54 protein-coding genes, 1 pseudogene and 3 riboswitches (2 of these 58 running past the window's edge) are annotated in these 57,671 nt (G+C 37.1%); of the genes and pseudogenes, 20 read left to right on the top strand and 35 right to left on the bottom strand.

Features of this window, described 5'->3' with window-relative positions; translation table 11 throughout:
• A protein-coding gene (locus tag FI644_RS05865; protein WP_053479171.1) for a DinB family protein crosses the window boundary here: on the bottom strand, positions 1-381 show its 5' portion. The gene continues 111 nt to the left of window position 1, outside the view; 381 of the gene's 492 nt are visible here — the first part of the coding sequence; it begins with the start codon at positions 379-381; the stop codon falls past the left edge of the window.
• Between the two features lie 74 nt (positions 382-455).
• Complete coding sequence (locus tag FI644_RS05870; RefSeq protein WP_053479172.1) at positions 456-1,559, bottom strand: citrate synthase/methylcitrate synthase; 1,104 nt, start codon at positions 1,557-1,559, stop codon at positions 456-458.
• Between the two features lie 114 nt (positions 1,560-1,673).
• Between FI644_RS05870 and FI644_RS05875 the strand changes: the two genes are divergently transcribed.
• Entirely contained in the window at positions 1,674-2,552 is an 879-nt protein-coding gene (locus FI644_RS05875) for a LysR family transcriptional regulator (RefSeq protein ID WP_053479320.1), read from the top strand.
• 199 nt (positions 2,553-2,751) lie between these two features.
• On the opposite strand, the gene FI644_RS05880 is transcribed toward FI644_RS05875, so the two are convergent.
• From FI644_RS05880 to FI644_RS05895, 4 genes are all read right to left on the bottom strand, one after another.
• The gene (locus FI644_RS05880) at positions 2,752-4,569 is read right to left on the bottom strand and encodes an ABC transporter ATP-binding protein (protein WP_056687045.1); all 1,818 of its coding nucleotides are present in this window, start codon (positions 4,567-4,569) and stop codon (positions 2,752-2,754) included.
• Positions 4,556-6,301: an ABC transporter ATP-binding protein gene (locus FI644_RS05885; protein ID WP_142108149.1), complete on the bottom strand. Its 1,746-nt coding sequence runs from the start codon at positions 6,299-6,301 to the stop codon at positions 4,556-4,558. Before FI644_RS05885 ends, FI644_RS05880 begins: the two co-directional genes overlap by 14 nt.
• Before the next feature lie 127 nt (positions 6,302-6,428).
• Positions 6,429-7,202: a TerC family protein gene (locus tag FI644_RS05890; protein ID WP_142108150.1), complete on the bottom strand. Its 774-nt coding sequence runs from the start codon at positions 7,200-7,202 to the stop codon at positions 6,429-6,431.
• A 380-nt stretch (positions 7,203-7,582) separates the two neighbouring features.
• Positions 7,583-7,726, bottom strand: a complete 144-nt coding sequence (locus tag FI644_RS05895; protein ID WP_075209078.1) for an FbpB family small basic protein — start codon at positions 7,724-7,726, stop codon at positions 7,583-7,585.
• Positions 7,727-7,916: 190 nt separating this feature from the next.
• Positions 7,917-8,018, bottom strand: a riboswitch (glycine riboswitch).
• A gap of 153 nt (positions 8,019-8,171) precedes the next feature.
• Positions 8,172-8,216: riboswitch (PreQ1 riboswitch) on the top strand.
• Positions 8,217-8,224: 8 nt separating this feature from the next.
• Here FI644_RS05895 and FI644_RS05900 point away from each other — a divergent pair.
• From FI644_RS05900 to FI644_RS05925, 6 genes are all read left to right on the top strand, one after another.
• Complete coding sequence (locus FI644_RS05900; RefSeq protein WP_053479176.1) at positions 8,225-8,710, top strand: QueT transporter family protein; 486 nt, start codon at positions 8,225-8,227, stop codon at positions 8,708-8,710.
• Positions 8,711-9,226: 516 nt separating this feature from the next.
• Entirely contained in the window at positions 9,227-9,901 is a 675-nt protein-coding gene (locus FI644_RS05905; protein ID WP_053479177.1) for a response regulator transcription factor, read from the top strand.
• Complete coding sequence (locus FI644_RS05910) at positions 9,889-11,088, top strand: HAMP domain-containing sensor histidine kinase (protein WP_053479178.1); 1,200 nt, start codon at positions 9,889-9,891, stop codon at positions 11,086-11,088. The genes FI644_RS05905 and FI644_RS05910 overlap by 13 nt, the downstream gene beginning before the upstream one ends.
• A 138-nt stretch (positions 11,089-11,226) precedes the next feature.
• Positions 11,227-12,126, top strand: coding sequence for an ABC transporter ATP-binding protein (locus FI644_RS05915; RefSeq protein WP_142108151.1), 900 nt, complete (start codon positions 11,227-11,229; stop codon positions 12,124-12,126).
• Complete coding sequence (locus FI644_RS05920; RefSeq protein ID WP_142108152.1) at positions 12,126-13,454, top strand: hypothetical protein; 1,329 nt, start codon at positions 12,126-12,128, stop codon at positions 13,452-13,454. The genes FI644_RS05915 and FI644_RS05920 overlap by 1 nt, the downstream gene beginning before the upstream one ends.
• Entirely contained in the window at positions 13,381-14,058 is a 678-nt protein-coding gene (locus FI644_RS05925; protein WP_142108153.1) for a hypothetical protein, read from the top strand. The genes FI644_RS05920 and FI644_RS05925 overlap by 74 nt, the downstream gene beginning before the upstream one ends.
• A gap of 156 nt (positions 14,059-14,214) precedes the next feature.
• Here FI644_RS05925 and FI644_RS05930 read toward each other — a convergent pair whose 3' ends face one another.
• Positions 14,215-15,576: an aspartate kinase gene (locus FI644_RS05930; RefSeq protein ID WP_142108154.1), complete on the bottom strand. Its 1,362-nt coding sequence runs from the start codon at positions 15,574-15,576 to the stop codon at positions 14,215-14,217.
• Positions 15,577-15,878: 302 nt separating this feature from the next.
• Between FI644_RS05930 and FI644_RS05935 the strand changes: the two genes are divergently transcribed.
• Positions 15,879-17,015 (top strand): PP2C family protein-serine/threonine phosphatase, encoded by a 1,137-nt coding sequence (locus FI644_RS05935; protein WP_142108155.1) that lies wholly within the window; start codon positions 15,879-15,881, stop codon positions 17,013-17,015.
• Positions 17,016-17,076: 61 nt separating this feature from the next.
• Here the strand turns inward: FI644_RS05935 and mnhG are convergent, their stop codons facing one another.
• Genes mnhG through FI644_RS05970 form a run of 7 tightly spaced genes read right to left on the bottom strand, consistent with a single transcriptional unit; the run spans position 17,077 to position 22,868 of the window.
• Positions 17,077-17,424, bottom strand: a complete 348-nt coding sequence (mnhG, locus tag FI644_RS05940; protein WP_172797686.1) for a monovalent cation/H(+) antiporter subunit G — start codon at positions 17,422-17,424, stop codon at positions 17,077-17,079.
• Positions 17,414-17,698 (bottom strand): Na(+)/H(+) antiporter subunit F1, encoded by a 285-nt coding sequence (locus FI644_RS05945; RefSeq protein ID WP_053479185.1) that lies wholly within the window; start codon positions 17,696-17,698, stop codon positions 17,414-17,416. The genes mnhG and FI644_RS05945 overlap by 11 nt, the downstream gene beginning before the upstream one ends.
• Positions 17,698-18,174 carry a Na+/H+ antiporter subunit E gene (locus FI644_RS05950; RefSeq protein WP_053479186.1) on the bottom strand — a complete coding sequence of 159 codons (477 nt, stop codon included), beginning with the start codon at positions 18,172-18,174 and terminating at the stop codon, positions 17,698-17,700. Before FI644_RS05950 ends, FI644_RS05945 begins: the two co-directional genes overlap by 1 nt.
• 43 nt (positions 18,175-18,217) lie before the next feature.
• Positions 18,218-19,711 (bottom strand): Na+/H+ antiporter subunit D, encoded by a 1,494-nt coding sequence (locus tag FI644_RS05955; protein ID WP_142108156.1) that lies wholly within the window; start codon positions 19,709-19,711, stop codon positions 18,218-18,220.
• Positions 19,704-20,042 carry a Na(+)/H(+) antiporter subunit C gene (locus FI644_RS05960; RefSeq protein WP_053479188.1) on the bottom strand — a complete coding sequence of 113 codons (339 nt, stop codon included), beginning with the start codon at positions 20,040-20,042 and terminating at the stop codon, positions 19,704-19,706. Before FI644_RS05960 ends, FI644_RS05955 begins: the two co-directional genes overlap by 8 nt.
• 1 nt (position 20,043) lies before the next feature.
• Entirely contained in the window at positions 20,044-20,466 is a 423-nt protein-coding gene (locus tag FI644_RS05965; protein WP_053479189.1) for a Na(+)/H(+) antiporter subunit B, read from the bottom strand.
• Entirely contained in the window at positions 20,463-22,868 is a 2,406-nt protein-coding gene (locus FI644_RS05970) for a Na+/H+ antiporter subunit A (RefSeq protein ID WP_053479190.1), read from the bottom strand. The genes FI644_RS05965 and FI644_RS05970 overlap by 4 nt, the downstream gene beginning before the upstream one ends.
• Before the next feature lie 151 nt (positions 22,869-23,019).
• Between FI644_RS05970 and FI644_RS05975 the strand changes: the two genes are divergently transcribed.
• Positions 23,020-23,709: a universal stress protein gene (locus FI644_RS05975; protein ID WP_053479191.1), complete on the top strand. Its 690-nt coding sequence runs from the start codon at positions 23,020-23,022 to the stop codon at positions 23,707-23,709.
• Positions 23,710-23,764: 55 nt separating this feature from the next.
• Here the strand turns inward: FI644_RS05975 and FI644_RS05980 are convergent, their stop codons facing one another.
• The 4 genes from FI644_RS05980 to FI644_RS05995 all read right to left on the bottom strand — a co-directional run bounded on the left by FI644_RS05980 (position 23,765) and on the right by FI644_RS05995 (position 31,000).
• Positions 23,765-24,328, bottom strand: coding sequence for a tyrosine-type recombinase/integrase (locus tag FI644_RS05980; protein ID WP_053479192.1), 564 nt, complete (start codon positions 24,326-24,328; stop codon positions 23,765-23,767).
• 119 nt (positions 24,329-24,447) lie between these two features.
• Positions 24,448-25,287, bottom strand: a complete 840-nt coding sequence (locus tag FI644_RS05985) for a CheR family methyltransferase (RefSeq protein ID WP_053479193.1) — start codon at positions 25,285-25,287, stop codon at positions 24,448-24,450.
• 46 nt (positions 25,288-25,333) lie between these two features.
• Positions 25,334-28,120, bottom strand: a complete 2,787-nt coding sequence (locus FI644_RS05990) for a response regulator (RefSeq protein WP_142108157.1) — start codon at positions 28,118-28,120, stop codon at positions 25,334-25,336.
• Between the two features lie 174 nt (positions 28,121-28,294).
• Complete coding sequence (locus tag FI644_RS05995; RefSeq protein ID WP_246067031.1) at positions 28,295-31,000, bottom strand: GTP-binding protein; 2,706 nt, start codon at positions 30,998-31,000, stop codon at positions 28,295-28,297.
• A 363-nt stretch (positions 31,001-31,363) separates the two neighbouring features.
• On the opposite strand from FI644_RS05995, the gene FI644_RS06000 reads away from it, so the two are divergent.
• From FI644_RS06000 to FI644_RS06020, 5 genes are all read left to right on the top strand, one after another.
• On the top strand, positions 31,364-33,022 hold the full coding sequence (locus tag FI644_RS06000) for a glutamine--tRNA ligase/YqeY domain fusion protein (protein WP_142108159.1): 1,659 nt from the start codon (positions 31,364-31,366) through the stop codon (positions 33,020-33,022).
• 39 nt (positions 33,023-33,061) lie between these two features.
• Positions 33,062-33,412 carry an ASCH domain-containing protein gene (locus FI644_RS06005; RefSeq protein ID WP_053479197.1) on the top strand — a complete coding sequence of 117 codons (351 nt, stop codon included), beginning with the start codon at positions 33,062-33,064 and terminating at the stop codon, positions 33,410-33,412.
• Entirely contained in the window at positions 33,412-33,852 is a 441-nt protein-coding gene (locus FI644_RS06010) for a hypothetical protein (protein WP_053479198.1), read from the top strand. Before FI644_RS06005 ends, FI644_RS06010 begins: the two co-directional genes overlap by 1 nt.
• Positions 33,853-34,028: 176 nt before the next feature.
• Entirely contained in the window at positions 34,029-35,564 is a 1,536-nt protein-coding gene (locus FI644_RS06015) for a TerD family protein (protein ID WP_142108160.1), read from the top strand.
• Between the two features lie 134 nt (positions 35,565-35,698).
• Positions 35,699-36,661: a D-2-hydroxyacid dehydrogenase gene (locus tag FI644_RS06020; protein WP_142108161.1), complete on the top strand. Its 963-nt coding sequence runs from the start codon at positions 35,699-35,701 to the stop codon at positions 36,659-36,661.
• 21 nt (positions 36,662-36,682) lie between these two features.
• On the opposite strand, the gene FI644_RS06025 is transcribed toward FI644_RS06020, so the two are convergent.
• The 6 genes from FI644_RS06025 to FI644_RS06050 all read right to left on the bottom strand — a co-directional run bounded on the left by FI644_RS06025 (position 36,683) and on the right by FI644_RS06050 (position 42,311).
• A complete protein-coding gene (locus tag FI644_RS06025; protein WP_142108162.1) occupies positions 36,683-37,681 on the bottom strand; it encodes a Gfo/Idh/MocA family protein in 999 nt (332 codons plus the stop codon).
• A gap of 174 nt (positions 37,682-37,855) precedes the next feature.
• Positions 37,856-39,256: a M20/M25/M40 family metallo-hydrolase gene (locus FI644_RS06030; protein ID WP_142108163.1), complete on the bottom strand. Its 1,401-nt coding sequence runs from the start codon at positions 39,254-39,256 to the stop codon at positions 37,856-37,858.
• A 210-nt stretch (positions 39,257-39,466) separates the two neighbouring features.
• The gene (locus FI644_RS06035) at positions 39,467-40,027 is read right to left on the bottom strand and encodes an FAD-dependent oxidoreductase (protein WP_053479203.1); all 561 of its coding nucleotides are present in this window, start codon (positions 40,025-40,027) and stop codon (positions 39,467-39,469) included.
• Between the two features lie 91 nt (positions 40,028-40,118).
• Positions 40,119-40,349, bottom strand: coding sequence for an excisionase family DNA-binding protein (locus FI644_RS06040; RefSeq protein ID WP_053479204.1), 231 nt, complete (start codon positions 40,347-40,349; stop codon positions 40,119-40,121).
• Between the two features lie 136 nt (positions 40,350-40,485).
• Entirely contained in the window at positions 40,486-41,658 is a 1,173-nt protein-coding gene (locus tag FI644_RS06045) for a toxic anion resistance protein (protein WP_053479205.1), read from the bottom strand.
• A complete protein-coding gene (locus tag FI644_RS06050) occupies positions 41,655-42,311 on the bottom strand; it encodes a 5-bromo-4-chloroindolyl phosphate hydrolysis family protein (RefSeq protein WP_053479322.1) in 657 nt (218 codons plus the stop codon). Before FI644_RS06050 ends, FI644_RS06045 begins: the two co-directional genes overlap by 4 nt.
• A gap of 267 nt (positions 42,312-42,578) precedes the next feature.
• Between FI644_RS06050 and FI644_RS06055 the strand changes: the two genes are divergently transcribed.
• On the top strand, positions 42,579-42,794 hold the full coding sequence (locus FI644_RS06055) for a hypothetical protein (protein WP_053479206.1): 216 nt from the start codon (positions 42,579-42,581) through the stop codon (positions 42,792-42,794).
• 67 nt (positions 42,795-42,861) lie between these two features.
• Here FI644_RS06055 and FI644_RS06060 read toward each other — a convergent pair whose 3' ends face one another.
• Positions 42,862-44,007, bottom strand: coding sequence for a trans-sulfuration enzyme family protein (locus FI644_RS06060; protein ID WP_142108164.1), 1,146 nt, complete (start codon positions 44,005-44,007; stop codon positions 42,862-42,864).
• A gap of 208 nt (positions 44,008-44,215) precedes the next feature.
• On the opposite strand from FI644_RS06060, the gene FI644_RS06065 reads away from it, so the two are divergent.
• The gene (locus FI644_RS06065; protein WP_056682392.1) at positions 44,216-44,596 is read left to right on the top strand and encodes an SET domain-containing protein; all 381 of its coding nucleotides are present in this window, start codon (positions 44,216-44,218) and stop codon (positions 44,594-44,596) included.
• Between the two features lie 47 nt (positions 44,597-44,643).
• Here the strand turns inward: FI644_RS06065 and FI644_RS06070 are convergent, their stop codons facing one another.
• Positions 44,644-46,170, bottom strand: coding sequence for a DHA2 family efflux MFS transporter permease subunit (locus tag FI644_RS06070; protein WP_053479209.1), 1,527 nt, complete (start codon positions 46,168-46,170; stop codon positions 44,644-44,646).
• Positions 46,171-46,360: 190 nt separating this feature from the next.
• Here FI644_RS06070 and FI644_RS06075 point away from each other — a divergent pair, with 190 nt between their 5' ends.
• Positions 46,361-47,254: a TetR/AcrR family transcriptional regulator gene (locus FI644_RS06075; RefSeq protein WP_053479210.1), complete on the top strand. Its 894-nt coding sequence runs from the start codon at positions 46,361-46,363 to the stop codon at positions 47,252-47,254.
• A 69-nt stretch (positions 47,255-47,323) separates the two neighbouring features.
• Here FI644_RS06075 and FI644_RS06080 read toward each other — a convergent pair whose 3' ends face one another.
• A complete protein-coding gene (locus FI644_RS06080) occupies positions 47,324-49,498 on the bottom strand; it encodes a YhgE/Pip domain-containing protein (RefSeq protein WP_142108165.1) in 2,175 nt (724 codons plus the stop codon).
• A 151-nt stretch (positions 49,499-49,649) separates the two neighbouring features.
• Positions 49,650-50,279: a nitroreductase family protein gene (locus FI644_RS06085; protein ID WP_056682379.1), complete on the bottom strand. Its 630-nt coding sequence runs from the start codon at positions 50,277-50,279 to the stop codon at positions 49,650-49,652.
• Between the two features lie 135 nt (positions 50,280-50,414).
• Here FI644_RS06085 and FI644_RS06090 point away from each other — a divergent pair, with 135 nt between their 5' ends.
• Positions 50,415-50,762 (top strand): winged helix-turn-helix transcriptional regulator, encoded by a 348-nt coding sequence (locus tag FI644_RS06090; RefSeq protein ID WP_056682377.1) that lies wholly within the window; start codon positions 50,415-50,417, stop codon positions 50,760-50,762.
• Between the two features lie 55 nt (positions 50,763-50,817).
• Here the strand turns inward: FI644_RS06090 and FI644_RS06095 are convergent, their stop codons facing one another.
• On the bottom strand, positions 50,818-51,795 hold the full coding sequence (locus FI644_RS06095) for a proline dehydrogenase family protein (protein WP_142108166.1): 978 nt from the start codon (positions 51,793-51,795) through the stop codon (positions 50,818-50,820).
• Between the two features lie 201 nt (positions 51,796-51,996).
• Between FI644_RS06095 and FI644_RS06100 the strand changes: the two genes are divergently transcribed.
• Together FI644_RS06100 and FI644_RS06105 are read left to right on the top strand one after the other, a co-directional pair.
• Positions 51,997-53,373 carry a VWA domain-containing protein gene (locus FI644_RS06100; RefSeq protein ID WP_056682373.1) on the top strand — a complete coding sequence of 459 codons (1,377 nt, stop codon included), beginning with the start codon at positions 51,997-51,999 and terminating at the stop codon, positions 53,371-53,373.
• A gap of 221 nt (positions 53,374-53,594) precedes the next feature.
• Positions 53,595-53,684, bottom strand: a riboswitch (cyclic di-GMP riboswitch).
• A 212-nt stretch (positions 53,685-53,896) separates the two neighbouring features.
• Positions 53,897-54,391 carry a L,D-transpeptidase family protein gene (locus FI644_RS06105; protein WP_056682369.1) on the top strand — a complete coding sequence of 165 codons (495 nt, stop codon included), beginning with the start codon at positions 53,897-53,899 and terminating at the stop codon, positions 54,389-54,391.
• On the opposite strand, the pseudogene FI644_RS06110 reads toward FI644_RS06105, so the two are convergent.
• From FI644_RS06110 to FI644_RS06145, 6 genes and pseudogenes are all read right to left on the bottom strand, one after another.
• Positions 54,305-54,648, bottom strand: a pseudogene (locus FI644_RS06110) (tyrosine-type recombinase/integrase); the annotation flags it as partial. The gene FI644_RS06105 and the pseudogene FI644_RS06110 overlap by 87 nt on opposite strands.
• Positions 54,649-54,944: 296 nt before the next feature.
• Complete coding sequence (locus FI644_RS26760) at positions 54,945-55,229, bottom strand: hypothetical protein (RefSeq protein ID WP_369692293.1); 285 nt, start codon at positions 55,227-55,229, stop codon at positions 54,945-54,947.
• 180 nt (positions 55,230-55,409) lie between these two features.
• Positions 55,410-55,601, bottom strand: a complete 192-nt coding sequence (locus tag FI644_RS06125) for a hypothetical protein (RefSeq protein ID WP_053479217.1) — start codon at positions 55,599-55,601, stop codon at positions 55,410-55,412.
• A 598-nt stretch (positions 55,602-56,199) separates the two neighbouring features.
• A complete protein-coding gene (locus FI644_RS06135; protein ID WP_053479219.1) occupies positions 56,200-56,724 on the bottom strand; it encodes a Rieske 2Fe-2S domain-containing protein in 525 nt (174 codons plus the stop codon).
• A 12-nt stretch (positions 56,725-56,736) separates the two neighbouring features.
• Positions 56,737-57,297 (bottom strand): 4Fe-4S dicluster domain-containing protein, encoded by a 561-nt coding sequence (locus FI644_RS06140; protein ID WP_053479220.1) that lies wholly within the window; start codon positions 57,295-57,297, stop codon positions 56,737-56,739.
• On the bottom strand, positions 57,298-57,671 hold the final stretch of the coding sequence (locus FI644_RS06145; RefSeq protein WP_172797612.1) for a molybdopterin oxidoreductase family protein. It continues 1,816 nt past the right edge of the window; the window shows 374 of its 2,190 coding nt (coding positions 1,817-2,190); its start codon lies beyond the right edge, outside the window — the gene reads right to left on this strand; the stop codon is at positions 57,298-57,300.

Genomic DNA, 57,671 nt, shown 5'->3' on the forward strand with positions numbered 1-57,671 from the left:
TTCATGAGCAATTACATGACGCATCACTTCACCCCAGGTAAAGATATCCGTTCGCCCATCTGGCAAAGAATCATGAAGGAGATTGCTTTCCATGCTCAAATCCCAATTTCTCACAAATTCTTCTACTTCCACGCGGAATTTTGCATCAAGCTCTCTTACCTTTTGCAGACTTTTATACTCTTCAAAGCTTTCCTGAAAGTCAGGTTTGCCTTGAAGAAGACGAATCCAGCTCCATTCAACATCAATGATGTGAAAAAGTGTATGCAAAATTCCTCCTACCCCACCCGTTCGGACTAAAAGAAGCTCCTCCTCTTCAACGTCTTCACACCATTGATACCAATCTTCCCTTATCAACCAATTATACTGAAACAATGCTTTCATGAAATCCCTCCATTATGTCTAAAAATTCTAAATATACGAGATACATTTTATCATAAGAGGGATTTCTCCGGCACTTATATTAATTCTTCTTTCTTTTTAACTGGTCCAATATATTTCGATTGCGGCCGAAAGATGACATTGTTTTCTGCTTGCTCTAAAATATGTGCGCTCCAGCCGACTATTCGGCTTGCCGTGAAGGTTGGTGTGAATAATTCCTTTTCCATCTGGACTGCTTTCATAATCGCTGCTGCATAAAACTCTACATTCGTATATAGTGATCTGCCAGGCTTTACCTCCCCAAGAATTTGCACGCCCAGCTTTTCTACTTTCATTGAGAGATCAAGCCACTCATCTTCACCTGAAAATGTTAGGAGCTTCGATTTCAAAGCAGCTGATCTAGGATCCACTGTTTTATAAATCCGATGTCCAAAGCCCATCAGTTTTTCTCCACGATTTAATTTATTTCTAATAACCATTTCTGCATCGCCCTGTTCATGTACTTCATTTAACAGAGTGATTACTTCAGAAGGTGCACCTCCATGAAGAGGTCCCTTCATCGTTCCAATTGCAGAGGTAATCGCTGAAACTAAATCAGACTCAGTAGATGCCGTTACTCTTGCAGAGAATGTAGAGGCATTCATCCCATGTTCCATCGTTAGGATCATATATGTTTCCAGTGCATTAACATGGGCTTTCAGAGGAACTTCTCCATTTAGCATGTAAAGATAGTTCTCTACATGATTTAGTTCAGGCTTCGGCGGGATAAATGTTTTTCCTTCTAGATGTCTTTTTCGATAGGCAATAATCGCTGGAGCCATAGAGGTTATTCTGATTGCCTGATCAATGGTCGGCTTCCAGCCATAATTCCTTCTTCCTTCAGAAGAAATGACCGTTCTCAAAACACTCATCATATCCATTTCATCGGGTAAACTGCAAATTAGGTCAATCATATAGCTAGGAAGTTCTCGATTATTTATTAATGAAGCTTTTAATTCAATTAGCTGCCTATCTGTTGGAAACTCCCCATTCCACAGAAGATAGGCTGTTTCCTCAAATGAATTTGTTTTCGTGATTTCCCCAATTTCATATCCCCTATAGATAAGCTGCCCCTTTTCACCGTCCACATGGCTAATCTTTGTTTCAGCTGCAATCACACCTTTTAAACCGTAATGGATCATTTTTCATTTCCCCTTTCCTTATTTAGGTAAATTATATAAAATATATATAATTAAAAAAATTAAATGTTTTTAAATATTTTGATTTATTTTTTTAATCATATGGAGGGATAAATGTTGGAGTTTAGCTGGATCAATACCTTTTTAGTCGCTGCTAAAAATGGGAATTTTAGAAGAACAGCAGATTTATTATATATTTCACAGCCTTCCGTAACCGTTCATATTCAAAATCTCGAGAAGGAATTAGGTGTTCAATTATTTGAAAGAGAGGGCAGAAAAATGAAATTAACAGAGGAGGGCAGGAGATACATTCCGCATGCGGAAAATTTAATGGAGATTTACCAAAAGGGAATAGAGGATTTGAAATCCTTTAGTCAAGGGTATACTTCAAAGCTATCACTCGCTATATCTCCATTGATCGCTGATACCATCCTTCCGTTTGTTCTGAAAAAATATATGACTATCCACCCTCATGTAGAGATTTCGGTTAAGGTTCTTGAATCCCTGGATATTGAAAAAGCTGTACTAAATGATGAAATTGATATTGGGCTTTCCTGTCTCCATAGCAGGAATCCAGAATTATACTGCGAGGTTTTGTATAAGGATGAAGTGAAATTAATTGCACAGCATGATGGATTGGATGCGGAATCAGCTCCGCCATTGGATGAAGAAGAAGTGCTGATGAAAAATTATCTTCTAACAGATAATCATCCCGTCTATTGGGAAACGCTAAGCCGTGAAGTAAAATACAAGTTTCCATCTGTGAAAATGATGAAGGTCTCTCAAATTCATATTACTAAAAGATTTATCGTAGAAGGATTGGGTGTTTCTTTCTTGCCTGTTTCAACAGTCAGACGAGAATTAATCGAAGGGTGGCTGTTAGAAGTTCCTTGCAGTTCTATCACACTACCCGAAGCTTATACCTACGCCATCATGAAGTACAATCATTCCAAGCAAAAGGAATTTATGAGGTTTTTAATGAATTATCGGATATAAGTCAGTCAAAATATGAACCTATATTTTTCTTTTTCTATTTATTCAATTGCTTTTACAACTATTCCGGTCAAATTTTGATTTATTCGGTCACTTTCTTTAATATTCCGGTCAGATTTTCATTTTTCCGGTCAAACTCACGAATTTTCCGGTCAATCCCAAAAATGGACTGCTCCTCATTGAAGAACAGTCCCTCTTTCCTTTAGTTTTCGAACTGAAGCTTGTACATATCATAATAAAATCCGTACAGGTCTAATAATTCCTCATGATTGCCTTTCTCTACAATCTCCCCATCACGGATAACAAGAATCATATCTGCATTCTCTATCGTTTTCAACCGGTGGGCGATGATAAAGCTGGTTTTTCCTTTTGTAAGAGTGCTAATGCCTTTTTGAATTTCAATTTCTGTCCTTGTATCAATACTCGATGTCGCTTCATCCAATATTAGAATATCTGAATCTGCTAAAATCGCTCTCGTAATGGCGATAAGCTGCTTTTGACCCTGACTTAAATTTGTTCCGCCAGATTCAATTTTTGTTTCATACCGAGCAGGCAGATGCTTAATAAACCCATGAGCGGATGCCAATTTTGCCGCGTGAATAACTTCTTCGTCCACAGCTTCAAGCCTACCATACCGAATATTTTCCATAATCGTCCCTGAGAATAAATACGTATCCTGCAGGACAATTCCTATTTTCGAACGCAAGGACTGAATCTTGTAATCTTTAATATTTCTGCCATCAATGCGGATTTCACCAGATTCCACATCATAAAAACGAGACAAAAGATTAATGATCGTTGTTTTCCCTGAGCCCGTCGGACCGACTAGGGCAACCGTTTGGCCAGCCTTGACCTCAAGACTAATATTCTTTAGTATACTTTTTTGACCTCCATAACCAAAGGAAACACCTGCAAATGATACATCTCCTTTAAATGAGCTAACTTCAATCGTCTGTTCACTATCCTTAAGGTCAGGAATTTCATCCATGATTTCAAATACTCGTTCTGCACCTGCAATGGCGGATTGAAATGTATTTATTAGGTTAGACATTTGATTGATCGGTCTGTAAAATTGCCGAGAATACGTAACAAATGATGCAAGAATTCCAATCGTTGTCATCCCGCTTATAGCCATTAGGGCACCTGCGGCAATCACGATTCCCAGCCCAAGATTGTTTATAAAGTTATTGACAGGTCCTAGAAATCCCGAAGAAATATCAGCCATCATAGCTGAATTTCGCAATCTCTCATTTGCGTCTGAAAATTTATTGTAGACTTCCTTTTCTTTCCCGAATAAAGTAATTACTTCAATACCGGAGATGGATTCCTCTACCGTTCCATTCATATCTCCTAGATCTCTCTGCCTTTTTATAAAATTACTGCTGCTGTATGTAATAATTTTATTCGTTGCAAAAAACATCAGCGGAATGACAAGCAGCGTCACAAGTGCAAGCATCCAATTAAGCGTCAGCATCGCAATCATCACACCGGCAACGGTCAGTACGGAGGAAAAAATCTGTATGACACTTTGGCTCAAAGCACTATTCAAATTCTCGATATCATTGGTCACCCGGCTCATTAATTCCCCGTAAGTCCGCTTATCAAAAAACTTCAATGAAAGTGCCTGAAAGTGATTAAATAAATCCTGCCTTAGCATTTGAATCGTTTTTAAAGAAACATTGACCATTATATACGTTTGGAGCCATGTAAACAGAGATGCAGCTAAATAAACAACTGCAAGCAGTCCCGCCATACGGATCGTTCCGCTAATATCTTTCGGGATTATATATTGATCAATAATAAACCCGATTAGCAGCGGTCCCAGCAGCCCGAGCACAGTTGAAATGAGAACCATCATTATCGCGAGAATCATTGCTGCTTTTTGCTTCTTCATATATTGCCAAATTCTTTTAATTGTTCCTATTCTGTCCTTTGGCTTTACGATTGGTCCGCTCATTCTGCCAGGACCATTGCCAAACCGTATCGATTTCTCTGTCTGAGCAGTGCTACCTTTTTGCATACTCACCAAGCACCCCTCCTTGCGTAACAAAAATTTCCCGATAAACCTTATTTGATGCAAGAAGCTCCTGATGAGTACCCATTCCTGCAATCTCACCATCATCTAAAACGATGATTTGATCTGCTTCTTTTATTGAAGAGATTTTCGATGAGATAATGATCTTCGTTGACTCCGCATATTCTTGTTTTAACGCCCTTTGAATAGCAGACTCTGAGACTGCATCAACTGCCGAAGTGGAGTCATCCAGAATCAAAATAGATGGCTTCCTAATAAATGCCCTTGCAAGGGAGAGTCTTTGTTTTTGCCCGCCAGAAAGATTCATTGCGCCTTGTGTTAATGGATGATTATACCCATCATCAAATTTTTTTATAAACTCACTCGCACAGGCATTCTCCGATGCTTGATTTAATTCTTCTGGTGTTGCATGCTCCTTTCCATAAAGTAAATTCTCTTCAATACTTCCGGAAAATAAAATCGCTTTTTGCGAAACAACACCGATTGCCTCACGAAGAGTCTTCAGCTTATATGTTTTAATATCCTTTCCATCAATCAGAACATCGCCTTTGTCCACATCATAAAGCCTTGGAATAAGCTTTGTCAGTGTGGATTTTCCGCTTCCAGTTGATCCGATAATGCCCAATGTTTGTCCATTCCTCACCTGGAAGGAAATGTTCTTTAATACGTATTCTCCATTTTTGCTATAGCTGTAACTCACATGACGGAACTCGACATCTCCGGCAATTTTTTCAGGAGCATACGGATCACTTGGCTCTTCAATGTCTAATTCCATGCCAAGCACATCTTGTACCCTTTCTGCAGAAGGAAAGGCTCTCGTAATTTGCATGAGCACATTACTGCTTGACATTAAGCCATTCAAAATAATATTTAAATAGTTTATAAATGCGAGAATGACACCCACCTGGATAGAACCATTATCCACTTTAATTACACCCATCCAAAGGGCTGCAATAATTCCTATATTGACTAAAAAGAGCAAAATCGGCATTAACAAAGCAATTAACTGCTCCGCAGAAATATTCACCCTTGTCAGCTCATTATTCGCATTGGCAAACTTCTGCTTCTCGAAAGCCTGCCTGCCAAATGCTTTTACCACTCTCATGCCGGCTAGGTTCTCTTGTAATCTCGTATTCACTTTATCAATGGCTTCCTGAACCTTTTTAAATAAAGCACCTGACTTCTTCGTAAAAAGAATAATAACGAGGATGAGTATCGGGACAATAGCTGCTAGAATCGGAAATAGCTCCCGGGCTGTGAAAAAAACAATAATAATACTTCCGATAAAAAGAAGTGGACCCCTAACAAAAATTTTCAGCGTCATCATAACCGCTCTTTGCAGAGAGGAAATATCATTTGTGACAATGGTGATTAGCTTTCCTGTTCCAAAGGCATCAATATTTCTGCTTGAAAATCGCTCAATCCTTTGAAATACATCCTTTCTCATATCAGTTGCAAAATGAACGGCAGTCCGCGTGCTATATACTGAGCACCCCAATCCGCCTGCAAGCCCAATGATTGCTGCACCTACCATAAAAAGGCCCATTTTCACTGTATAACCAGTGTTATTATTGGCAATTCCATCATCAATAATATGCTGCATCAATGTCGGCTGAATTAAATCCATTGCCACTTCCACAAACATAAAAAATGGCCCTAATATAGCAAACAGCCAATAGGGCTTCATATAAGACAATAATGCTTTTAGTGCCTGCATGTATTTCCCCTGCCTATCTATCTCCTTAACGAAAAAAACCGAAAAAGGTATTTTTATATAAGTTGATTATACCATTTTCCGGTTTTTCCTAGGCTGTGAATATCAGAGGCAACATTGTAAAACTGGTTCATTCTTCAACTGATGTTTCTTTTTTCTTCTTTGATAAGAACCAGCCGCCAATCGCGATCAAGATTAATACTGCATAGAAGGTAATTTTCCATTCTGGCGACTTAGCGAAGCCTTCCGGCAGCACAGATAATGCAGGATGTGAAAGTGTATAAACCGATAATTTCACCCCTACCCATCCGACGATAAGGAAAGCAGCAATTTCCAAGCCTGGTCTTGCATGAAGTAATTTAACAAAAAAGTTAGCAGCGTAGCGCATAATAATTAACCCGATGAAACCTCCGGCGAAGATGACTAGAAACTTTCCGCCATCTAGTCCGCCTATATTCGGCAGCCCTGAATCTGGAAGAGCAATAGCTAATGCGACCGCAGCTAGTATGGAGTCAACTGCAAAGGCAATATCCGCTAATTCCACCTTAAAAACAGTCATCCAAAAACCTGCTTTTTTCTTCCCCTTCACAATCTCCGCCTGTTCTTCTCCTTTTTTCATTATCAATTTTCTATAAATATGATTAATGGCAATAAACAACAAGTAAAGTGCCCCGATCGCTTGAACCTGCCAAACATCAACGAGGAATGAAATAGCAAATAGAGAACCAAATCGAAAAACAAAGGCTCCAGCAAGTCCATAGAATAATGCTTTCCTTCTTTCCGCTTCCGGCAGGTGTTTAACCATAATCGCTAAAACCAATGCATTATCTGCTGCCAAAAGCCCCTCCAGCGCAATTAATAATAACAAAACTCCACCGTATTCTAGTAAAATTGCTAGTTCCATGTAATCATCATCCTTCCAAATATTTATTGAATCAAATGAGTAAGTGGAAGAGGCTTCTTCAAAAAATAGAAAAAGCCTTTACCACAGTGGTAAAGGCTTCAAAAACAATAAAGACCTTTACCGAAATTGGTAAAGGTCTTGCTAACAACGAATATGTTGCCACCAAAGCCGAGAGCTTAACACTCTGAAATGACGACTTTGCTGTAAAAGCTACTCCCCTTTAGGAGTTACTATTTGATTTATTACCTTAATTGTAATCAAACCACCGTTCTATTGTCAATAAAATTATTTTTCATTAGAGCAAATTTGAAGCAGATAAACAAGCAGTAGGACCACACTGATGAAAGTTTCACTTTATATTGAATGGATTTAGGAAATTCCTATATCGCTTTAGCTTCCTTTTTTCTTTCCAGATATTTGTCATCAATCCGTTTTTCAATTTTCTCAAGCTGTTCACGGTCTCTTAAAAGCTCTTCTTTATTATTTCTAATCAGATTGGATAACGTCATTCTTTTTCTAGTCATTTCTACATCTCCTCCCTCATGCTGCATTCGTTAGGAAAATTCATTTAATTACTAAACGCTTTTCCTATAAAAAAGGACAGAAAAGGTGTAGTAATTTCTACCCTTCTCTGTCCTTTATACCTGAGAGTTTCATCCCAATAATGGGTCCCCTTTGGTGCCGTACGAATGTATACGAGCTCTCCAGAGATGCGTCCTAATTGTGGTTCTTCTACCTGAGAGATTTGTTCCAAGGGTCTTTTCGGAACTTGCCCCTTCGGTGGCCTATCATAATGCACTCTCCCACAATAGTCATCCGCTCATATTGAATTTTCATTATATTTAAAATAATACTTATTTACTGGAATGTCAAGCGAAAGGGCCATTTGTAGGACTATGGTAAAAATCCTACTAATTTAGTAAATTGACAAATAAGTTCCTCTGCTATAAAATTTAATCTTTGAGCAATGCTCACGTGGTTCGAGAACCTCCCACGGAAAAAAACTAAGGAGAGAATAGAATATGAATGTAAAAACACTTGTTGGTAATGGAATATTAGCAGCTTTATATATTGCTGTTTCTATGCTCATCCAGCCCTTTGGGTTTACTGCTATCCAATTTCGGGTATCCGAAATGTTCAATCATCTAGTTGTCTTCAATAAAAAATATATTTATGGAATGATTCTAGGTGTATTTTTAACCAATCTGTTATTTTCACCAATGAAAGCATATGATCTTATTTTCGGTGTCGGACATTCGTTGATTTCATTGCTAATCACAATTGTTTGCTGTCGTTATATTAAGAACATCTGGGTTCGAATGGCTGTAAACACAGTCGTCTTTACGTGTATGATGTGGATCATCGCTCTTGAACTTAACCTCGCATTCGGGTTGCCATTCGGATTTACATGGGTCACAACTGCCATTGGTGAGTTTGTTGTCATGGCCGTAGGAATTCCATTAATGTATGCATTAAACAAACGAGTGAAATTTGAGAAACTAATATAAGAACACATATATAGCATGTGAATTCACAAAGAATTTCACATGCTATTTTTTATTATGTATTAAGCATGATAGCTGTACACGCCTATCATTTAGAATTAGAAATCGAATAAACATTTTACAATATAATAATGATATTCTTAATTAAAATAGATGCGAAAGTGGTAATTTATACTAATCTATAAAAATTATTCTTTATTTACTGTGATGATCGACTGAGAACAGGCTTTCATTCAATTGATGAAGGACTTTTTACAAACTATCCCACCGAGAGCGGGCTTTCATATCCTTGATGAAAGACTTTTTACAAGTTAACCAGCCAATATCTTTCCTTCAATTGAACGAATCCTTAATTTTTTTATTACCAATCCATTATTCAGTACGCTATAGGGCAACTGGGTATGGAACAATCGGTTCAAATGAATATATCGGGTTTAAATCAACCAAAATTCTACACTTAATATATGTTGATAAAAAATTGAAAAACAGATGATATGTTACAAATATGAGGTGTATATCATGAAATACAAAATTCTAATCGTTGATGATGAAATTGATATTGTACTTATGCTGAGTGATTACTTCGAATTAAATGGTTATGATGTACTTACTGCAACGGGAGGAAAAGAAGCGATAAAGAAGGCAGAGAAGCAGCCTGATATTATATTGCTTGATATAAATATGCCTGGCATAGACGGGATAAAGGTTTGCATTCAAATTCGGAATTACGTGACCTGCCCAATTTTATTTCTTACCGCCAGAATTGAGGAGAGCGACAAAATAAAAGGCTTCGGCATTGGTGGTGACGATTATATCGTAAAACCGTTCTCCATTGATGAGCTTGGGGCTAGAGTAGCTGCACATCTTCGGCGTGAGCGTCGGCAAAAAAGGTCGCCAAAAATTAAATTTGACAGTGACCTTGCGATTGATTATTCTGCCAGATGTTTATTTTTCAAAAATGAGCCGCAGTGCTTTGCGAAAAAAGAATTCGACATAATCGAATTACTCTCGCAACATTCAGGACAGGTTTTTGACAAGGAACGTATTTATGAGAGAGTGTGGGGCACGGACGGCAAGGGGGACAGTGCTGTCATAGCGGAACATATACGCCGTATACGAACAAAATTCAATTCTGCTGGAATGAAACCATATATTGAAACGGTTTGGGGAGTAGGATATAAATGGGTAAAATAAAGAATATGTTTAACAATATGTCTCTTAAAACTTCTTTTATAATTTATACATTCGTTTTCCTCATGATAGCATTTTTGTTCTCACTTACCTCATCAGGATTGTGTCAGTACTGGCAAAGCTCAATTATTAATAAATATAAAGAGCAATTTGAAGATGAAATTAGGGTTGAAGGGCAAATTGTTGTTCAAGGAAATCCGAAATTCAACGATAAGGTTTATTTTTATACTGACAATTTACACTCCTTTTTTTCTTCTCAAGATGAATTTATCTACAACCTTCTTAGTTTTTTTAATTTTTTTCTTGTTCCAATATGGTTTTTAATCTGTATCATTACAGCAGGAATATTGTTTTATAAACGCAAACTGAAAAAACCGCTTGGAATTCTTGATCTTGCTGCCGCTAAGATTGCAAATAATAATTTAGATTTCACAGTAGAATATAGTAAGAATGACGAAATGGGAAAGCTTTGCTCGACATTTGAAAAAATGCGTCTTGCTTTAAAAGAAAATAATTTGGAAATGTGGAGGCAGATGGACGAGCGCAAACGGCTTAATGCGGCATTTTCCCACGATTTACGGACTCCACTAACCGTATTAAAGGGGCAAAGTGATATGTTGCTCAAATATGTACCAGACGGAGAAATGACTACAAAGAAAATAGTCTCTATCCTTCATACCATGAAAACACATATTACACGACTCGAGACTTTTGTGGATACAATGAGCAATCTGCAAAAGTTAGAAGATATCGATATACAAAAAACAGCAATTACTGCTAACGATCTGATAAGTCGTCTGAAAGAAAGCGGTGAAATTTTGCGTGCGGATAAATGTTTGAAATTCAATGATCAATCTTTAACTACAGCTGCTTTGAAAGTAGATATATCTGTCGTTATGCAAGTTTATGAAAATATACTTTCTAACGCCGTTCGATACGCTAAAAACAAAATCAGCATTGAACTTTCCAGTAATGAGGCATTTTCAATAACTGTGTCCGATGATGGAAACGGATTTAGCAAGAAGGATTTGAATAACGCAACTAAACCTTTTTACCAATCTGAAACTAATGCAAATACCTCGCATTTTGGTATGGGGCTTAATATTTGCAAAATTTTATGTGAAAAGCACGGTGGTTATATGAAGCTATCAAATAACTCAAATGGAGCAACAGTGAAGGCCGTCTTTTAACTGAATAAAATGAATTCAAGAAACTTCTGTCGCATTTTGAAGACAGGAGTTTTTTTCTTTAATAGATAAAAAGTTGAAATTTATACTTTACGATAGCTTTTGTAAGAATGGAATTTAACGTTGAAAGGAGTTTTTCATATGAGTAAAAACACAATTATCATCCAAAATTTAAACAAGTTTTATGGTAATAAACAAGCGCTATTCGATATAAATTTAAAGATTGAAAAAGGAATGTTTGGCTTACTTGGAAGAAATGGTGCAGGAAAAACAACTTTGATGAAGACGCTTGCCACCTTAATTCATAAGAAAGACGGTGAAATTACAGTCTGCGGTGTAGCAATTGAAAATGCAAAGGAAATACGTAAGATTATTGGCTATTTACCGCAGGAGTTTTCGATTTATCCGAGCATGAGCGTTAGGGAGGCAATGGATTATTTAGGTGTACTCTCAGGAATGAATAGAAAGGAACGAAAAAAGCGTACGGAAATTTTACTTAATCAGGTAAATCTAACCGAACATGTAAACAAAAAGGTAAAAGCTCTTTCTGGTGGAATGAAACGCAGACTCGGTATTGCACAGGCACTGTTGCATGATCCAAAAGTATTGATTGTTGATGAGCCTACCGCAGGGCTCGATCCTGAAGAACGGATACACTTCCGGAATCTACTCAGTGAGGTTGCAGAAAATAGAATCGTCATTCTTTCCACACACATCGTAGGTGATATTGAAGCAACCTGTGAGAATATTGCAATTTTAAATAATGGCAGACTGCTTTATCACGGAACGGTTGACGCACTTTTAACAACAGCAACAGGTAAAGTATTTACAAAAATAGCTAATAAATCGGAACTGCCAAAGTTGAAAAAGGAATACAGCATAACAAGTATGCTTACGCTGGGAAATCAGACACATATACGCTTTTTATCGGACTCCCCTGTTTCAGGTGCAGTGGAGTGCGAGCCGAATATGGAGGATGCATATATGCTTTACCTCTATCATAATGGAGCAACCTTTGAAAGTGTTGGGGGTGAGAGGTAATGTTCACTCTATTTCTTCGGGAGTCTAAGAAAGTTATTTTTTCCATTACCTTTCTTATATTAATTGCAGCAATGCTTTTAATGGCCCTTTCACAAGATGTACTTGATTTCAGTGACAGAGAAATTGAAATGCCTTTTTCTGGACAGAGCTACGGAATGCAGACAAAGGAAATCCCCGAAATCATTATGCCCGCAGCGATTACATCATTATACAGAGAATACAAGGCCAACAGCTATACAGCCTATCCGATTGGCTTTTATAAAAATGTGAAGCTAAGCACTAAAGAGCAGCAGCAGGTGGCGGAAATTCTGTCTATGATTACAGAAATTTCTTTGGAGGAGCTTGTAAATTCAGTTAATGCCACTACACATAATGGTGACAGACTAATTTTTGAAAACGGCAAAGGGCTTGCAAGTGATGACGGAGAAGTCATGATTACAATGCCTATTCCGAACAACGACAGTGATACGGTACTTTTAGTGAAGGATGAACTGACTTATGAAAAATTCAAATCATATATGAAGCAGGTGGACAAGCTTATTGGTGGTGGCTCGAACTATTCCAAAACTATGCTACTTAATTTTGGCAAAGTCCCGATTACTTATAAAGAAGCGATTGATAGTTATTTTATGATAAAAGACAAGGACCATTTTTCAGGAGCATATGCCCGTTTATTCAGTGATTATCTTGTTACCGTGCTTTCGATTCTTCCTGTTTTTCTCGCTATAACTATCAGCTTAAAGGATAAACGCAACGGTATCCATGAGCTAATTTATACACGAAAAACATCATCTGTAAAAATAATCCTAACACGATATATCTCCATTATTACGGCAATTATGATTTCAGTCATCATCATCTCGTATATTTCTAATATGTCCGCATGGTCATTTTATGACGGGATGAAGCTCGATTATCTTGCTCCTCTTAAATATGATTTGGGCTGGATTTTACCGTCAGTAATGATTTCTGCAGCAGTAGGAATGTTCTTTACAGAACTGACAAATACAGCAATTGGAGTTGCCGTTCAAGGCTTATGGTGGTTTATTGACATCAACACAGGAAAGGCTGAAATCATTAGCGGTTATTCCCTTTTCCGTCTATCTCCTCGCCACAATTCATTGCAATATACACAGGCTTTTAATGATCATTTTAACAGTCTTATCGTAAACCGAATATTTTTTATAGTGTTAGCTTTGATTTTAGTTGCAGCAACAATACTTATTTACGAGCAGAAAAGGAGAGGAAGATTAAATGGAAAATTTAAATCACTTATCAAAAAAACGTTTGCAATTATGGCAAATAGCAAAAGTAAATCTGCGGCATAATTTTCTTCCGCATTTTCTGTTATGTATCTTATTGCTGCTCCTAACTCCAGTGTTATTTGGAATATCGAGTTTAGATAATAGAGCAGCAGCCGTTCCTCTTGAGATTTTTATTTCATTGACTGGTATCCTGTTGCTTACGCCGATATTTCAGCCTGAACAAGATTCTACTATTGACGAGATTACATCCTCAAAGTATATAAGTAATACTGTTGTTTATCTGATACGCATTGCCTATTCTATCTTAACGTTAATTATGCTAATTAGTATTTTTTCATTATTTATGAAGGTTAGTGCTTCTGATATGACTTTGCCTCTTTATTTGGGAGCAGTAGTAACTGCGATGTTTTTAGGTTCAATTGGATTATTTACTGCTTCAATTTTTAGAAACATAGCAGTCTCATATATGGTGCCTATCGTTTATTATGCACTTAATTTTGGAGGGGATTTAGGTAATTTCTACTTATTCTCGATGATGGGTGGGGAATTTAAGCCAAAGATATGGCTTTTTGCTGGTAGTTTAATGTTCATAATTCTTTCAATCTATGCAAAATGGATATCGTCTGGACATTTTAAAGCTATTATTATGAAGAAATTTCATCGATAATTGATTTATTGAAAAAAATACAATACAAATAATCCTGAGCTTTTTGCTTAGGGATTATTTGTATTTTCAATTCCGGCGCTTAATGATTCCAGCATTTAGTCAGGGTTCTCTTTCTTGTTTGTTCAAATGAATCACATCAACAAACATGCACCAAACTTATACCGTCACAGCCGCAAAAAACTCCTCATAAAGTGCCCGGACCGCTCGTTTTTCATCAATTTCCTTTACTCCAAACATCATGCTGACCTCAGATGAACCCTGATTAATCATTTCGATATTAACGTTTGCATTTGCTAATGCTTTTGAAGCTCTTGCCGTTGTCCCGATATTGTGGCGCATCCCTTCACCAACAACCATGATTAAAGCAAGCCCACGCTCGATTACAACTTCGTCAGTACGAAGCTCTGTTTCAATCCGTTCTTTTATTTCCTTTTCCATCAATGGTTTGAATTGATTTTCCCTTAAAATAATGGAAATATCATCAATGCCTGAAGGGATATGCTCATACGATAATCCAAAGCTTTCTAATATAGCTAATAGCTTTCTTCCAAATCCAACTTCCCTATTCATTAAATATTTACTGACATAAATGCTGCAAAATCCCTGGTCACTTGCAATGCCAACGACAGGTCCATTGGTATTATCCCGTTCAGAAACAATCCTTGTCCCTGGCGCAGACGGATTATTTGTATTTTTAATTTGAACTGGAATGCCGGCCTTAAATGCTGGAACAAGCGCCTCATCATGAAGTACCGAAAATCCAGCATAGGAAAGCTCACGCATTTCTCGGTAGGTTAACTCCTTAACCTCTCTTGGTCGGCTAACGATGGATGGATTAACCGAATAAACAGCATCTACATCAGTAAAATTTTCATATAGGTCTGCTTTAAGTCCATTAGCAAGAATAGAACCTGTCACATCCGAACCGCTGCGAGAGAAAGTATACACATCCCCTTCTTTGCTATATCCGAAAAAACCAGGAAAAATTAAGATGCCTGAACGTTCGCGAAGAGAATAAAGCAATTCATAAGATTCTGGAAGGACTTGGGCATTCCCTGGATCTGCACTGACAAATAGACCAGCATCCTTTGGATTTACATAATGAGCTTCCACCCCCTGCTTCAGAAAATAAGCCGCAACCAATTTGGCATGATTATCTTCCCCACTTGCTTTTACTAAATCTATGAACTGGTTTGGCTTGCTTCTGTCCTCTGCTAGCCTCCCCGCTAAATCATTTTCAATTTCTTTAACAATCTCATTTGAAAGCTGTAATTCCAATGCAATAGAAGAATATCTTTCTAGTACCCTTTCAACCCATTGCAACGGGTCATTATTTAATAAACATTGTTCTGCACATTCAATTAATAAATCTGTCACTTTATGATCAGCGGCAAACCTCTTCCCTGGTGCAGAAACAACAATAACCTTTCTTTCAAAATCAGATTGAACAATCTGGAATACCTTCTCAATTTGTTTTCCGGATGCTAAAGAGGAGCCACCAAACTTCACGACCTTCATCCATACATCTCCTAATCTCTAAAAATTTAATCTTAATTTTACTCCTATTCAGAAAATAATCAAGGTTTTTCCTTTGTATAAATACATTTGTTTATTAGGAAAGGACAATAACTTAGAGATAAACAGGGGTAATTACCTATATCCATGAATAAAACGATATAAATATGACTTCCTCCATGCCAAACGGATTGTTTTTAAGCGTATCCCTAACGGGTCTATGTCATTTTAAAATATAATAATAGTATCTAAATCAACCGTATTTTTACATTTCATACAGGAAATTGAGAAAGGAAGCAGAACTCATGGGGATTTTAATAGTAGATGACAATCAATCAAACTTGTTTGTTATTGAAAATATTCTAAAACGTGCTGGATATGAGAATTATCTTTCACTCACATCCGCAAAAGAATTGTTTGCTTACTTCCAACAAGAGTCGCCATTGCCGATAAAGGCAGACATTATATTAATGGATATTATGATGCCTGAAATGGACGGCATTGAAGCCTGTAGACGCCTTCAACAAATGCCGTATTTAAAAGATATACCTGTCATTTTTGTATCTGCACTTGAAGATTCTAACAAAGTAGTAGAAGCACTTGATGCCGGCGGAATTGATTATGTAATGAAACCAATTAATAAAACTGAGCTTCTAGCCAGAATTCGAGTGGCATTAAGATTGAAATATGAAAAGGATTGGCATATCGAACGGGATGAGAAAATTAGAAATGAGCTTGATCTTTCCATGCAAGTACAGACCAGCCTTTTAAGTGAGACTGTACATAAAGAGAATCTGTTATTAACAGCTTCCTATTTACCTGCATATAAGCTTGCAGGTGATATGTATTATTGGCAAAAGCTTGATGAGAACCGTTACGCTGCCATCCAGCTTGATATGATGGGGCATGGGATATCTGCCTCCCTCGTGTGCATGTTTATTTCATCCGTTCTAAGGGATGCGATCACATCAGGTTCAGATCCAGAATATGTCATGAAGGAGCTTAATCGGTGGATGAATTCGCTGAATCGCCGCAATCAGCAAATCCCTTACTATTTCACAGCCATCTATCTTGTTCTAGATACAAAGAAAAAGTGCATTGAATATGTGAATGCCGGCCATCCAACTGGATTTGCCTTAATAGACAACAAGGAGATAACAGAACTTGCAAGCAATACATGTGCTGTAGGATTTTTCGAGGATATCCAAATAAGTAAATCCGTTATTACCTATACTGACTCTGTTCAGCTTCTGCTTTGCACTGATGGTGTAGAAGAATCCATTGAAAAATACGAAGAGAATGGATATGAGTTTCTTAAGGAAAAAGCGGCAGCTTATTGGACCGAAGCCGAAAACAAGCAGCCTATAGATTATCTATTATCCAGAAAACAGCAAGCAAATGCAGAAGATGATATGTGTGTTGTATTAATTCAAGCAAAATAAAAAAGAAGCAAATAATCTGTTGGATTATTTGCTTCTTTTTTCAGGAATATTGCTTCCTTATTTAAGAGTCAGTTCTTCTTATATATTCCTTCAAATCATCTTGAATACTTTCTTTTGCAAGTTCAACATGTGAACGGTAGGCTGCTCGATTTAACAAATGAGCGACAACCGGTGAAGTTAAGAACACAAAAAAAATACCAAGTATTAATCTGATACTCACATATCCCTCTGTTAGCAAAAAGTAAAGAAAAGTCCCAAATAATATACAAAGCACCCCTATACTCGTGCTCTTTGACGCCGCATGGGCACGAGTATATACATCAGGAAGACGGATTAAACCAATTGCACTTAGAAAACTAAATGCTGTTCCAATAAAAATTAAAATGGAGACAATGATTTCACTCAACATGTTTGCGCTCAATGACAACACCCCTTTCGATATATCTCGCAAAGGCGATAGTGCCAACAAAGGAAAGAATGCCTAATAAAAGAATGATATCTAAAAATGCATGTGTATGAAGAAGGATTGAAAGAATAGCCACCCCAGCTAGAAGGTTAATCCCAATATTATCTAATGCCATCACCCGATCAGGCTTAGAAGGGCCTTTTACGACACGATAGAGAGCAGCGATAATGGAAAGCGTGACAAAAAATAAACATCCCATTAAAAATAGTTTGAACATTATCGGGTTACCTCCTTTATGGCTTTCTCATATTTTATTTTCGATTGTATTACAGCATGTTCAGATTCTGGTAAGTTCAACCCATGAATATAAAAAATCCTATTGTTTTGAGAAACCTCCATCACAACCGAACCGGGAGTCAAAGTGAGAAGAAGAGCTAGAAGGGTTATTTCCATATCTCCTTCTAATTCCGTTTCTAACTTAAATATCCCTGGTGTTACATTAATTTTAGGTCCAATCACTTGACGAATCACATAGATACTTGACGAAACCGACTCACTAATAAACAAGAAAAACAAACTTAATATGGAAACAAAACGTTTCAAGTAAAAGGAAGCGGGGAAAAAACGTCTCATACTAAACAAAACAAGAATACCTACTAAATAACCGCCAATGAAGGACAAGATGCTCCATTCATCTTGAAAAAACATCCACAAAAATGCGATAAATAGGTTAATTAAAACTTGAATGGGCAATGGTACCCCCTCCTTTCCTTGATCATCAGAAAACTATCAACTATTAACGAATGGGATCCTCGCCAATAACTGCCTCTATATACATAATCGGATTCAGCATGCTTTCCGTCGCTATTTGTACATATTCATGGATTCCCTCTGCTCCTAATCCAAGTGCAATTGTCAAGGCCGTGAGACAGCCGATCGGCAGCATGGTACTCACGTTCGTCGTTCCCTTCTCCATGTCCTTACTTATATACGTTTCTCCCCAAAAGCTATTCATAAAGATTTTCATAATCGAATAAAGAACCATTAAACTCGTAATTAGTCCAATTGCCCCAAGCCAGTAGGATCCTGTTTCAAATGTCCCTCGTGTAATGAACACCTTCCCTAAGAAACCGCTAAGCGGCGGAATGCCAGCAAGTGAAAGCGCAGCAACAAAGAACATCCAGCCCAAATAGGGATGATTGCGTATAAGCCCGCTAATTTCCTTTAGCTTACTTGTTCCAGTGAGATGAATAATCATCCCTCCTAATAGGAAAATAAGTGCTTTAATAAGCATGTCATGGATAAGATAATAAATGGCCCCCATCATTCCCATGGATGTGAAAGAAGCAAGACCAGCAATAATGAAACCAACCCCAACGATGACATTATAGGTTAATATTTTCTTTATATCCCAATAAGCAACAGCACCAATTGCTCCGAGCACCATCGTTATTGCCCCCAGAATGCCAATCACTAAATGTGTGATTTCCGGTTCATGATAAAACACGAGTGTAAACAGGCGGAAAATCGCATAAATCCCTACCTTTGTCAGTAAGGCAGCAAAAATAGCAGCGACTGCTGTTGGCGGTGCACTATAGGAACCAGGAAGCCAAAAGAATAAGAAAAGAGCCGCTTTCATGCTAAACACGATTAAAAACAAAAAGGCAACCGTTGTCATGAGACCGTCTTGTCCTGCCTCAGCTACACGCAAGGAAAGATGTGCTAAATTCAAGGTACCTGTTATTGCATATAAATAGGCAATAGCAAGTAGGAATAAAGAGGATGAAATGACATTGATTAAAATGTACTTGATTGACTCCCTAAGCTGGAGCTTCGTACCTCCTAAAGAAATAAGGACATACGATGAAATGAGCATGACTTCAAAACAGACAAATAAATTGAACAAGTCGCCTGTCAAAAATGACCCGCACACACCCGAAATCAGAAATAAAAACATGGGATAGAAATAATGTTCTTCCCTTTCCCTGCCAATCGATGAAAAGGCAAAGATCAAGCAGAAAAGCGCCACAATACTTGTCGTAAGGAGAAGGATAGCAGAAAACATATCAGCAACAATCGTTATGCCATATGGTGCTTCCCAGCCTCCTGCCTGAAGCGTTTGTATTCCTTCATTTCTTATTTGGTTCATTAATGATATAGACACACCACCAACTGCAAGAATGGCAAAAATACTTAACAGCCGCTGTAAACGAATATTTTTTCTAAAGATGACCATAATTAGCCCTGCTATGACAGGAATAATCATTGGCAGGATGACAGTATTATTCATCTTCCATTCCCCTTAATTTATCCATATTATCAGTCCCTAATGTTTTATACGTGCGGTAGCTAAGCACTAGGAAGAGTGCTGTAACTGCGAAATTTATCACGATTGCCGTTAAAATAAGTGCCTGTGGCAATGAATCTGTAAATGTAGTGTCATGCTGGCCTAACAATGGCGGACCGCCTGTCTTTAAACCGCCCATTGTAAGAATAAGCAAATTAACACCATGACTAATAATGGATGTTCCTAAAATGATTCGGAGCAAACTCTTCGTCAAAATTAAATAGGTCCCTATTGTAAAAAGGACTCCAATAAGAATAGACATCGATGTTTCCATTTTATCCATCCTCACTTATGCTTAAGATAATTGTTACTGCTGTTCCAATAACCGCTAGGGCAACGCCAACGTCAAATAGAACGGCAGTTGCAAGTTCTGTTTTCCCAAAGATAGGAAGATTAAAATAACCGAAAGCTTGATTCAAAAAGGGTTTATCAAACAATAAAGAACTCGCTCCGGTAAAGATTGCAATTAATACACCAAAGGCTGCTACTTTTTTAAAATCAACGGGGATATTCCTTCTTACCGTTTCAATATCAAAGGTTAAATAGAGAAGAACTAACCCTGAGGCTACACTAAGCCCACCGATAAATCCCCCGCCAGGATTATGATGGCCTCCGAAAAAAAGGTAAATGGAAAACGTCAATATAATAAAGACCGCTACCTTTGTTACTGAATGTAAAATGACATCGTTCGGTTTCATTTCTTCTCCTTCCCAGCTAATTGAAGCTTTATTAGTGTGTAAACGCCTAATCCTGCTATACAAAGCACCAGAATTTCTAGCATGGTATCTAAGCCACGGAAGTCAACAAGTATGGCATTAACGATATTTTTCGCACCGGCAAGTGTATAGGAATCTTCAAAGTAACTTGAAATCGATTCAAAAAGCCGATGATTATTCGCTGATAATGCAATTAAAGTAACGACTGTTCCTACTCCCAGCGATACAAGCAAATTGGTTAATTTAAACGGAATACTGCTTCTTTCCTTGCGCAGCTCTGGTAAATGATAGAAGCATAATAGGAATAACGCTGCTGTCACTGTTTCAACAACTAACTGTGTTAATGCTAAATCTGGTGCACGGAAAATGACAAAGAATAGGGAGACAAGATATCCTAGTGCACCGACAGCGATAATCGCCGTAAATCTAGATTTAGAAAAAAGCACAGTGAGAGCAGCAATAAGCATCGCGAGAATTACCCCGCCTTCATATAAGTGAATGGGTGCATTATTTGATAGATCAAACGAGAGATCGTTTGATAACCAAAGTGACCATCCAAGTAAAAAGATCATAAACGTAAAAATATAAACCAAATAATCTCGGACAAAGCCGGTCATATATTGTTTTGTCAATATCAGCGAGATTCTTTCCATACCTGCAAGTGAATGATTATATATTCCATTTAACGTTAGTGCTTGAGGGAAATAACCATAAAGCGGGGACCACTTTTTTAAAGAACGATACATAAGTACACCAAAACCAATAACACCCAATGTCATAAATAACTCGGTACTCCATCCATGCCAAGGGGTAATCTTCACCTCAATCCCGCCTGTTCCAGCAAATTGCGGGAGAACGGCAGTCAAAGCAGGCTGCAGTAAATGATCTGAAACGATATTAGGGAAAAAGAATATAACAATGACTAAACAGCTAAGAATGATTGGTGGGATCAGCATGCCAATTGGAGCTTCATGTGCTTCCTTATCCAGTCGTTCCGGACGGTGTTTTCCCATAAATGTTTTAAATACGAGAATCATGCAATAAATAAATGTAAAAACACTCGCTACCCATGCAATGATCGGAAATAACAAACTGAGGCTCTTCATCCCGAACACCGGTGATTCGAAAACAGTCAGGACACCTGTAAAAAACATTTCTTTGCTTAAAAAACCATTAAAAGGCGGAAGTCCTGCCATCGCAAAGCTTCCTATGATTGTTAATGTAAATGATATTGGCATCAAGCTCATCAACCCGCCTAATTTCCGAATATCACGCGTACCTGTTTCATGGTCGATAATGCCAACAATCATAAACAAGCTCCCTTTAAAGGTGGAGTGGTTAATTAAGTGAAATAGTGCAGCTAATACAGCAAAGGCATATACTGTTGACTCATCTCCATATCCAAAATATAAAGATGCCGAACCGATCCCAAGAAGGCTCATGATTAACCCTAATTGACTTATTGTCGAGTAAGCTAATAACCCTTTTAAATCCTTTTGATTAACAGCATTAACCGAGCCATACATTAATGTAATTAATCCAATGCATGATACAATCCAAAACCACTCAGATGTTCCCCCAAATACAGGAGTAAATCGGGCTACTAAGTAAATGCCTGCCTTGACCATCGTTGCAGAATGTAAATAGGCACTTATAGGGGTAGGTGCTTCCATCGCATCTGGCAGCCATATACTGAATGGGAATTGAGCAGATTTCGTAAATGCCCCTAAAAGAATAAGAATCATTGCAGGAAGAAATAAAGGATGCTCTGTTATTCGATTCACATGTCCGAACATTTCACGTATGCTATATGTGTCCGCCATCATTGAAAGCATAATCATTCCTGCTAGCATAGCAAGACCGCCAAAGATGGTAATTAACATCGACTTTTGGGCACCATTTCGAGAATTCTTCCGCTGGTACCAGTAGGCGATTAATAAGAATGATGAAATGCTGGTTAATTCCCAAAACACATATAAAACTAAAATATTATCTGAAATGACAAGTCCAAGCATTGCCCCCATGAATAACAGCATATAGACATAGAAGTTATGAAGCGCTTCTCTTTCCTTTGACATATAGTAAATCGAATACAAAACAACTAGCGCCCCTACACCAGTAATTAATAAACCAAAAATAAGGCTTAGACCATCGATATATGCGGTATAATTTATTCCTAATGATGGCATCCACTGAAGGTCTAAGCGGAGCGTTTCCCCCTTTGAAATAGAAGGAATATACTTTAATAAATATAGAAATACTGCAAGTGGAGCAGCGAGCACAAACCATCCAGTATGTACTTTTCCTGAAAACCATTTATAAACAAATGGGACAAAGATAGCAAAAATAAATGGGATGAATATCATAAGATGTAACCAGGACATCAAATTCCCCCTCCTGACGTTGAGTCTAAAAAGAAATGTATTTTGTTAAATTACCTGTGGTTGATATTGACTGAAACGAGCGCATAAGCTATAGTCATACATAGTCTAACCGTGCCACCTAAATTTCATCTAACTTTGAGGTGAGTATTAAATGAAGAAATTCAAAGGGCGTATGGACGAAAGCATCCTCGTCTGCGTCTATTATGGGCCAAATGGTGAACGTCTCATTCAGCGTGGTTGTAATATAGCACATATGCTAGATTGTCCACTATATATCCTAACCGTTGATCGTTTGCCTTTTGATGAGCTGGATGCAGAAAAATCAGATTATATCACGAGATGGAAACAGCTAGCTGAGCAACATAATGCAGAGGAATTTATCCTAAAAGATAATGAAAAACGGCCGATTTCAAAAGTGATTGCAGAAATCGCAAGAGAAAAGAAAATAACTCAAATTATTTTAGGCCAGACAGCTCAGAGCCGATGGGAGCAAATTGCTAAGGGGTCCATTATTAACTCATTATTACGTGAAATTCCTTTCGTAGATTTACATCTCATTTCCGTTTCTCGTGCACTAAGAGACCATGAGGGGCAATTCGAAAAAGGGGTCCGTGCGTATCTGACGAGAGAAGGAGAAGTCTATCGTTTAAGTTTCAACTATACGAAAGATGTTGAATTTGAAGGAATATTCTTTAAGGACCATGGCACAGATTTTAATAATGGTGTATTTAAATTTATGAGAGATAAAGAAACACTGCAAGTAAATGTAACAGAAGACATCGTGAAGGAACTAAAGCATGTTCGAATGATTGAACCGCTGGACATAGATGATGAAGATTAATCATATGTGCTCTTCCACTTACACATTCGTAAGAGGAAGAGCCTTTTTATTGTATTTATAAGTTCACATCTACTTTTATTAACTGCTTTTCGTTCTTCTCAATTCCTATATAACGTAATGTTTCTGCTGGAGTATGATGATTATAGATCGCCATTAATATTGAAATAGCAATGCCCTTACGGTAAGCGTGATAGCCAAAGGTTTTTCTCAGCGTGTGTGTACCTATTTTCCCGCTAATCCCCACTTCTTTTGCAGCTTGATTAATAATTCGATAAGCCTGCTGACGTGTGATAGGCAGGTTATTTTTTTTAGATTTAAAAAGGTAATCACAATCTTGTAACTTTGAGTTTGCTAAATACTTATCTAAAGCCATTTTTACTTGATTATTAATGTAAAAGCCCTTCTTTTCTTCGCTTTTTTCATCACTTATATAAAGGAATTCTTTCGCGCAGGTCCCATCCCAAACATCACAAACTTTTAGGGACAGTAAGTCATGTACTCTAATCCCAGTATTAATTCCTAATACAAATAACAATAGATCCCTTGATGACTGGTTTCGTAAATTCTTTTTTATGGCAAGAATTTTATTTATGTCTCTTATAGGATCGACATATTCCACCGTTATTCCTCCTACAGGTTAATGTTACATAATATTATTTTATCAAAAGCTAAGTAACATTACAATTACCATGAATGGAACAAAAAAAAATAGAGCATAATGAAACGCTCTATTTTTCCTTATCTAATTGCAACATATTTTAGTTCTTTTTTTTGGAAGATCTTTTCTTTCATATTAAAGTCTTCAAAAAAATTCGCTTCTGTGCGAATCGATTCCTTACTTCCTAATCCGAGAAATCCATTCGCACTTAAACTTTCATTAAATAAATCAAGGACATGTGACTGCAGTTTAACATTAAAATAGATTAAGACATTCCGGCAGATGATAACATGAAATTCATTAAATGAGCGATCAGTCACTAAATTATGTTGGGCGAAAACAACCTTTTCCAGCAAATTAGGGTTTAAATAGGCATACTCACAATCAGCTGTATAGTATTCTGAAAAGGATTGCTTTCCCCCAGCTAGCATGTAGTTTTTGGTATATGTCTGCATTTTTTGAAGTGGAATGATTCCTTGTTCTGCTTTTGAAAGGACTTTTTCATTCATGTCCGTTGCATAAATTTTTGCTCGGTCTCTAAGCCCTTCCTCCTCCAATAAAATAGCCATGGAAAAGACTTCCTCCCCAGTAGAACAGCCCGCATGCCATATACGGATTTCTGGCAGCTCCTTTAAATAAGGAACGACCTCCTTGCGCAAGGCATTAAAGAAGGACGGATCCCTAAACATCTCAGTCACATTGATCGAGAAATCACCCAATATTTTATTCAAATATGCTTCATCATGAATGACCCTTTCTGTCAGACTAGCAATATTTGACAGTCTCTCTTGATTTAAACGGTTTTGAACTCTTCTCATAATAGAAGATTTCATATATTGTCTGAAATCATAGCCTGAAAGCCGAAATATGGCTAATAAAAGCAATTCAAGCTCTAATTCTTCCTTATTTATTCTTGGCATTCTTAAGCATCACTTCTCCATAAAAATCGTTTCCTTTAATACAGTGCTATGACAGCCACACCCTCATCACAGATAATAGCTGTTCGAGGTTCAACGGCTTACTGATGTAATCAGAAGCACCTGATTCAATGCACTTGCGGCGATCACTTTTCATTGCTTTTGCGGTTAAAGCGATGATTGGTACCTCCTGATGTATCTCCATTCCACGAATGCGTTTCATAGTTTCATACCCATCCATGATTGGCATCATAATATCCATTAACACGATGTCAATTTTGTTTGCTTCTTCTATTATTTTTAAACATTCCATTCCATTTTCAGCCGTTTTGACATTCATCCCCTCCTTTTCGAGAGCATTTTTAGCCGCAAAAATATTACGATGGTCATCATCAACAACAAGGACTGTTTTTCCTTTTAAAACAGTTGAATTCTCATCAAAAGATTCCACTGATTCCACTGGCTGGTAATCCATCATTTGTTCAGTAAGCAGTTCATCTGCTATGGCAGAGGCAGCCTCCTCTTTCACTTTATTTTCCTCTATTGCTGACAGCCCTTCCGGCAAGCTAGGGATAAGTAAAGTGAAGCTGCTTCCTGCCCCTTCTTTGCTTTGTACTTTACATACCCCGCCTAGAAGCTGAGCAAACTCTTTTGTGATAGATAATCCAAGCCCTGTACCCCCATATTTTCTCATGGTGGCTCCATCCACTTGCTGGAAAGCTTCGAAAATTTCCTCATGTTTCTCTTCTGGAATACCAATTCCAGTATCAGAAACAACTACTTTTAGCCATGTATCTGCCTCTTTTCCAAGAGATAATTCAAGATATTCTTGCCTTTTTGCTTCTTCTACTGAAACAGAAACAGAGCCTTTCTCAGTAAATTTAAAGGCATTTGAAAGCAGATTTTTAATAATTTGCTGTAAGCGCTGTTCATCTGTAAAAACAGAATGTGGTGCATTATCGATTACATTGACAGTAAAATCAAGATTTTTTTGCTTAGCGAATGGCATGAAGTGACGATTTATTCGTTCGGCAAATTCGTTAATGTTCACCTCTTCAAAATGAATATCAAGTTTCCCTACCTCAACCTTTGACAGATCCAATATATCATTAATTAAATTTAGCAGGTCCTGACCCGATGAATGGATGACCTTGGCAAATTCAATCTGCTCTTCGTTCAAGCCATGCTCTGGATCTTCTGTCATCATTTCAGAAAGTAATAAAATGCTATTTAATGGTGTCCGAAGCTCATGGGACATATTTGCTAGAAACTCAGATTTATATTTCGAACTTTGCAGAAGTTCACGTGCCTTTTCTTCTAAACTCTCCTTTGCTGCTTGAAGTTCTTCTGATTTAAGCTCAGCATCCTTCGTTCGCTCTTCTAATTGCTCATTGATCATGCGCAGTTCCTCTGCTTGTGTCTGCATTTCCTCTGATTGTGATTGTAATTCCTCTGATTGAGTTTGCAGCTCCTCCGATTGCATTTGCAATTCTTCTGTCTTTGCCTGTGACTCTTGAAGCAGACAGGCAATCTCCATTCTTCCAAGAATATTTGTTATTGCTATCCCAAGGGTTCCAAGCACTTCTTCCAATAGCTTTACCTGTGTAGATGTAAAGGCTTGTAAGCTAGCTAGTTCAATAACAGCTAACACCTCATCCTTTAGCAATATAGGTGCCATTAATATACTTTTTGGTTTGATTGTCCCCAGCCCTGTTGAAATCACCTGATAATCGTCAGGGACCTCATTTAAGAAAAATACTTTTCCATCAATTGCACACTGCCCAACAAGTCCTTCTCCTTCGAAAAAATAGTCTCTTCCTGCCTGGTTATTCACATCTGCTGCATAGGAAGCAATTTTACGGAAAATAGGCTTTTTCCCTTCTTCCTTCAAATAAAAACCACCAAGTTTCGCTTCAAGCACATCCGCTAATTTGTTTATTAATTCTTCTGCAAGCCCTTCAATTGTTACATGATGACTATAAAGATGAACAATGCTAGACGAATGAGTCGTTACCCAGTTTTGTTCAGTAATCTCCAATGTATACTGCATTTCCTTTGCACTATAAGTTTCCAACGAAGCTGCCATTGAATTAAATGCGGACGCAATTTCACCTATTTCATCTTTTGTATTTACATCTAACCTCGGGATCCTTGTTAAATTTGTAAAATCGATTTTCTTTATTCCTTTTGTTATCGAATGAATATTTCTGCTTGTGCTTCTAATTAACCAAAGAGTCACTATAATGATTAATATAAGTGCAACTGCAACAGCAGAGATGAGTACAATCACGAGCGTACTATATGTATTTGTGGCATTTTTCAATGATTCTTCCATTAACGATTCTTGATAATCTTTAAACTGGTCTAAATGAGACAATAGCTCATCCCGATTTTCTCGTTCATTATCATACAAAGACTTAAGATTATTAGTTTCCCCATTCTTTAACTCTATAAGGAATTGCTTCTCCATCTCATAATACGAACGATAGGCTGATTCAATTGTGTCTACATTCCTTTTTCCTTTTTTAGTATTTACTGATTCCTGAATATCCATGAGTCTCGATTGAATACTAGCGTGGTTAGTTTTCAAAGACTCGGAAAAAATAGGAGTATCAATTTCTTCATTATCTACAACAATTCTTAGAAGCTGACGATCGGCTTGATCAAATAATTGCCTAATTTCCGTTACCTGCTTCACTTTAAAATATCGGTCTTGGACAATTTCTATCATATTCGATCTCATCAAATTGGCCATGAATAGGATCACAAACATTAATAGAACCATACAAAAGACCGTTAAGCCCAATGCAAGAAATTGCTTCTTTTTAAAGCTCACTTATTTTCTCCTCCTCCCTGCTAAAAATAACATTCTTATTCAAGTCCATCAGAATGTATTTTAGAAGGTTGTCATAAATCTCGGTGATATTTTTCAGATTTAAGGCGGAAGATAGATTACTTCCGCCGGCTCATATGGATTCAATAAAGTTTATGTCTGTTTCATAGAAATAACTTACTGATACTGATGAAGTGATTCGCCAGCTTTTGTCATCCATTCAAATTGTCGAAGTTTCAGCTGGAATAATGTTAGCGGATCTCGATAGGTTTCCGGATTCATTCTCATTTCCCTTAATGACTCTTTATTCCATTCTATTTCTTTACTTGCTTCATCTAAAGCATCATTTAATACGGAAAATGGATGATCAAAAAACATGTGTATATCTCGATCTAACGCCTTTTCGAATAGTTCAAACGGCTGAGTCAGCTGATTTGAAATCGTAACAGATACACTGCTATAATCCTCATTTTCGATATATTGCTTATACTTATTAAGAATTAAAGCCTTATTTTGAGGTATGGCGTTAAATAGTTTGCCTGCACTTTTTAATAAAAATTGGGATGGAGTAAAACGCAGAAGTATATTCATTTTTTCTAGCTGAACCGATCCTCTGGTCATCCTATCAGCATCCCGCCGCCAATCATCCAATAATTTAAAGTCACAGTCCAGCTTGATTTTCTCATCGCCATAAAGGTCATTGAAGCCTGCACACATTTCATTTAGAAAACTTTGACTCTGGTCAAACTCGGTCTTTGCTTCAGCAATCCAACTTTGAAATGCATAATGAATGTTTGGGAGTATATTTTCATCCATATAATTCTGAACTCTTTCATTCATTTCCTCATTTAGTTTGATATGAATTTTTCCAAAGTCACAGTCCTCTGTAATAAGCTCCGAGCATTCTCGCAGTAATTTGGGAATTTCCTCTGTTACTTCTAATTTCATATCATCTACCATTTTTCGAAAAGCTCTTTTTATTGTTCGGATCTTCTCTTCTTCCAGATCACTTAATTGATTCGTTGCCCCTTTAAGCTTCGTTACCATCTCTTCATTCCATTTAATCGCATCAATAAAGCTATTTTCCATTTCAACGCGTCTTTCTAACAGATACTTAATTGTTTTACGGATATAATGATGTACTTTAGATGTACGTTCCTCTTCTAGATTTCGATTATTTTTTATTTCAGCTATAAAATTCGAGAGACCATTCAACTCAAAATCAGCAGTGGAGTTAGCAAGAATCCTTACTTTCGGGAAATACGTATGCACTTGTGCAGAAACTTGGTCAATTACCTCTTGATCGTTGTTATTGACTAAAAAATGGATAGGCAGATTTGGTGCCTTCTCTCGAATTTTCAACGCTGCCTCGAGCTCTTTCTCTGAAAAAAGTTCATCTGAATCAAGAATAAATAATAAGCTATCTGCAAGCTGCAAGTATTGAAATACTCCATTCCTGAACTTGTACTCTCCAGTCATCCTAGGTGTATTAATAATTGTAATTTCATTGTCACACAAAAAAGACATCGGCTGCTTATATTGGATAATTGCTTGCGGGTGAACGGAATGCTCTGAGAGATTAGCAAATTCTCTAAATTCTTCATCAGATATTTCCATTATTTCAGGTGTATCACTATTCTTGTAAATAGCTGGGATGGAAGATATCTCATGCATTGGATTACTGCCAATAGTTGATTGAATAAAATTCGATTTATTTCGATCATCTGTGCTAGCTAAAAGAATATGATGTGTATTCAAATCCAGCAGCTCTTTCACCATCCAGCCAAAACGTTTTCCTAATTCGATCCCATTCTTCTTTGCCCAATGTACAATAGATTCAAATAGAAGATACCCTTCTTCAAGACTATCTCCACTCCCTGCAGTTCTCTTTAATAAACTTTCTGCTTTATTGATGATTTCCGGTTCTATCCCTGAAGTGAAAATTTCACTCCATGCCAGTGTGGAAGCAGCTGCAAACAAAGTATGAGGTGAGTCAGCCAGTTTCAGCCAATTCGTTAGGTGATTCGGGATAAGGTGTGATAATTCTTTGATTAAATACTTGCCATCGATTAATTCAATATACGTATTTTGATAGAGTTCAGATAACTCACGCCATATATGTGCCTTGCTCCCGTCTTTATGCAGAAGAATATGATTAATCTCTTTAAGCCAAGAAAAATAAAACTCACCTTTCTTATAACACTTCCAAAATGACACGGTTAGTGCCTCAAACTTCATTAAATCAACTTTATATAGTGTATGAAGAACCTCATTGAAATCATTTGGCGGCATTTTCATCATTTTGCCTTGTTCAACATATGTGTGGAGAATATCGTACCACTGTAGATTCCCCGTGCGAACAGATTCATTTACCGCAAGCTCCACTGCATTATTCCAATCTTGGTACTCCTCGAAAAAGGATCGAGCAATCTCTGTTACTTCCGAGTAGTCAGGATTTAAGGTTACTGCATCTTTAATCACTTCAACAGCCCGTTCAAGCTTTCCCTGCTCTATGTATAAAGAAAACAGCTGTAGAAGTACTTCTGTTTTTAATACGTCTGAATCGGTATGAATGGATTGATAAATATCCTCCGCAGTTGAAAGCAGTTCAAGCTCAAAATAGGCATCAGCCATATTTTTCTTTGCCCATGGCTCTAGTTCATTACTTATATTCTCCCATTTAAAAATAGCCGCTTCATAATCCCGGTGATGGAAATAAACTTCTCCTTGCGAGAAGCGAATATAGGATAAATCAGATAACTCCTTCTTCTGCTCCTCCATATAAAGATCTCCGAGATGTTTCATTGAATGCAAATCCTCATTTTCGGCGATCAACGTATGGTAATACACTTTATTATTTAGCTTCTCATCTATTGTCATCATGTTTCCCCCACGAACATTATTTTGAAATATAAACAATTTCAACAGAAAAAGCTGAAGGGTCAAGACCACGATTCAACAAATTTCTTCAACTCTTTCTTGTATTCTAACAAATTATCTATAATATTTTGATTACATTATTGTATTCCATTGTAACAATTTTAATAATAGGAAAAAATTCATGTGCTTTTCTATCTAATTATCCGCTTTTAAATAATTTGAAACAGGCTTTTAGAAAGAATTTCGTCAGCATGCAGAGTTTTTTGTCACATTCTTCCGGTGCCCGTCATTGTCCCTGATTGATTTACCTATAAGAAATCAGTAAAATAAAGAAAAAGTATATATTATAGAAAGGCTGATACAGGTTTGGAAAATAATTCATCCAATTTTATTAAAAATATTATGATTGAAGATTTGGAGACTGGAAAGCATAAAGAAATTATTACCCGCTTTCCTCCTGAGCCGAATGGATACCTTCATATCGGTCATGCCAAATCGATTATTATTAACTTCGGTCTTGCAGATGATTTTGAAGGAAAAACAAATTTACGCTTCGATGATACGAATCCATTAAAGGAAGACCAAGAATATGTAGATTCTATTAAAGAAGACGTTAAATGGCTTGGTTATGAATGGGATGAGCTGCGCTTTGCATCTGATTATTTTGAAGAAATGTATAACCGCGCGGTCCTTTTAATCAAAAAAGGAAAAGCATATGTTGATGAATTATCTCAAGAAGAGATCCGAGAATATCGCGGCACACTCACAGAACCTGGAAAAGACAGCCCTTATCGCAATCGTACAATTGAAGAAAATCTTGATTTATTTGAGCGTATGCGCAACGGTGAATTTGAAAACGGCAGTAAAGTTTTGCGGGCAAAGATTGATATGGCCTCACCAAATTTAAACATGCGTGATCCAGTTATTTACCGCGTAGCACATGCTATCCATCACAATACAGGTGATAAGTGGTGCATTTATCCAATGTATGCTTTTGCCCATCCGCTTGAAGATGCAATTGAAAATGTAACACATTCGATTTGTACCACTGAATTTGAAGATCAGCGCCCGTTATACAACTGGGTCGTTGAGGAATGTGAAATGGAAAGCAAGCCACAGCAAATTGAATTTGGACGCCTGAACATTACAAATACTGTAATGAGCAAACGTAAACTGAAAAAGCTTGTAGACGAAGGCTTTGTCGATGGCTGGGATGATCCACGCATGCCAACGATTTCTGGTTTAAGAAGAAAAGGCTTCACACCAGGAGCCATTCGGGAGTTTGTTAAAGCAACAGGCGTTTCAAAAGGCTATGGAGCAGTCGATGAGGCAATGCTTGAGCATTTTGTCAGAGAAGACTTAAAGCTTGAAGTACCGCGTACAATGGGTGTGCTTAATCCATTAAAAGTAGTCATTACAAATTATCCGGAAGATAAAGTTGAAATGCTTGATGCTGAAATCAACCCTGAAAATCTTGAAATGGGTTCTCGCCAAATCCCATTCTCAAGAGAGATTTATATTGAACAGGATGACTTCATGGAAGATCCGCCTAAAAAATACTTCCGACTCTTCCCAGGGAACGAAGTGCGGCTAAAGCATGCGTACTTCATTAAATGCAATGACGTCATTAAAGATGAAAACGGAAAAGTCGTTGAGATTCACTGCACATATGACCCTGAAACAAAGAGCGGGACAGGCTTTACAGGCCGAAAAGTAAAAGGAACGATCCATTGGGTAGATGCAAAAAATGCCGTTCCCGCAGAGTTTCGCCTGTATGAACCGTTAATCCTTGATGCAGAAATGAACGAAGAAATTCCTGAGGAAAAAACATTCCTTGACTACGTCAATGCTAACTCACTTGAAATTGTTCAAGGGTTTGTAGAGCCTAATATGAAGGATGTTAAGCCGCAGGACAAATTCCAATTTTTCCGTCATGGTTATTTTAACGTTGATCCGAAGCATTCTACTTCTGAGAAAACGGTATTCAACCGGATTGTTTCATTAAAAAGCTCATTTAAATTATAATAACATCTATGCAATGGGAAGAAAAAAGGAGGAATTCAGGTGACAAATCAACATAATAATCAAGAGCTGCCGCCAAAAACATGTACAATCGATAAATTAGTAACGGTTCCTGAAGATATTGAAAAAGTGCTTACAGGCAAAAAAACGGCTACACGCCGAAATGGACGCTATGCGGACATCGGTGAAATTATGACTCTTAAAGGAAAAGGCTTTATCGTTGAAAATGTTTATTCTCAAGCACTTGGTGAGTTAACGGATGAACATGCTAAGCAAGAAGGCTACGAAAATGTAGAGGAGTATAAAGAATCAATTCTTTCTTTCCACCCTGGTATGCCATGGCTGCCGCAAATGAGGGTATGGGTGCATGAATTCCGTCCAGTTTCGGAGTAATGGATACTCTTTACCGATTTATTGTTTTCCTTCATGTTGGTAGTGCGGTTTTCTCAATTGGACCTTTCATTATATTAATTCCAATTGTAAAAAAACTGCGTGCTGCCGATGTAAATGTTCAACAAGCCTATATCGATATCATTCGATTTTCTGTCAGACTCGTTAAACATGCTGGACATGTCTTAGTTGGTAGCGGTGTGTTACTGATTGCAATGGGCCCATGGACATGGAAAACACCATGGATTATTGCAACCTTAATCGTGATGTTCGGTTCTATATTTTTCTTGGCTCGTGCGTATACACCTACACTTCGTGTTTTTTTTGAGCCTAAACAAAACCAGCACGCATTAGTCAAAAAACTTTCATGGTCAAGCTGGCTCTATCTCATCCTTCTCATGATCATGCTTTGGTTCATGGTTGCAAAGCCAGCTCTTTGGTAAAAAATGATTATAATGGTCAGTCTCATGATGAGACTGACCATTTTTTGTAAGGGATATTATTTTCTTTTTAGTAGACTAGTGAACTATAATAAACATATGAAATGACGAATTAGTTGAAACTTTTTACACATATAAACGTTAAATAACTAACTGCATTATTTTAAGGAGTGAATGTTGTGGGGGTTACTTTACGCAAAGGGCAAAAGGTAGATTTAACGAAGACCAATCCAGGTTTGGAAATGGTTGTTGTCGGATTAGGATGGGATGTTAGCGGAAGCCATTCAAATTATGACTTAGATGCTTCTGCATTTTTAGTAGGTCCTTCCGGAAAGGTTCAAAGTGATCTGGATTTCGTCTTCTATAATAATCCATCTGGCGGAAACGGATCAATTATTTACAGCGGCGATAACAGAACAGGTGCTGGTGCAAGCGATGATGAGCAAATCAAAATTGAGCTGAATAAAGTTCCACCTTCCATTCACCGCATCGCCTTCACGATTACGATCCACGATGCCCAGGCAAAAGGGCAAAGCTTCGGACATGTTTCGAATGCCTATGTAAGAATATTTAACGCTTTTACTAATGAAGAATTAATTCGCTTTGATCTTGGTCGTGAATTTACGGTAGAGACGGCCATAGTTGCAGCTGAGCTTTACCGCCATAATGGCGAATGGAAATTTAACGCCATTGCAAGTGGATTCCAAGGGGGTTTAGCAGCACTATGCCGTAATTTCGGTGTAACGGTTGACGATGAGCCATCCGTACAGCCTGCCATTCAATCAGAATACCAGCAGCAAAACAGTCCATCCTTTGGCAGCACACAAGCTTTTAATACTCAGCAAAACTCAACATACAATCAACCAATCTATGGGCAGTCGACTCAGCAGCAAAGTACATTCAATCAACCTGTTTTTGGACAAAATGGACAATACAATTCTCCTTATAATCAGCCTGGGTTTGGTCAAGCTGGACAATCTAATTCGTCCTATAATCAGCCTTCTTATGGACAATCCGGCTACGCATCAACGACTAACCAGTCTACATATGGACAAACTAACTCCTCCTCTCATGCTTATGGAGGTGACAATATCAATTGTATACGCTGTGGGTCTTCCAATGTTAGAACTGGAGAAAAGGGCTTCGGACTTGGAAAAGCAGCGATTGGCGGACTTATTTTAGGTCCAGTGGGACTATTAGGCGGATTTATTGGGAAAAACCAATTAAAGTTCACTTGTAACAACTGTAACCATACCTGGTCACCCAACCAAACCGATTATGCTCAATGGGCGAATCAGCAAAAAAGAAGGGCTCAAGAGCTATTTACCCGCTATAAGAGTCAAGACGTTATGGATGCAGTAGTAGCTGCCTGTGCACTTGTAGCACTTGCTGATGGCAGACTTGATCAAACTGAGCGTCAAAAAATGATTGAATTTGTCAACCAGAGCGAGGAATTAAGAGTATTTGATACAAACAAAGTTATACAACAATTTAATTTATTTGTGCAAAAAATTGAAAGAGATTCTATTATTGGACGAGCCGAAGCATTCAAAGCATTAGGACGTATTCGATCAAAGCCGGAAATTGCTAGATTGGTTGCACGCTATTGTATTGCTATCGGTTATGCAGACGGCCATTTTGACCCAAGCGAGAAACAAATCGTTACTGAAATTTGTATGGAACTTGGCTTAAATCCGCATGAATTTTTGTCATAACTCGGAAAACGTAAGCGGCTTGCGCTAGACAGTTCTCAAATTCGAAAAACCTTATATTAATTCTGTGAAAAGAGGTCGATCCTTACTGGATCCTCCTCTTTTTGCAATAATATATTATATATGGAGGGATTGGGATGCAAAATAGAAAGCTAGTGATTACTCAAAACCTTGATCAAAGTCTCATAGAAAAAATAAAAGTCATCATCCCTGACTGGGATCTTGTTATTGGAAAAGAAAAAAGCATCTGGTCCGAGCACTTGAATGAGGCGGAAGTTATTGTTAGCTGGAAGAAGGAAATGGAAGGAATGATATCCGGGCACCAGTCTAAACTATGCTGGCTGCAAGCTTGGTCAGCTGGAGTGAATAGCTTGCCATTGCAAGAATTAGAAGCTAAAAATATTCTTACAACCTCAGCAAATGGTGTACATGCTTATCCAATCTCAGAAACCATCTTCGCCCTTATGCTTGCTTTAACTCGTAAAATCCATACATATGTAAAAAATCAACAAACAAAAAAATGGGATCATGCTGGCTTAAATCTTGAATTACACGGGAAAACCATTGCGATTTTAGGAATTGGCGCCATCGGCAAAGAAACAGCGAAGATAGCCAAGGCATTTGGGATGAAAGTCATTGGCTTTCGGCATTCGGGAAAACCTGAAGAATATGTAGATATCATGTATACACTCCAGCATTTAAATGAAGTGCTGTCACATTGTGACTATGTCGTGGTCACACTTCCTTATACAAAGGAAACCCATCATCTATTTGGAACAGAGCAATTTAACATGATGAAGCCTTCTTCTTTCTTCATTAATATAGGCAGAGGAAGCATCGTGGTAGAACCTGATCTTATTAAGGCCTTACAAGATGGGGAAATTTCAGGGGCAGGTCTTGATGTATTCGAAAAGGAGCCTTTGGACGAAGAAAGCCCATTATGGGAGCATGAAAATGTCATTATTACTCCACACACATCCGGGTCAACAGAACATTATACGAAACGTGTGATAGAAGATATATTCATTCCGAATTTGAAAAGCTATATACAAAGGGAAACTCCTGCGATTAATTTAGTTGATTATAAAAAAGGATATTAATGTACCTAAGCCTTGCCGAATTTAGCAAGGCTTTCTATTATTATCTGCCGGAAAAATAAGACCCATTTCTTCCCTGGCTGCGTCTAAAATAGCTGCTGTCACATAAGAGTTCCGATGGGAATTAATAGAGGACTCTTTTTTTCCTTGCTTAATTAGATCCACAAAAGCCCTTGCTTCATCATACATCCCATCCCCTTCCTGCATAGTAGAAATAACTTCTTTTCTTCCATCCCGATAACGAATTTCTACATGTCCAGGTGCAGCAATATGATCAATGATCATCGTTCCCTCCTCCCCTTGTATTTCTGAAGGCAAGTTGGAATCTGTAATTTTTGAGTGCATAATAACTGCATCCATTTCATCATACTTTACAAGAAGGCTTCCCTCTCCATCAACTCCAGAGTCAAGCATGAAACAAGTTGCCTTGACTTCCTTTGGCTCACCAAACAAGACAACCATTGGGTAGATGCAATAAACCCCTAAATCCATTAATGACCCGTTAGAGAAAACAGGGTTAAATGCATTCAAAACGGTACCAGCCTTATAAGTGTCATATCTAGAGGAATACTGACAATAGCTTGCTGCATACCTGCGGATTTTGCCAAGCTTATACAGATTCTCCTTAATAAGAGTAAAATTAGGAAGGAAGGTTGTTCTCATTGCTTCCATCAGCAGTACATCATTCCTTTTGGCTGCTTCAATCATTTTCTCTACTTCTGCTGCATTTGAAGCGAATGGCTTCTCACACAATACATGCTTGCCATGATTTAACAAGGTAATCGCCTGACCTGCATGGAATGAATTCGGACTGGCAATATAGACAGCATCCAGCACCTCACTTATAGCCATTTCTTCAATAGATGTAAATGTATGATGAACCTGATACTTTTCAGCAAATTCACGTGCTCGATCTGAAGTCCTTGAATAAACAGCAGTTAATGAAAAGTCATTCATTTCCTTTACCGCCTGTAAAAATCGATCAGTAATCCAATTCGTTCCTATTACTCCAAAGCGTATCATTTTCTTTGCCTCCATTCAGCTATCGGATGAGCAATCTGTATGCATTCCTTATATTCATTAGTTTAGGTACTTTTTCTGTTTTTAAGGCATTAATCTAATAAATTTTGTAATTTCATTCATTTTTATCTATGACAACAAAAACAGCACCCCGCTAAGGAGGCACTGCTAAATAAATCATCTAATATTTTGCTCATGGTAAGCTTGTTTATCTGCCTTAATCTTTTTTGCCTTTTTCGTCTTTGGTCCCATATTATCAAATCGTGCTTGTTCATAAACAGCCGTTCCTACGATTTCAGCCACATCCTCTAGCTTTTCTTTGCTAATTTTATCTATGGTATCTTCTGGTGTATGATACCAAGGCTCCGATGGACTATGAATGAATAATGCGGCAGGGATTCCAGCTTCTGCAAATGGAACATGGTCGCTTCTTCCACCCTGTGAATATGGAGTTGGTTCTCCGTTTAATCTCGTACTAGATGCCTGTGCAAGCTCAGTGACAAGGTTCGGCTGACCATCTAGAGTGGCCATAATTAAATCACCAGCATCCTTGCTTCCTACCATATCAAGATTAAAGTTTGAAATGATACGATTTTTTTCATCATCTGAAAGGTTTGCAACATAGTGTGTTGAGCCAATCAAACCTAATTCTTCAGCACCAAATGTAATGAAGCGAATTTCGGAATCAGTCGGTAAATCTTTAAATACACGAGCCAGTTCAAGTGTCATAGCAGTTCCGGAAGCATCATCATTCGCTCCAGGTGCACCGGCTACTGAATCGTGATGAGATCCTACTACGATCACATTATTTGTATCCTTCTTTTTATTAGTTGGTTTTTTCGTTGCGATTACATTATGAGAAACACTTTCCCCCGTTCTTGCACCCTCAATCTTTAAAGTTGCTGTGTGTGTTTCCCCATTACTTAAGGAAGCGGCAAGGGCATCCCCCTCTGCTTTCGATAAAGACGCAGCAGGAACATATTGATCATTTGCCTCTCCAAGCGTACCGTTCATGGCGCCTGAAGTATTATTGAAAATCAAAACGCCTGATGCACCTTTATTAGCGGCATTTAACACTTTTTCAGCAAATGAAATATCCCCGCGTTTAATCAAAGCTATTTTCCCAGTAAGATCCAAACCTTCTAAGTCACTTGCTGTACCTAATCCAGCGTATACAAGTTCACCTGATACCTCTCCACTCACTGTATAAGTAAAGGAACCTGGATTTAGCTGTCCATCATAACCGTTTACATCCAACTCAATTGTATGAGGAGGAGTATAACCATAGAAAGTAAATGGCTGCAAATCTACTTCATACCCATAGGATTCGAACTGCCCTTTGATAAACTTAACAGCCTTATCTTCTGCTTCCGTACCTGCAACCCTAGGAGTCTTCGATAAATATTCAATATTCTTATAAATATTTTCTACATTAAGCTTGTTAATCACCTTATGATCAAATACTTTAACAGGCTGATTTTGAGCAATTTCTGCCGGCTTTGCGAAAACTGCCTGTGAACCGACTGCACCAAATGCTAGTGTACTGGCTAGAACAATTGTTAATACTGGCTTTTTCATATAGTTCCTCCTAATAGATTAATAGATTCTACTTAAGATATTATAATATTTAAACAATTCAAATAAGAGTACTAAATACTAAGTTTAGCTAGTCATAAACTTCTAGTTACAAATAAATATGAACCTTACAGTCCATTAATCATAGGCAAGAACACATAAAAAAAACCAGTCTCTACCAAATTGGTATGATACCGGTTTTGAGCAAATTATTTATTTCATTATGTCATGGTCAACATATCGCTCACCATTTAATTCACTGATTACGTTAATCGCTACTCTTGCGCCATCGCCAGCTGTAATGATTGTATGCATACTTACACCAGCAACTGTGCCTGCTCCCCAGATACCTTCGATATTTGTCTTCCCATTGGCATCTAAGTCTAAGATCGTCTTAATACGCGGCTCTGTACCAGGCTTTGTATGTAAACCAATTTTTTCTGCTAGATCTGTCAGCATCCCAGTTGCAAAGATAACATGCTTCGATTCAAATGATTGATCACCCGTATGAATCGTGAAGCCAGATTCAGTTTTCTCGATATTTTCCACGGTTGCTTTTTTAAGCTCTGCGCCAAATTTAGCTGCCTGTTTTTTACCTATCTCAACTAACTCAGGGCCAGTAATCTCCATTACTCCATAATGGTTTTCTACCCATGCACGCTTTGTAACACTTTTATCACTATCAATAACCAATACTTTTTTTCCTGCTTTTGCAGCAAATAATGCAGCACTTGCCCCTGTAGGACCAGCCCCAATAATTGTAATATCAAACATGTTCGTTCCCCCTTTGAATATTTTCTATTTATAGACTATATCAAATAATTTTAATTGTAAAACAATGTGTTTTTAGAAGACGCAATTACCTTTAATCTTCATCCTTCACATCTACATCTTCTGGAATTGGTTCATTTAGGATTTCTTCTACAATTTCCTTATATTTTTCGACTTGCCGTAAATGAGTAGTAAATTGATCTTTATTGATTAAATATTGCTGTCCATCAAAAATTGCACGAATTCGTTTTTGTTGAACTAGGCCTTTAATATATGATTCTGGATAAGAGAGATACTCTGCTGTTTCTTTAATTGTCAAATACATAGTGAATCATCCTTTTTTAAAAGTATATGAGTCATTATAACAGAAGAAAATAATTCTTATCGGCAGCCTAAAGCAGAAGAGCACGTATGAATCAAATGTTTGATTCATACGTGCTTCTTCAAGGTACTACTTATTGTCATCCTTTAATTTCTATTAGCTTTTGCCTTAAATCACTTTCCATTGCTGCCAGTTCATTTTCAGCAAGACGGCGTTTATGACGGCCTTCCTCTTGAATTTTCAGCGTTTCCTCTAAGGTGGAGATCAGGCTTTCCTGTGTTTTCTTCAATGTTTCAATATCCACAAGCCCTCGCTCATTTTCTCTCGCTGTTTCAATGGTATTCGTTTTAAGCATTTCAGCATTCTTTAGAAGCAGTTCATTCGTCGTTTTAGATACTTGTTTTTGTGCCTCTACTGCATGACGCTGCCTGATTAGAGTTAGCGCAATCGCAACTTGATTCTTCCAAAGCGGAATCGCGGTCATAATCGATGATTGAATTTTTTCAACGAGCGCTTGGTTCGTATTTTGAATCAGGCGAATTTGCGGAGCGCTTTGGATAGTTACCTCTCGGCTTAATTTTAAATCATATAAACGTTTATCTAATCGATCAGCAAATTGGATCATATCATTTACTTCTTGAAACTTCATCTGGTCATTTGAGCTTTCTGCAGCTTTCTTCAGCTCTGGAATTGTTTTTTGATGTAATTCCTCAAGCTTAATTTCTCCTGCTGCAATATACACATTCAAAGCGTGAAAGTATTCTTTATTATTTTCATAGAGTTTTTCAAGCATGACAACATCTGATAATAGAATATTTTTGCTGCGTTCCAGCTTCACACTAATACGGTCGATTTGTGCCCCTGTTTTTTGATATTTGGAAAGAGTTTCTTGGATGGAACTCGATAACTTTCCAAACATCTTAGCAAAGAAGGATGGCGGCTGTGCATGTAATTCATCAGGATTGACCTCATTAAACTTTTGCATTAATTCACTAATTATTTCCCCTACTTCTCCAATATCCTTCTTCTGGACATGCTCTAACATCGTATGAGAAAAGGTTAATAGCTTCGATTGTGCAGGTGTCCCATACGAAATCATTGCCTGGTGGTTTTTCGGATCAATTTGTTCAGCAAGCTGATAAGCCTTTATTCTGTTTTCCTCTGGAATGACATCAATAAGCTTAACAGGCTTTTCCTCCTTGGTTTGCATACTCGGAAGTTCCTGTTTTTCACCAAACGGATTGGAAAGAAGATCATCCATTAAATTTGCCTGACTTGTATTTTTCAACAGGGATGGATTGTTTTCACTCATTTTAATCGCCTGCTTTCATTAAGATTTCGGGAATCTTTTATCGTTTTAATTGAATGCTTTGCCACATCGATTTCGAAATTCAGGTGATCAATATCATCTGAAATGACTTGATACAAATCTTCTTCTACTAATGAAGATAACTGTTCCAATGTCTTACGTGTCTCATATAAAGACTGATCTAACTCATATGTTTTCTTTGGCTGAGCAGATAAGAATACATATTTCTCAGATAGCTCTACCGCCGAATCCAAATGAGAAAAATAAAATTGTTCCGCCTTGTAAAATCGCTTTGGCTCTTTTTTGGTTAGACTGTATATTTTTCGTGTTGTCCGGGTAAAATCCACTCTCTGCTTAAGTGAGGGAATATGGCGAATAGAAAGCAGCGATTTATGCAATCGATTAATTTTCCCTTTCGCTTCATCTAAATTTTTCTTAATATACTGGTATTCTTTCCTTGTTAATTGATGCTTTTTCAAAAAGCGTTTCTTTAGAACCAGTCCACTTATCAAATAAGTGAGATACCCAGCTCCTAGAGAAATAGCACCCGATAGTAAAAACGTTTGATCGAATGCGAAAAAACTTAATAACCAAACAATAAAGGTCGTAGGGATGCTTAGTAACATTCGCACAATAAAGACTAAGAACTGATTCATCACACAATCGACTCCTGACATTTAATCCTTATTATTTATACGTATGAACGAAATCAAAGTTTCAGCTTAAAAATAAAAACAATTCCATCCTTACCAATAAGGATACATGATATACACAATCCCTTCCATAGACCACAACCTTAAATCCAACTAAGACTTAAGACGTATTTAAAAGTGTTCGCGATTGCCTTGCACCACTAGCGGACATTCAATCTTAATCAAGATAAAAGCGGCTTTCCTATTTACACTTTAGTAATAAATGTTATATTGCAAATCAATACAATTTATCATGTAGTGGATACCGGAATTACAGAACTAACAAACACAACCACTGTATTTAATGATGTTTTACAAAATAGCATGGATAATAAAGAAATGAGCCAGAATTCAGAAATGGATATTCAGTTATTGTCTAATCTTCTAATAGAAATTAATGAGGCTGTTTCAACTGAGGAATTAAGGACAACAATTTCAAATTTTTAAAGCATATGGCAAAGCCTCGATAAAGCAGGTTATCGAGACTTTTTAATAAATTTTATGAAAGATTATTTTAATTCAAAACAGAACGATGAATTGCCTCTTCAAAAGTATGAATAATATCATCCACATGCTCAATCCCCACTGAGATTCGGACAACTTCTTCTGTGATCCCTAAGGCTTTACTTGCCTCCGGCGGCAACGCACGATGAGAAGTAGTGAGCGGATGAGAAACCGTTGTTTCTACCCCAGCTAATGTAGGAACAATTTTTATCCAGGAAAGTGATTTGAAAAATTGATGGATGTCCACATTCTTTGCAAGTTCAATTGATACCATCGCGCCGTATCCTAATTCCAGCTCATTAAACGGATAATAAACTTTAGCAACATTCGAGTTTCCTAAAAATGCCTCAGCTAGCTTCCTGGCATTGAATGATTGTGATTTCATGCGTAGTGCAAGTGTTTTTAATCCCCGGCATGTTAGCCATGCCTCAAACGGACTTACATTTGCCCCAAGATTCACTACCTTTGCCCGCGCTAATCCAACTAAGTCTTCCCTTCCAACAACCACACCTGATGTCACATCGCTATGGCCTCCAATATACTTCGTTGCGCTATGGATAACTAAATCAACACCTAATAGATAAGGATTACAATAAAACGGTGTAGCAAAAGTATTATCAACAAGTGTGTGAAGATTGCGTTTTTTTGCAAGATCAATAACCGCTTCTAAATTCTCCACTCTTAGCAGCGGATTTGTAATTGATTCTGTATACAAAAGCTTTGTATTCGGTTTAATCGAATCTTCAACCTTGGAAAGGTTAGAAAAAGCAACAAAGGTTGTTTCAATGCCAAGCTGACTTAATTCCTCTTTTAGCAGATGAAAGCTTCCGCCATATACATCATCAGCTGCTATAATATGATCCCCGCTTTTCACTACAGCAAGCACCCCTGCTAAAATAGCAGATAAGCCTGATGAAGTTGCAACGCCTGCTGGTGCACCTTCAATCGCTGCAACCGCCTGACCCAGTTCATCCGGATTCGGGTTCCCTGTACGAGAGTATAAGTAATTCCCTTCTCCTTGATAAAACCCTTCTAAATCATCTAAATTATCAAAAGTAAATGCAGATGTTTGATAGATCGGTGTAATCTTGCTTTTAATCGGCTTTTTTTCCTTCTTAACACTATGTAATAACATTGTTTCAAACTTTTTCTCCATTACACTCACCTTCCTTTTTAGATGCCTGCCACCACTCGAGATGGATAAAACCTTTAATCAAACGTTTGATTAATGTTTCTATTATAAGCCCATGGGCATACATTTTCATTAATGATAAATGTTTATTTCAAAAAAATAGTTGCTTTCCTCATAACCAACTGGCATGCTTAAGAGACTTTAAAGTAAAAGAAAAGCAGGTGGCATAACTATGATTGAAATCAAAACGTCCACACTCAGTGATGGAGAATTTAATAGAGGCGTATTTGCAACGCGTGATATAGCAAAGGGCGAGCTTATACATGAAGCACCCGTAATTGCATATCCAAACAAAGAGCATGAATTTATCGAGAAAACGATACTTGCTGATTACGCATTCGAGTATGGCAAAAATCATAGCGCCATTCTTCTTGGGTATGGAATGCTATTTAACCATTCATACCAGCCGAATGCCACTTATGATATTAACTTTGATAACCATACATTTGACTTCTTTGCCTACACAGACATAAAAGCAGGAGAAGAAATCCTGATAAATTACAATGGAGATGTCGATGATATGGATCCGTTATGGTTTAATAAAGAACAATAAAAAGAAGGGACATTCATATATCGAATGTCCCTTCTTTTCTTCTTATATTAATTCTCCGCTAATTTTGTAGTAACTTTTTCTTCTGTTTTTTTCACCATCGGGTCTTCCGCTTGTTTTGCCCGCTTTATAAACAAGGCAAGAACAATGGCAACAGCTGCAATACCTGTTGCAACTAAGAATGCATCATTAATCCCTTCCAGCATCGCTTTCATCGCAATTTGCTGTTTCATTTCTGCTAAAACAGCTTCTGTTGGTTGTGCAGTTAGATTTTTCATCGCATCTTCAGCAATTTCAGTTGCATATGTTTCTGTGCGAGTTGACATAACAGTAACTAACAATGCAGTACCAATCGCTCCTGCTACCTGGTTTAGCGTATTGTTCATCGCAGTACCGTGTGGATAGAATCGAGCAGGCAATTGATTTAATCCGTTTGTTGAAACTGGCATCATAACCATTGACATTCCAAACATCCGTACAGAGTTTAAGATAACTAAATAAGTATACGTCGTTTCATCTGTTAATTGGCTAAAGAAGTACGTTGTTACTGTCATAATGATCAGTCCAGTAACAGCAAGAATACGTCCGCCGAATTTATCAAATAGTTTCCCTGTAATTGGTGACATGAAGGCCATGACAAGTGCTCCTGGAAGCATCATTAGACCTGCATCCATTGGGGAAATTCCACGAATCGTTTGAACATAAATGGGAATTAATAGCATACCAGCAAACATAGCCATATTTACAATCATCGTAATCGATGAGGATAAGGCAAACATTGGATATTTATAAACCTTGAAGTTAAGCATTGGACGATCCATTTTCAACTGACGTAAAATGAACCACACAAGAGAAATCACACCCACGGCAATTGTTCCATAGACATAAGGACTATCCCATCCCTTGCTGCCTGCAGAGCTAAATCCGTATAAAATTCCGCCAAAACCGATACTTGATAATAATAATGAGAATATATCTAGACGGATATTAACTTTTTCCTTTTTATCTTTAAGTAAGAAAAAGCCAATTAAAATTACAATAATGGCAATTGGCGTAACAAAGTGGAAAAGCATTCTCCAGTCATAATGTTCAATAATCCATCCGGATAATGTTGGTCCAATTGCAGGTGCAGCCATTAAAATTAAACCGAACACACCCATTGCTGCTCCCCTTTTTTCAACTGGGAAGCTTACAAGCATAACATTCATTAAAAGAGGCATCATGATGGCAGAACCTGAAGCCTGAAGCATCCGACCTGCTAATAATAGAGGAAATGAATGTGCGATCCCAGCCACAAGCGTACCTATTGTAAATAAGCACATAGCTACTAAGAATAGACGACGTACAGAATATTTTTCAATTAAGAAAGCTGTTGCTGGAATTAGGATTCCGTTTACAAGCATAAAGCCGGTCGTCAACCATTGTACTGTTGATGCATCAACTTCTAAATCAGCCATAATTGAAGGCAATGCTACATTTAATAACGTATTGTTCAAAAAAGCAATAAAAGCACCAATCATCAGGACAGCTAATATCCCATACGGTGGACGATCAGTCTTTTTTATGGAATGGTCCATGTTGTTTTTTCCTCCTATATACATTAAGTTCATTATTTTGTACTGATGTTTCACATAAGGTATATCATAAACTATGAGTTCAATTTATGCAATTAAAAAATACCTTGATATTTATGTGTTTGTGTTAACCTTAGAAATAATATACTATTAATTTTATACAGGTAGTTCAACAAATATTAAAGGTGATTATATGAACGCTAGGAAAAAGCATGTGATAAAAATGGCTCACCAATTATTTATCGACAAAGGCTTTCAGGCAACTTCCATTCAAGACATATTAGAATATAGCGGCATTTCTAAAGGAACATTTTATAATTATTTTTCGTCTAAAAACGAATTATTAATCGCCCTTTTCAATACAATCTATAAAGATTTAGAAAAGGAACGGAATGAATTATTGATTGGCCAGGATCCTTCTAATATTGAAATCTTTATTAAGCAAATTGAATTACAGTTGAAAACAAATCGAACAAGCAAATTAATATCTCTTTTCGAAGAGGTTTTCGTTTCAAATGATGAAGACCTTAAGCAATTCATTAAGCGTGGCCATTTTCGAATTCTTCACTGGCTATTCTATCGGTTCATTGATCTCTTTGGAGAAGAAAAAAGACCCTATTTATTAGACTGCTCGATCATGTTCATGGGGATTCTTCAGCATAACCTTAAATATGACGCCTTGGCAAACCAATCGCATGCCAGTATTCATAAAGTAGTTCGATATAGTGTAGATCGCATCGTGAAGATAGTTGATGAAGTAGCAGAAGCTAGTGATCAGTTAGTTCGTCCGGAGCTAATTGAGAGCTGGGTTCCTGTTTGCAAGAAACTGGATCGATCTTTTCAGCAAAATCTTTATCATACGGTATTAGCTTTAAAAAAGACGCTTAACCATAATGAAGATAACTCACAGCATATTGAGTTATTAGATTTTATTCAAGAAGAGTTGCTCCACTCAAAGAGCCCACGGAAATTTCTAGTAGATAGTGCGTTATTATCTTTGAAGACAAATAAATTAATTCTTGGAAAAATTGAATTTCAAAAGATTGAACAGCTTGTTTCTGACTTTTTTGCGCAAATAGAAGAATAACATATTAAAAATTTAGGAGCCAGTTTTAGTTGCTACATTCAAAGCAGAAACTGGCTCCTAATTTAATTATTAATGAAATATCCCACTTTCATTCGACTTTTTCCTTAATTTATAAGTAATCTTGTTAATAGGCTCTTTCAAAAATACACCTAAAAGGATAACAATAACAGCGAAGATAAGGAGGAATAAGATATCCGTTCTGACATTCTCCCATACAATCCCTCCAACCGCTTCACGCATTAAATCAATGGAATAAGTAAATGGCAAAAATGGATTGATCATTTGAAAAAATCTTGGAATTAATTGTACAGGATAGGTTCCACCTGCTCCTGCAATCTGTAAAACAAGAAGAACAATCGCCATCGCTTTGCCAACATTCCCGAATATCGAAACGAGAGTAAAGACAATAAGAATAAAGACAAAGCTAGAAAGCAGCCCAAATAAGAGGAACCAGCCGGGACTATGGATATAAATATCCTTCAATAGAAAAATATCTCCTAAAGTAACGATCAAAGTTTGCAAAAAACTAAAGGTCCAAAAGGTTAACAAACGACCAAAATAAATTTCATGACTTGCATACTCCTCATAGTGTGCTGGATCAACAGACAACAGCGAAATTAATAATAAGCACCCGACCCAAATGGCTAAAACAGTATAAAAAGGATTCATACCTGAACCGTAGTTTGGCAATGAAAATAAGAGATTACTTTCAATTTTCACCGGATTAGCCAAGAAGTTACTTTCTGAATTTGGATTATTTCGCAGGAGGTCTATGAGTTCATTAAGATTTGTTTCGTTCTGCAGCCTTTCTATCGTGTCAGTTAACTCTCCAACTTTTTTGACAATCATTGGATATTGCTTGTTCGCTTCTTGTAAAACCTTCTCCCCTTCATGGAGAGTACCTGCAGCATTATTAATGGCACTTGCTATAGAAGGAAGAGTCACAACTAATTCTTCTAAAATGCCGTTCGCCTTTTGTAGAGTCTGTTTTGTCTTTAGGACTTCATTGTTAATAACTGACTCTATTTTTTGTTTGTCCTCTTCTGTTATCTGATTCACTACTTGCTGAATATTATTAATAACAGATTTGAAACGATTCATTTGATCTAGAGAAGGGACCTCCCCATTAGCTAACATATTTCGTAATTCCAAGGAAATAGCTGCAGCATTTTTAAAATTTGTATGGATCTGTTCGAGATGGTTTATATGCCGTTGCAGATGATTCATTACTTTTTCATTTGCATTGTTATTCTGTGCTATCTTCAAAGCATCATTTACTTTCCTTTGAATAATTCCTGTAACCTCTTCCCCCTTTTTTAGAAGCGGATCAATCTCCTCCAATATCGTTTGTAATTTTTGTGGATCGATTTCCAGTGCTTGAAGCTGATTGATTTTTGTTTCTGCAGAATCAGTTACCATTTTTAGTGTTTGTATATCCTCTTTAATGTTTGGTTTGAAAGCATCTATTTCCGCTTCCGCCTTACTAATAACCTGGTTTGCTTTATCAATAAAGCCCATTCCTTCATTAGCTATTGCTTCAACCTTTGGAACAGCTTGCTGAACCTTTCCTAGAATATCATCCGCACCCTCTGCATAGGACATGGATTGATCGAGCAAAGCCTTAACTTCTGGAAGTTTCTTCTGGAGCTTAAAGATGAATTCTTCAAATTGCTTAATAGCCGGAAGCCTATTTTCCAACTCTATTCCAATCTGATTAAATAAATCAAAAATCACACCATTAACCGTTGCAACAAATTTACTGCTTACTTGCTCGGCAATGGCACTCGCTCCTTTTGAAGTTATTTTTGGAGCTATGGCGTTCTTTTTATCGTTCTCATAATACTCAATTTTTGCCTGCTGCTGTTTGTCATTAACTATCGTTGCAAGATCCTTAGAAAATTCACGAGGAATAATAATGGTAGCAAAGTAATCCCCTGACAAAACCTTTTCCATCCCGCTATTTTTATCAACAAACCGCCAGCCTAAATCTTTGTTGTTCTTTAATTCCTTTACAATCTCCTCTCCCGCATTAATTTGGGCTCCATTAATTTCAGCCCCTTTATCTTCATTAACTACACCAACAAGGATATTTTTTGTATTTCCATAAGGGTCAATCGATGCCTGAATATTGAACCAGGCATATAAGGATGGCAGCAGGATAAGACCTCCGACTAAAATAGCAGCAACCCAATTTGTGCTTGTCTTCTTCAGGTCATTTGAATAAATTCCCCAAATATTTTTCACCTGGCACCATTCCTTTCTTTATCCCCACACATTTCCAGCTATTACATTAATGTGCATCGAATAAACACTTTTATACCCAAGTCAACTCCCCTAGAATGAAAAAAGAGATTAACTTCAATAAGAAGTAATCTCCTCTCTTCCCTTTGTTTATCTAAATAAATTCTGCGATATCCTTTAACGGAATGCGCGTAGTTTTAAATGGCGGTGCTGCTGCTTTCCCTATAGCAATGAGCACCATAGGCATATAACGTTCAGACACATTAAACCTTTCGATAAATTTCACTTTATCAAAGCCTCCCATCGGTACAGTGTCATACCCCTTTTCTTTAGCAATGAGCATGAGCTGCATTGACACTAAACCAGCATCAAAAGATGCGATATTTTTCCTGACTTCTTCAGATATATTTGGGTACAGGCTATTTGCATTGTGCATTAATCGATTCACATTTTCTTCATCCATAAAACCTGCTTCATAGCCGCTTCGATATACCTTTTCAATATTCATATACATTTCCTTATCACCTAACACTGCTATAACAGCAGAAGATGTCTCAATCGGTTCTTGGTTATTGGCAATTAAACGCAGTTCCTTTTTCACTTCTTCGTTATCAATAATGATAAATCTCCATGGCTGAAGATTACTAGAAGATGGTGCTAAGATGGCTCCATTTAATATGTCTTCAATTTCTTCTCTTGCAATTTTATAATTAGCATCATATTTTCTAACAGAGTGACGTTCTCTGATAACAGTTGATACGCTTTGATCAGTTTTAGGCGACATTCTTATTCCTCCTAGTTGTACATAACTTACTAATAGTAAGTTTAAATATAGCTTACTATTAGTAAGTTAATTGGTCAAGCATAAAAGTATTTATGGTAGAATAGAGAGAATGAAGAAATTAAATGGGGTTTTAATATGAGTGAATCAATGCTTGAAAACAATAAACAAAAGGATTGCCAGAATATATGCAATGACTTCCATAGCACCATCGAATTTCTTGGAAAGCGTTGGATAGGAATAATTATTTATAGTTTATTTAAAGGACCTAAACGCTATCATGAAATTCTGGAAAACATTCCTGGCATTTCTGACAGGTTATTAACCGAACGATTGCGTGATTTAGAAAAAGAAGGATTGATTGTAAAAAGGATTCTAACTACCCCAAAGAGGAAAGTAGAATATGAATTAACGCAGTCTGGAAAAAAACTTGAAGATGTATTTTTAACAATCGTAACGTGGACACAAGCCAAAAATGATTCATAAATTGATTCAAAAAAACCTCCTTATTGATAAGGAGGTTTTTACATGATCTATACAATTATTTCTGTTTGTTCTTCTTAGTCAATCTGCCTAATAGGAAAGCTCCCGCAGCTACGCCAAGGACTGTATTTGTCTTCTTGTTAAATACTTGCTTAGCAACAAGATTTAAATTTTGCGGTCTTTCAGCAAGACGTCTCATGAAATAGCCGTACCAGTCTTTTCCAAAAGGTACATACGTACAGAAGTTATAGCCTTCGCTTGCCAATTGTAGCTGAAGCTCTTTTCTGAAACCGTAAAGCATTTGGAACTCAAATTTATCATTTGGAATATCATTCTTCTTCACAAAATCTTTCACATGGTTAATGATATTATGATCATGAGTAGCAATGGAAGTAAATTTTCCATTTAATAAATGCCATTCAATTAATTTAATAAAGTTAGCATCAATTGCTTTTTTATCTTGATAAGCCAATTCCTCAGGTTCTTTATAAGCACCTTTTACGATACGAAGACGATAATTTTGATATTTTTGAATATCCTCTTCTGCACGGAAGAAATAAGCTTGAATCACTGTTCCTACATTATCATATTCCTTTGATAGCTCATCAAGAATATCAAATGACGGATCTAAATGGCCATGGTCTTCCATGTCAAAGTTAACAAAGATATCGTAGCGGCTTGCTTTATCTACAATTTCTCTTAAATTATTCAAACAAAAATGATAGTCAATATCTAATCCTAGTTGAGTAGGCTTTAAAGAAATATGAGCATCTACTTCATTCTCATGGATCGCTTCGATGACATTAAGAATTTGTTCCTTAGCTTCAGTTGCCTCTTCTTTTTTAAAGACGAACTCTCCCAAATTATCCACCGTACAAGAGATTCCGTGTGCATTTAATTCTTTAATGCTCTTGATGGTTTCCTCTATATTTGTTCCCGCTACGACACTTTGCGCCCCCAATTTTAGCCCGTACTTCTTCGCAGCACTATTTAGTAATTGGTTTTGTGATAGGCCGATAAATAAATCTTTCAACATAGCGATTACTCCCAACTATTTTATTTTTCAGAGTAATTATATCATACGTATTCGACAAAAATCGATTGCTGAAATATTCAAAAAATAATTATATTCGCTCTCCATTTTATGCCTTTTACTAAAATTAGGAAACTATAATATTATTTATCCGTAAATGTAAGCTACAATGTAATTATATCTTTTACCAAAAAAGGAGGAGCTATGAAAACTTTAGTACGCGGTGAAAAAATTAAACTCTCAGATCTTACGGCGCTTACTCAATTACAAATAGAAATCAATGTCACATCCAGCTTTGAAATTGATATTACTTGTTTCGGATTAAATGAGGAAAAAAAACTTCGCGATGATCGTTATATGATTTTCTATAATCAATTACAATCGCCTTCTAACGAAATTCAGCTCCAAGCCCATCGCAGTGGGGGAGGAACATTCTTCATTGATTTATCAAAGCTGCCCATTTCTGTTCAGCATCTAGTATTCACAGCGACCATTGATGGGAATGGAACAATGGGGATGGTTTCATCCGGTTCATTCATTATCAAAGCGAACGGTGAACCAATACTTACCTATTCCTTTAATGGAAATGATTTTAAAAATGAGAAAGCAATCATTATGACAGAAATTTATTTTAAAGATGTATGGAGAGTTTCTTCTGTTGGCCGAGGATTTGATGGAGGGCTGGGAGCGTTATTGAAGGATTTTGGCGGTGAGGTTGCAGAAGAACAATCACAACCTGCCCCTCAGGCAGCACCGTTGCCGACAGCTCCTTCTGCTCCAATCAGCAGCAAAAAAATATTACTTGAAAAGAAAATGGAAGTACAGGCACCTAAGATTCTCGATCTTTCCAAAAAGGCTAAGGTTTCTTTAGAAAAGGTTGGGCTGCAAAATCATAATGCAAAAGTTGCTTTATGCTTAGATATATCCGGTTCGATGTCTGGACTTTATCGATCTGGGAAGATTCAAGAATTTGCGGAACGGATCTTAGCATTAGGGACTCGCTTTGATGATGATGGATCAATTGATATATTCTTATTCGGCGCAAATGGCCATGAGGCAGGAGAACTAACCATTGATAATTTTAACGGATTCATCAATCAGCTGATTAGACGATATCCTTTAGAAGGCAGTACTTATTATGGAAAAGTAATGAAAATGATCCGTCAGCATTATTTTGGCTCAGCTAGCAAGCGAAGTCAGCCGATCTCTAAGGAAATGCCTGTCTATGTTATGTTCGTAACAGATGGAGCAACCTTTGATGAGAAGGATACGATCAGCCATATCCAAAACTCTTCCTACGAGCCGATCTTCTGGCAATTTATGGCCATAGGGAAATCAAATAAAGGACTAAAAGGCCGTGGTTTCTTCCGAGCTTTCCAATCAGACTTTACTTTCTTAGAGCAACTGGATAACTTATCTGGCCGTTATCTTGATAATGCTGATTTCTTTAGTGTCGAGGACCCTCAGCATATCTCAGACAACGAGCTCTATGATTTACTAATGAAGGAATATCCAGAATGGGTGAAAGCTGCTACTGCTAAAGGGCTTATTCACAAGCAGTTTAGCCGATTGGGGTCATGAGATTAATAAGCACAATCCCTTTCGAGTGGGATTGTGCTTTCTTGTTAATAGTTAGATCAAATCGTAAATTTTTTGATCAAACCTTTTAAATCCTCAGCCATTTTTGCTAATAAGGAAGAAGAAGAAGTTACTTCTTCTATTCAATTCGTACTATCACTCCTAATTCACAAAAAAAATAACCCTTCTAAACAGAAGGGTCTCAAAAAATGAAAACGGTCGTTTTCAGCAACTGGCTGGCTTGGTATACTCATCATACTTTAGCCCCTATAGTTTTGCGTCTCTATTTTTCAATAGATTTGCCCCTTACCAAATATCCATTACTATATTACTATATTTTATCACAAACGCATCAAAAAGGCCGGATTTTTATCAGAGGACAGAGGCGGTACAGGTCCCTTGTCCCGTTTTCTTTAAGGCATACGACCAAGCCCGTATAAGGTACAGTAAGTAACAGGTTTTGTGCCAAAAACAATAAATACTCATATGGTATTTATATGAATACTTTGGTAGGAGGTTTTAAATTATGTATTACCACATCATTAAACCCAGAGAAACACTTTGGTCGATTTCCGAGGATTATCGCGTCCCCTTTCAATCTCTTATTCAAGCAAACCAAATAGTTAATCCTAATATGATTAATGCAGGCCAATCCATTATTATTCCGGGACTGCCTAATCCCAATCAAATCCCTTATTCTATTCATGTTTCCGTCAAAAATAAAACATTGACATTAATGCGTAATCAATCTCCGATAAAAACGTACCCTATTGCAGTCGGTAAAATTCTTAACCAAACTCCCATTGGTGACTTTGTCGTAATAAATAAGGCCCCTAACCCTGGTGGACCTTTCGGAACAATGTGGATGTCTCTCTCAAAAAAGCACTATGGTATCCACGGTACGAATAATCCTTCTTCAATCGGTAAAGCCGTTTCAAAAGGGTGTATACGGATGTACAATGCGGATGTCGAAGAGCTGGCACGTACAATTCCGATTGGCACGCGGGTTCTTATTCGGTAATCTGCTAAAACAAGCGTTTCTAATATGAGTATAAATCATAGTTGTTTCAATGGAAGAATGCCCCAATTGTCTTCTTGGCATTGATACATCATTTATTTCAGCGTGATATCTTGTAGGAAACGAATGGCGCAACTTGTGTACCGATAATGAAGGTTTACCGAAGGCTGCGGTGTATTTTTCTATAAATTTTTCTATAGCTCTTGCTGATAATCTCCTGGTTGTCCTTTGGGAACCATTGGAGCTGAGATAAGCATAGAATTAAAATAAAAAAGTAATCCCCTTAGCTTTGAACTTGGATTACTTTTTTATATCATTTATCGACCCTTAAATAGGTATATTAAGCTTTTTTTACACATTTATACAGTTTGTTAACGATAAATGGAATAAATTAGTCTCTGGGCGTAGAAATAATTTTTCATCACCTGGGAATATATCGTTCCTTTCTAAGAAAGAAGCTTTATTAAAATAGTCAGTAAAACTAATTTTTTCTTCCCCTTCTAAGTACTTTCCATTAAATGATTATATCCGCGCCTACAGAATATGCTTGAACAGCTTAAGTTGGTGTCAAAACGCCTGGTATTGAAATTTTCACAAAGCAATTTGTTATTTGAATGGTCTTTATATCAAAGATTGGTGAGTAAATGAAATCTGAACCTACGTCTATTGCTGATTTTGCGAAGGTATCATCTAATACTGTACCTGTACCAACAAGAACTTTGTCTTGGTATAGATTTTTCATGTTATTTATCATTTGTAAAGAACCTGGTGTATCTTGTGTAATTTCAAGAGCTTTAACCCCTCCATTAACAAGTGCTTCAGCTATCGATAATATTGTGATTGTTTAGGTCTTCGAACAACTGCCACTAGTCTCGATTCTTCTAAGGACTTTAATTTTTCCCATTTTTTCATTTTTCCGCTTTCTCTAGAATAATTAATATTTTAATTGTTAACCATTGGTTTTTTTATTCATTTTTTAGAGTTAACATATAAAAAGTAACTATATTTAATTTTTGGATTTTTAGCTCCAGTTTGGTGAATGAGATAATTCAACCAAAGCGATGACAATATTAATCATAAATATTGCAATGACAATTGGTATAAAAAGAAAAATACTTTTCCCAAACTTTAACCTAATAATTGAAATATAGTAGCCACAAAGAATTAATACAAAACATGCAGTAATAAGCATGATAAGTAAAATAATGTACATAGAGTTCCCTCACTACATTTTATAGTAAAATATTTTAAAGCATTTACTGATTTTATATGTGAAAGGTTATTCCTTAGATCGAAAATAATTGTGAATCTATTCTCACACCTAACCATTTTTTATTGTGAATGTGTATTATGGGTAACCGACTCTTCTATCATAATGAATTTAAAAAATTTTTAATCATCCACTTCAATACTTTTTTACTCATCCATTTTAATAAAAAGAAAAGAGTTCTTTTAAAACAAAAAACCGATTCATTAAATGGAAACGGTTTTTTTAAAAATTATAATGTTTTACAAAATTTTAAATGGTAATAAGTTCTTTTATTCTTGCACTTTAAGGCTATCCATTGGACAAAAGAATTTGAAATTAATCATCTATTTAATTCCTCCTTACTACCTCAGATTCATTTCCCTAACCCATACCTTTTTGATCATGTTTATAAATATAGATTCCGATTGGAAAAAGTAAAAGGTTTAAAAAACAAAATATTAGAACCCATCCATAATTTTGATAGAAAAATTGATGAACCATATTTTGAGTAAAAATAATATTCAGCATTAATAGTCCACAAAGCATAATTAGATTTACATAACTAGGCCTCATAACGCTTAACCCCCACAGCATAGACTGCGCCATTTTCCACTTTTACATAGATTTCAGGAAGCGGTCGTCTTGGCGGACCGGCAATTGGCACACCTGTTTCTACATCAAATTTTCCGTGATGACACGGGCAGAGCATTTCTCCGTCCTCCTTCTTCCAAAAAACAGGACAGCGAAGGTGGGTACAGGCATTTTGATAAGCAACATACTTATTTTCTGATAAACGAATTAAAATTGCGCTGTCATGTTCACCTGGAAAAGCAAAGTCCACCGAATCACCAATAGCAAAAGAAGTGATATCTGTAATTTTCTGCTTAGGATATTTTTTATCACCTAAATCGGATAATTCTTTTGCGGCTATTACTCCCCAAGGAAGGGATGCAACGGCGAACACACCTGCTGCACCAACCAAAGTCTTCATAAAGCCGCGTCGGTCAAGGCTTCTCTCATTATTCCGGTTTATATTATGAGTGTAATGATCTTCATTGAACGGGATATTGTTATTTTTTTCTGCCATGTGAAATCCCTCCTAATACAATTTTGAAATGCCCTGTAAAATTCCAGGGAGATTCACTTTTACATTTGTTTCTCCTTCTAAATAAGGCATACTTGTCACCCATTTACCGTTATCGAGATTAAATTTATTTTGCTTTTGTTCTATTTCTTCATCTGTCAACCATTGTAGCGTGTTGGTAGGACAGACACTCGCACACATTGGCGGGATTCCATCCTTTGAACGGTCGATACAAAGGTCACACTTATACATTAAGTTTTGTTCTGTATCAAACTTTGGAATCCCATATGGGCAAGCAATTGTACAATTTTGACATCCGATACATTTTTCAACCAACGCTGATAAAACGGCTCCCGTTTCATGGATTTGAATCGCCTGTGCTGGGCAACTTCTAGCACAGGCGGGGTTTACACAGTGAAGGCACATAAGAGGCATTGTTTGTCTGTCAACAAGTGGATTCACATCGTATACATAATTTCTGTTCCGTTCTTCGTGACCACCGCATTGTGTACAAGCTGCCAAACAGGAACGACAACCTATACAGTTTTCGAGTTCAAGATACAACCTCTTTTTCATTTATTGCACCTTCTTCATTTCTAGTTTTTCAATTTGAGCGGCACAAGCCTTAAATTCCGGCATTTTAGAAATTGGATCAAGAGCTGGATTTGTCAGGATGTTTGCTGCTTGTTCAAAATCCCAATGATAGGGGACAAATAAGGTATCCTTACGTATGGCTTCAGTAAGTTTCACTTTATAAATAACTTCCCCTCGTCGTGTAAACAAACGAACTCTTTCTTCATGCTCTATATCATATTTTTTTGCTGTTTCTGGATGTACTTCGACAAATGGTTCAGGACACATATCTTTTAAAAATTGAATTCTTCTAGTTTGATTGCCTGATAGATAATGGTAAACAACCCGTCCCGTTGTTAAGTGGAGTGGGAATTCCT

Origin of the sequence: Cytobacillus solani, from assembly GCF_006704205.1 — a bacterium.
GTDB classification, from domain to species: domain Bacteria; phylum Bacillota; class Bacilli; order Bacillales; family Cytobacillaceae; genus Cytobacillus; species Cytobacillus solani.

Bases quoted from the DNA above. Each gene is read 5' to 3' on its own strand.
- FI644_RS05925 (WP_142108153.1), top strand. From the start codon at position 13,381: ATGGAAAATTTAAATCACTTATCAAAAAAACGTTTGCAATTATGGCAA.
- FI644_RS06045 (WP_053479205.1), bottom strand. From the start codon at position 41,658: ATGAGTGAAAACAATCCATCCCTGTTGAAAAATACAAGTCAGGCAAAT.
- FI644_RS06065 (WP_056682392.1), top strand. From the start codon at position 44,216: ATGATTGAAATCAAAACGTCCACACTCAGTGATGGAGAATTTAATAGA.
- FI644_RS05870 (WP_053479172.1), bottom strand. From the start codon at position 1,559: ATGATCCATTACGGTTTAAAAGGTGTGATTGCAGCTGAAACAAAGATT.
- FI644_RS05975 (WP_053479191.1), top strand. From the start codon at position 23,020: ATGAAGAAATTCAAAGGGCGTATGGACGAAAGCATCCTCGTCTGCGTC.
- FI644_RS05965 (WP_053479189.1), bottom strand. From the start codon at position 20,466: ATGAAACCGAACGATGTCATTTTACATTCAGTAACAAAGGTAGCGGTC.
- FI644_RS05905 (WP_053479177.1), top strand. From the start codon at position 9,227: ATGAAATACAAAATTCTAATCGTTGATGATGAAATTGATATTGTACTT.
- FI644_RS05945 (WP_053479185.1), bottom strand. From the start codon at position 17,698: ATGTTCAAACTATTTTTAATGGGATGTTTATTTTTTGTCACGCTTTCC.
- FI644_RS06030 (WP_142108163.1), bottom strand. From the start codon at position 39,256: ATGAAAAAGCCAGTATTAACAATTGTTCTAGCCAGTACACTAGCATTT.
- FI644_RS05955 (WP_142108156.1), bottom strand. From the start codon at position 19,711: ATGAATAATACTGTCATCCTGCCAATGATTATTCCTGTCATAGCAGGG.
- FI644_RS06075 (WP_053479210.1), top strand. From the start codon at position 46,361: ATGAACGCTAGGAAAAAGCATGTGATAAAAATGGCTCACCAATTATTT.
- FI644_RS06085 (WP_056682379.1), bottom strand. From the start codon at position 50,279: ATGTCGCCTAAAACTGATCAAAGCGTATCAACTGTTATCAGAGAACGT.
- FI644_RS06095 (WP_142108166.1), bottom strand. From the start codon at position 51,795: ATGTTGAAAGATTTATTTATCGGCCTATCACAAAACCAATTACTAAAT.
- FI644_RS05995 (WP_246067031.1), bottom strand. From the start codon at position 31,000: ATGATGACAATAGATGAGAAGCTAAATAATAAAGTGTATTACCATACG.
- FI644_RS05915 (WP_142108151.1), top strand. From the start codon at position 11,227: ATGAGTAAAAACACAATTATCATCCAAAATTTAAACAAGTTTTATGGT.
- FI644_RS05895 (WP_075209078.1), bottom strand. From the start codon at position 7,726: ATGACTAGAAAAAGAATGACGTTATCCAATCTGATTAGAAATAATAAA.
- FI644_RS05920 (WP_142108152.1), top strand. From the start codon at position 12,126: ATGTTCACTCTATTTCTTCGGGAGTCTAAGAAAGTTATTTTTTCCATT.
- FI644_RS06060 (WP_142108164.1), bottom strand. From the start codon at position 44,007: ATGGAGAAAAAGTTTGAAACAATGTTATTACATAGTGTTAAGAAGGAA.
- FI644_RS05910 (WP_053479178.1), top strand. From the start codon at position 9,889: ATGGGTAAAATAAAGAATATGTTTAACAATATGTCTCTTAAAACTTCT.
- FI644_RS06090 (WP_056682377.1), top strand. From the start codon at position 50,415: ATGAGTGAATCAATGCTTGAAAACAATAAACAAAAGGATTGCCAGAAT.
- FI644_RS05935 (WP_142108155.1), top strand. From the start codon at position 15,879: ATGGGGATTTTAATAGTAGATGACAATCAATCAAACTTGTTTGTTATT.
- FI644_RS06010 (WP_053479198.1), top strand. From the start codon at position 33,412: ATGGATACTCTTTACCGATTTATTGTTTTCCTTCATGTTGGTAGTGCG.
- FI644_RS06035 (WP_053479203.1), bottom strand. From the start codon at position 40,027: ATGTTTGATATTACAATTATTGGGGCTGGTCCTACAGGGGCAAGTGCT.
- FI644_RS05960 (WP_053479188.1), bottom strand. From the start codon at position 20,042: ATGGAAACATCGATGTCTATTCTTATTGGAGTCCTTTTTACAATAGGG.
- FI644_RS05985 (WP_053479193.1), bottom strand. From the start codon at position 25,287: ATGCCAAGAATAAATAAGGAAGAATTAGAGCTTGAATTGCTTTTATTA.
- FI644_RS05930 (WP_142108154.1), bottom strand. From the start codon at position 15,576: ATGAAGGTCGTGAAGTTTGGTGGCTCCTCTTTAGCATCCGGAAAACAA.
- FI644_RS06105 (WP_056682369.1), top strand. From the start codon at position 53,897: ATGTATTACCACATCATTAAACCCAGAGAAACACTTTGGTCGATTTCC.
- FI644_RS05900 (WP_053479176.1), top strand. From the start codon at position 8,225: ATGAATGTAAAAACACTTGTTGGTAATGGAATATTAGCAGCTTTATAT.
- FI644_RS05890 (WP_142108150.1), bottom strand. From the start codon at position 7,202: ATGGAACTAGCAATTTTACTAGAATACGGTGGAGTTTTGTTATTATTA.
- FI644_RS05970 (WP_053479190.1), bottom strand. From the start codon at position 22,868: ATGTCCTGGTTACATCTTATGATATTCATCCCATTTATTTTTGCTATC.
- FI644_RS06020 (WP_142108161.1), top strand. From the start codon at position 35,699: ATGCAAAATAGAAAGCTAGTGATTACTCAAAACCTTGATCAAAGTCTC.
- FI644_RS06100 (WP_056682373.1), top strand. From the start codon at position 51,997: ATGAAAACTTTAGTACGCGGTGAAAAAATTAAACTCTCAGATCTTACG.
- FI644_RS06050 (WP_053479322.1), bottom strand. From the start codon at position 42,311: ATGAATCAGTTCTTAGTCTTTATTGTGCGAATGTTACTAAGCATCCCT.
- FI644_RS06125 (WP_053479217.1), bottom strand. From the start codon at position 55,601: ATGTACATTATTTTACTTATCATGCTTATTACTGCATGTTTTGTATTA.
- FI644_RS06025 (WP_142108162.1), bottom strand. From the start codon at position 37,681: ATGATACGCTTTGGAGTAATAGGAACGAATTGGATTACTGATCGATTT.
- FI644_RS06040 (WP_053479204.1), bottom strand. From the start codon at position 40,349: ATGTATTTGACAATTAAAGAAACAGCAGAGTATCTCTCTTATCCAGAA.
- FI644_RS06070 (WP_053479209.1), bottom strand. From the start codon at position 46,170: ATGGACCATTCCATAAAAAAGACTGATCGTCCACCGTATGGGATATTA.
- FI644_RS06140 (WP_053479220.1), bottom strand. From the start codon at position 57,297: ATGAAAAAGAGGTTGTATCTTGAACTCGAAAACTGTATAGGTTGTCGT.
- mnhG (WP_172797686.1), bottom strand. From the start codon at position 17,424: ATGTTGAGTGAAATCATTGTCTCCATTTTAATTTTTATTGGAACAGCA.
- FI644_RS05885 (WP_142108149.1), bottom strand. From the start codon at position 6,301: ATGCAGGCACTAAAAGCATTATTGTCTTATATGAAGCCCTATTGGCTG.
- FI644_RS06135 (WP_053479219.1), bottom strand. From the start codon at position 56,724: ATGGCAGAAAAAAATAACAATATCCCGTTCAATGAAGATCATTACACT.
- FI644_RS05880 (WP_056687045.1), bottom strand. From the start codon at position 4,569: ATGCAAAAAGGTAGCACTGCTCAGACAGAGAAATCGATACGGTTTGGC.